The 54,638-nt window shown below is 70.0% G+C and carries 47 protein-coding genes and 2 pseudogenes; 34 read left to right on the top strand and 15 right to left on the bottom strand.

What is annotated here, in order from left to right; translation table 11 throughout:
- Positions 1-297, top strand: a pseudogene (locus JGS39_RS41570) (FUSC family protein); the annotation flags it as partial.
- The gene (locus JGS39_RS03070; RefSeq protein ID WP_219567111.1) at positions 294-800 is read left to right on the top strand and encodes a MarR family winged helix-turn-helix transcriptional regulator; all 507 of its coding nucleotides are present in this window, start codon (positions 294-296) and stop codon (positions 798-800) included. The pseudogene JGS39_RS41570 and the gene JGS39_RS03070, both read left to right, overlap by 4 nt.
- A 51-nt stretch (positions 801-851) precedes the next feature.
- On the opposite strand, the gene JGS39_RS03075 is transcribed toward JGS39_RS03070, so the two are convergent.
- Positions 852-1,610 (bottom strand): IclR family transcriptional regulator, encoded by a 759-nt coding sequence (locus JGS39_RS03075; RefSeq protein WP_219567112.1) that lies wholly within the window; start codon positions 1,608-1,610, stop codon positions 852-854.
- Positions 1,611-2,104: 494 nt separating this feature from the next.
- Between JGS39_RS03075 and JGS39_RS03080 the strand changes: the two genes are divergently transcribed.
- The 6 genes from JGS39_RS03080 (at position 2,105) to JGS39_RS03105 (ending at position 8,175) form a co-directional block, all read left to right on the top strand.
- Positions 2,105-3,721 carry a sensor histidine kinase gene (locus JGS39_RS03080; protein ID WP_219567113.1) on the top strand — a complete coding sequence of 539 codons (1,617 nt, stop codon included), beginning with the start codon at positions 2,105-2,107 and terminating at the stop codon, positions 3,719-3,721.
- Positions 3,718-4,125, top strand: coding sequence for a roadblock/LC7 domain-containing protein (locus JGS39_RS03085; protein ID WP_024494673.1), 408 nt, complete (start codon positions 3,718-3,720; stop codon positions 4,123-4,125). Before JGS39_RS03080 ends, JGS39_RS03085 begins: the two co-directional genes overlap by 4 nt.
- Positions 4,122-4,493 (top strand): DUF742 domain-containing protein, encoded by a 372-nt coding sequence (locus JGS39_RS03090; RefSeq protein ID WP_136324766.1) that lies wholly within the window; start codon positions 4,122-4,124, stop codon positions 4,491-4,493. Before JGS39_RS03085 ends, JGS39_RS03090 begins: the two co-directional genes overlap by 4 nt.
- Entirely contained in the window at positions 4,474-5,088 is a 615-nt protein-coding gene (locus JGS39_RS03095) for a GTP-binding protein (protein ID WP_219567114.1), read from the top strand. The genes JGS39_RS03090 and JGS39_RS03095 overlap by 20 nt, the downstream gene beginning before the upstream one ends.
- A gap of 80 nt (positions 5,089-5,168) precedes the next feature.
- Positions 5,169-6,746 (top strand): cytochrome P450, encoded by a 1,578-nt coding sequence (locus tag JGS39_RS03100; protein ID WP_219567115.1) that lies wholly within the window; start codon positions 5,169-5,171, stop codon positions 6,744-6,746.
- Between the two features lie 88 nt (positions 6,747-6,834).
- Positions 6,835-8,175: a 6-phospho-beta-glucosidase gene (locus tag JGS39_RS03105; protein WP_219567116.1), complete on the top strand. Its 1,341-nt coding sequence runs from the start codon at positions 6,835-6,837 to the stop codon at positions 8,173-8,175.
- A gap of 35 nt (positions 8,176-8,210) precedes the next feature.
- Here the strand turns inward: JGS39_RS03105 and JGS39_RS03110 are convergent, their stop codons facing one another.
- Entirely contained in the window at positions 8,211-11,561 is a 3,351-nt protein-coding gene (locus JGS39_RS03110; protein WP_219567117.1) for a DUF4132 domain-containing protein, read from the bottom strand.
- 173 nt (positions 11,562-11,734) lie between these two features.
- Here JGS39_RS03110 and JGS39_RS41810 point away from each other — a divergent pair.
- Positions 11,735-12,109, top strand: a pseudogene (locus JGS39_RS41810) (carbohydrate-binding protein); the annotation flags it as partial.
- 80 nt (positions 12,110-12,189) lie between these two features.
- On the opposite strand, the gene JGS39_RS03115 reads toward JGS39_RS41810, so the two are convergent.
- Together JGS39_RS03115 and JGS39_RS03120 are read right to left on the bottom strand one after the other, a co-directional pair.
- Entirely contained in the window at positions 12,190-12,630 is a 441-nt protein-coding gene (locus tag JGS39_RS03115; RefSeq protein ID WP_219567118.1) for a hypothetical protein, read from the bottom strand.
- A complete protein-coding gene (locus JGS39_RS03120; RefSeq protein ID WP_219567119.1) occupies positions 12,624-13,082 on the bottom strand; it encodes an ATP-binding protein in 459 nt (152 codons plus the stop codon). Before JGS39_RS03120 ends, JGS39_RS03115 begins: the two co-directional genes overlap by 7 nt.
- Before the next feature lie 203 nt (positions 13,083-13,285).
- Here JGS39_RS03120 and JGS39_RS03125 point away from each other — a divergent pair, with 203 nt between their 5' ends.
- From JGS39_RS03125 to JGS39_RS03135, 3 genes are all read left to right on the top strand, one after another.
- On the top strand, positions 13,286-14,146 hold the full coding sequence (locus JGS39_RS03125) for a Sco1979 family transcriptional regulator (RefSeq protein ID WP_219567120.1): 861 nt from the start codon (positions 13,286-13,288) through the stop codon (positions 14,144-14,146).
- Positions 14,146-14,382, top strand: a complete 237-nt coding sequence (locus tag JGS39_RS03130; RefSeq protein WP_219567121.1) for a DUF397 domain-containing protein — start codon at positions 14,146-14,148, stop codon at positions 14,380-14,382. The genes JGS39_RS03125 and JGS39_RS03130 overlap by 1 nt, the downstream gene beginning before the upstream one ends.
- A gap of 97 nt (positions 14,383-14,479) precedes the next feature.
- Positions 14,480-15,286, top strand: a complete 807-nt coding sequence (locus tag JGS39_RS03135; RefSeq protein WP_219567122.1) for an SAM-dependent methyltransferase — start codon at positions 14,480-14,482, stop codon at positions 15,284-15,286.
- Positions 15,287-15,338: 52 nt separating this feature from the next.
- Here JGS39_RS03135 and JGS39_RS03140 read toward each other — a convergent pair whose 3' ends face one another.
- The gene (locus tag JGS39_RS03140; RefSeq protein ID WP_219567123.1) at positions 15,339-16,433 is read right to left on the bottom strand and encodes a M48 family metallopeptidase; all 1,095 of its coding nucleotides are present in this window, start codon (positions 16,431-16,433) and stop codon (positions 15,339-15,341) included.
- Positions 16,434-16,659: 226 nt separating this feature from the next.
- Here JGS39_RS03140 and JGS39_RS03145 point away from each other — a divergent pair, with 226 nt between their 5' ends.
- Positions 16,660-17,100, top strand: coding sequence for a YchJ family protein (locus tag JGS39_RS03145; RefSeq protein WP_219567124.1), 441 nt, complete (start codon positions 16,660-16,662; stop codon positions 17,098-17,100).
- Positions 17,101-17,434: 334 nt separating this feature from the next.
- On the opposite strand, the gene JGS39_RS03150 is transcribed toward JGS39_RS03145, so the two are convergent.
- Positions 17,435-19,507, bottom strand: a complete 2,073-nt coding sequence (locus JGS39_RS03150; protein WP_219567125.1) for an MDR family MFS transporter — start codon at positions 19,505-19,507, stop codon at positions 17,435-17,437.
- Between the two features lie 55 nt (positions 19,508-19,562).
- Positions 19,563-20,390 (bottom strand): ATP-grasp domain-containing protein, encoded by an 828-nt coding sequence (locus JGS39_RS03155; RefSeq protein ID WP_219567126.1) that lies wholly within the window; start codon positions 20,388-20,390, stop codon positions 19,563-19,565.
- A 78-nt stretch (positions 20,391-20,468) separates the two neighbouring features.
- Between JGS39_RS03155 and JGS39_RS03160 the strand changes: the two genes are divergently transcribed.
- Positions 20,469-21,725, top strand: a complete 1,257-nt coding sequence (locus JGS39_RS03160) for a cytochrome P450 (RefSeq protein WP_219567127.1) — start codon at positions 20,469-20,471, stop codon at positions 21,723-21,725.
- A gap of 72 nt (positions 21,726-21,797) precedes the next feature.
- On the opposite strand, the gene JGS39_RS03165 is transcribed toward JGS39_RS03160, so the two are convergent.
- The 4 genes from JGS39_RS03165 to JGS39_RS03180 all read right to left on the bottom strand — a co-directional run bounded on the left by JGS39_RS03165 (position 21,798) and on the right by JGS39_RS03180 (position 25,271).
- On the bottom strand, positions 21,798-23,012 hold the full coding sequence (locus JGS39_RS03165) for an acyl-CoA dehydrogenase family protein (protein ID WP_219567128.1): 1,215 nt from the start codon (positions 23,010-23,012) through the stop codon (positions 21,798-21,800).
- A 5-nt stretch (positions 23,013-23,017) separates the two neighbouring features.
- Complete coding sequence (locus tag JGS39_RS03170; protein WP_219567129.1) at positions 23,018-23,491, bottom strand: SCP2 sterol-binding domain-containing protein; 474 nt, start codon at positions 23,489-23,491, stop codon at positions 23,018-23,020.
- An 86-nt stretch (positions 23,492-23,577) separates the two neighbouring features.
- Positions 23,578-23,841 (bottom strand): hypothetical protein, encoded by a 264-nt coding sequence (locus JGS39_RS03175; RefSeq protein ID WP_219567130.1) that lies wholly within the window; start codon positions 23,839-23,841, stop codon positions 23,578-23,580.
- A gap of 215 nt (positions 23,842-24,056) precedes the next feature.
- Positions 24,057-25,271 (bottom strand): PucR family transcriptional regulator, encoded by a 1,215-nt coding sequence (locus JGS39_RS03180; RefSeq protein ID WP_219567131.1) that lies wholly within the window; start codon positions 25,269-25,271, stop codon positions 24,057-24,059.
- A gap of 1,020 nt (positions 25,272-26,291) precedes the next feature.
- Between JGS39_RS03180 and JGS39_RS03185 the strand changes: the two genes are divergently transcribed.
- The 17 genes from JGS39_RS03185 to JGS39_RS03265 all read left to right on the top strand — a co-directional run bounded on the left by JGS39_RS03185 (position 26,292) and on the right by JGS39_RS03265 (position 43,706).
- Positions 26,292-26,924, top strand: coding sequence for a hypothetical protein (locus JGS39_RS03185; RefSeq protein ID WP_219567132.1), 633 nt, complete (start codon positions 26,292-26,294; stop codon positions 26,922-26,924).
- A gap of 101 nt (positions 26,925-27,025) precedes the next feature.
- A complete protein-coding gene (locus JGS39_RS03190) occupies positions 27,026-28,573 on the top strand; it encodes a DUF6801 domain-containing protein (RefSeq protein ID WP_219567133.1) in 1,548 nt (515 codons plus the stop codon).
- Positions 28,574-28,651: 78 nt separating this feature from the next.
- Entirely contained in the window at positions 28,652-29,602 is a 951-nt protein-coding gene (locus JGS39_RS03195; protein WP_219567134.1) for a hypothetical protein, read from the top strand.
- A 609-nt stretch (positions 29,603-30,211) separates the two neighbouring features.
- Positions 30,212-31,207 carry an ABC transporter ATP-binding protein gene (locus JGS39_RS03200; protein ID WP_219567135.1) on the top strand — a complete coding sequence of 332 codons (996 nt, stop codon included), beginning with the start codon at positions 30,212-30,214 and terminating at the stop codon, positions 31,205-31,207.
- Positions 31,204-32,052 (top strand): MlaE family ABC transporter permease, encoded by an 849-nt coding sequence (locus JGS39_RS03205; protein WP_219567136.1) that lies wholly within the window; start codon positions 31,204-31,206, stop codon positions 32,050-32,052. The genes JGS39_RS03200 and JGS39_RS03205 overlap by 4 nt, the downstream gene beginning before the upstream one ends.
- 3 nt (positions 32,053-32,055) lie before the next feature.
- The gene (locus tag JGS39_RS03210) at positions 32,056-32,859 is read left to right on the top strand and encodes an MlaE family ABC transporter permease (RefSeq protein WP_148016908.1); all 804 of its coding nucleotides are present in this window, start codon (positions 32,056-32,058) and stop codon (positions 32,857-32,859) included.
- Positions 32,859-34,184: an MCE family protein gene (locus JGS39_RS03215; protein ID WP_219567137.1), complete on the top strand. Its 1,326-nt coding sequence runs from the start codon at positions 32,859-32,861 to the stop codon at positions 34,182-34,184. The genes JGS39_RS03210 and JGS39_RS03215 overlap by 1 nt, the downstream gene beginning before the upstream one ends.
- On the top strand, positions 34,181-35,212 hold the full coding sequence (locus JGS39_RS03220; RefSeq protein WP_219567138.1) for an MCE family protein: 1,032 nt from the start codon (positions 34,181-34,183) through the stop codon (positions 35,210-35,212). Before JGS39_RS03215 ends, JGS39_RS03220 begins: the two co-directional genes overlap by 4 nt.
- Positions 35,209-36,228 (top strand): MCE family protein, encoded by a 1,020-nt coding sequence (locus tag JGS39_RS03225; RefSeq protein ID WP_219567139.1) that lies wholly within the window; start codon positions 35,209-35,211, stop codon positions 36,226-36,228. The genes JGS39_RS03220 and JGS39_RS03225 overlap by 4 nt, the downstream gene beginning before the upstream one ends.
- 1 nt (position 36,229) lies before the next feature.
- The gene (locus JGS39_RS03230; RefSeq protein WP_219567140.1) at positions 36,230-37,345 is read left to right on the top strand and encodes an MCE family protein; all 1,116 of its coding nucleotides are present in this window, start codon (positions 36,230-36,232) and stop codon (positions 37,343-37,345) included.
- Positions 37,342-38,547 carry an MCE family protein gene (locus tag JGS39_RS03235; protein WP_219567141.1) on the top strand — a complete coding sequence of 402 codons (1,206 nt, stop codon included), beginning with the start codon at positions 37,342-37,344 and terminating at the stop codon, positions 38,545-38,547. Before JGS39_RS03230 ends, JGS39_RS03235 begins: the two co-directional genes overlap by 4 nt.
- Entirely contained in the window at positions 38,547-39,809 is a 1,263-nt protein-coding gene (locus JGS39_RS03240) for an MCE family protein (protein ID WP_219567142.1), read from the top strand. Before JGS39_RS03235 ends, JGS39_RS03240 begins: the two co-directional genes overlap by 1 nt.
- Positions 39,806-40,327 (top strand): ARC6/PARC6 family protein, encoded by a 522-nt coding sequence (locus tag JGS39_RS03245; protein WP_219567143.1) that lies wholly within the window; start codon positions 39,806-39,808, stop codon positions 40,325-40,327. Before JGS39_RS03240 ends, JGS39_RS03245 begins: the two co-directional genes overlap by 4 nt.
- On the top strand, positions 40,324-41,043 hold the full coding sequence (locus JGS39_RS03250) for a hypothetical protein (protein WP_219567144.1): 720 nt from the start codon (positions 40,324-40,326) through the stop codon (positions 41,041-41,043). The genes JGS39_RS03245 and JGS39_RS03250 overlap by 4 nt, the downstream gene beginning before the upstream one ends.
- Before the next feature lie 78 nt (positions 41,044-41,121).
- A complete protein-coding gene (locus JGS39_RS03255; protein ID WP_236062918.1) occupies positions 41,122-41,652 on the top strand; it encodes an Rv1363c family protein in 531 nt (176 codons plus the stop codon).
- A gap of 47 nt (positions 41,653-41,699) precedes the next feature.
- On the top strand, positions 41,700-42,407 hold the full coding sequence (locus JGS39_RS03260) for a hypothetical protein (protein WP_219567145.1): 708 nt from the start codon (positions 41,700-41,702) through the stop codon (positions 42,405-42,407).
- Positions 42,408-42,428: 21 nt separating this feature from the next.
- Positions 42,429-43,706 carry a lytic transglycosylase domain-containing protein gene (locus JGS39_RS03265; RefSeq protein WP_219567146.1) on the top strand — a complete coding sequence of 426 codons (1,278 nt, stop codon included), beginning with the start codon at positions 42,429-42,431 and terminating at the stop codon, positions 43,704-43,706.
- A gap of 19 nt (positions 43,707-43,725) precedes the next feature.
- Here the strand turns inward: JGS39_RS03265 and JGS39_RS03270 are convergent, their stop codons facing one another.
- Entirely contained in the window at positions 43,726-44,790 is a 1,065-nt protein-coding gene (locus tag JGS39_RS03270) for an ATP-dependent DNA ligase (protein ID WP_219567147.1), read from the bottom strand.
- 97 nt (positions 44,791-44,887) lie between these two features.
- Between JGS39_RS03270 and ligD the strand changes: the two genes are divergently transcribed.
- A complete protein-coding gene (gene ligD / locus JGS39_RS03275; protein WP_219567151.1) occupies positions 44,888-45,898 on the top strand; it encodes a non-homologous end-joining DNA ligase in 1,011 nt (336 codons plus the stop codon).
- On the top strand, positions 45,895-47,010 hold the full coding sequence (locus tag JGS39_RS03280) for an ABC-2 transporter permease (RefSeq protein ID WP_236062920.1): 1,116 nt from the start codon (positions 45,895-45,897) through the stop codon (positions 47,008-47,010). Before ligD ends, JGS39_RS03280 begins: the two co-directional genes overlap by 4 nt.
- Positions 47,011-47,025: 15 nt before the next feature.
- Here JGS39_RS03280 and JGS39_RS03285 read toward each other — a convergent pair whose 3' ends face one another.
- On the bottom strand, positions 47,026-49,185 hold the full coding sequence (locus JGS39_RS03285) for an OmpL47-type beta-barrel domain-containing protein (RefSeq protein WP_236062934.1): 2,160 nt from the start codon (positions 49,183-49,185) through the stop codon (positions 47,026-47,028).
- Positions 49,186-49,259: 74 nt separating this feature from the next.
- Entirely contained in the window at positions 49,260-51,752 is a 2,493-nt protein-coding gene (locus JGS39_RS03290; protein ID WP_236062921.1) for a ThuA domain-containing protein, read from the bottom strand.
- Between the two features lie 199 nt (positions 51,753-51,951).
- On the opposite strand from JGS39_RS03290, the gene JGS39_RS03295 reads away from it, so the two are divergent.
- A complete protein-coding gene (locus tag JGS39_RS03295; protein WP_219567149.1) occupies positions 51,952-52,965 on the top strand; it encodes a multicopper oxidase domain-containing protein in 1,014 nt (337 codons plus the stop codon).
- A 117-nt stretch (positions 52,966-53,082) separates the two neighbouring features.
- Here the strand turns inward: JGS39_RS03295 and JGS39_RS03300 are convergent, their stop codons facing one another.
- Positions 53,083-54,633: an ArnT family glycosyltransferase gene (locus JGS39_RS03300; protein ID WP_219567154.1), complete on the bottom strand. Its 1,551-nt coding sequence runs from the start codon at positions 54,631-54,633 to the stop codon at positions 53,083-53,085.
- Positions 54,634-54,638: the final 5 nt, after the last annotated feature.

The following is a 54,638-nucleotide window of genomic DNA, read 5'->3' on the forward strand; positions in this document are numbered from 1 at the left end:
GCCACGGGCCGCGTCGAGCAGGCCCTCGCCGAAGCCGAGCGGGCCCGCGCCCACGCCGTACAGACCCTGGCCGCCGCCGCGCCCGCCCCCGCCGCGCTGGACGCGGCCCGCCGCAGGCTCACCGGATCCCTGGTCGAACTGCGCGAGGCGGAGGACACCGCTGCCGGCGAATGGTGGCAGCGCGCCCTGCCGCAGGAGGCGGTGCTCGCGGCAGAGCAGGCCGGACACCGTACGCTCGCGGCGACAGCGATACGGCAGGGGATGATCGCCCCGGCCCAGGAGAACGGAGCGGTGTGACCGACGACATCGTCGCCTCGGTGGTACGGCAGTGGCAGGCCGTGAACCCGGAACTCGACACCGGGCCGATGGAGCTCATCGGCCGCATCAACCGCTGCTCCGCCCTGCTCCAGCAGGCCGAGGACGCACCGCTGCGGGGTGCCGGACTGACCCGCGCCGAGTTCGACCTGCTCGGCGCCGTACGACGCACCGACCGTGAACTCACCCCGGGCGAACTGGCCCGGGAGACGTTCTCCTCCGGCGCCGCGGTCACCAAACGGCTCCGGGTGCTGCAGGAACGCGGCCTGATCGCCCGCCGCAGTGACGCCCGGGACCGCCGGGTCGCGCATGTCGGACTCACCGACGAGGGGCGGGAGCTGGTCGACGGACTTCTGCCGCAGCAGCTCGCGTACGAGCGCGCGGTGCTCTCCGGTCTCGACGCGGAGTCCCGCGACCGGCTCAGCGCACAGCTCAGCGAACTGCTGGTCCAGTTGGAGGGCCGGATCGGCGGCGGCCGCCGCTGACGGGCCGCGGTACCCGGGGCCCGCAGCCGGGCCCCGGGACCCCCGGGGCGGTTACCCGGTCGCGCCGAACCGGGCCGCCGACCGGTGCAGTTCCCCGGCGCGGCGCTCCAGCGCGGCCTCGTCGCCGCGGGCGGCCGGTGCGCACGCCACCAGCGCCAGCCGGTCACGCCAGGTGGCACCGGCCAGCGGTACGGCGACCGCGTGCAGGCCCGGCACCGACTCGCCGCGGCCGATCGCGTAGCCCCGGTCACGGACCCGGCCCAGCTCGGCGAGGAGTTCCGGCCGGGACGTGAGCGTCCCGGGGGTGACCGCGTCGAGCTTTTCCCGGGGATACAGGAAGCAGACCTGTTCGGCGGTCATCCGGGACAGCAGCAGCTTGCCGCCCGCCGTGGCGTGCGCGGGACGGGTGCGGCCCCGCTCCAGCATCACCCGTACCGGATGACCGGACTCCCGGCCGTCGGTGACCAGGACCTGATCGCCGATCAGCGCGGCGCTGAGCACGGTCTCACCGGTGCGCCGCGCGGCATCCTCCAGCACCGCGCCCACCTGCTCCCGGACCGGTGCGCCGAATCCGGCCGGGCGGCCCAGCCGCACCAGTTCGGGACCGGCCGAGTAGCCCCGCCCGGACGACTCCCGTGTGGCGAAGCCGCGACCCTCCAGGGTGCTGAGGACCCGGTGGGCGGTGGAGCGGCCGATGGAGAGCAGCCCGGCCGCCTCCGAGACGGTCAGCACGTCATGGGTGAGGAACAGCCGCATCAGCCGCAGGCCGGTGTCGAGCGATTCGATGGTGTAGTCCCGTGCCGGCTCCATCGGATGTCTGTTCCCTTTCGTGTCCCGGATGGGCATCCACCCTTGCGGTGGTCATCAACCCGCTTCTTTCGATCCGCTTCGATCGCATGTGCCCTTGTCCTGCTCCGTGGGACGCGATAACCCGCCCCCGCAGCGGAGTCGCCCGGTGATTCGCCCCGTCACCGTAAGGCTTGCGAGCAGGGCGTTGCCCGTCGAAGGCGGGACCACGGCGCGTCCGTCCCGCACAGCGGGACGGACGCGAGCGGTTGTCGCACACCCGGCCTTTAGTCACTCCACGCGCACGACTGTTTGCGGTGCGTGCGAAAACTCGTGAGTGTATTACCGCTGGAGCGCTCGCGCAGGGGGTTGGGTGAATGCGCCGAAGCACTGTTTCGATCTGACTAAGCTCACGCGCAGTGAAGCCGAGTTGATATGAATTCGAGCGCTTGTTCTCTACTGCCCTGCAAGTGCTGTACCTCCCGATTACCTCCCGAATCAACCGCCAGAGGTTTTAGATGGTTCGTGTTGAATCACCACCGATCGACCGAGAAACACCCGTCGTGCGCGCCGTGTTGCTGCCCGTCGTCGTGATGGCCGGCGCAACCGCCGCCGCCGTGGCGCTGGTTGCCGAGGCCGCGCGGATGCCACTCGTCTGGTACGGCGCCTTCGCCACCGCCGTGGTCGCCGTGCTCACCGCCGAACTCACCCGCCGCTCACGTACGAACCGGCGGCAGCGCGCCCACTACGAGCAGCGCGTCACCGCGCTGGAGCGGCGCATCGCCGGATATGACGAAGAGTCGGTACGGATCAGCAAGGAACTCCTTCCTGCGGCGATCCGCCGGCTGCGCGTGGGCAATTCGCCCGACGAGGTGCTGCGGGACGTCGTCGACAACGACGAGGTCTACCGCCATCTCTCCGACGCCCAGCGCTCGCTCGTCTACACAGTGCTGGACATCATCGACAACGAGGAGGCGACGCGTGACTCCGCGCAGCGCGCCTTCGTCAACGTCGCCCGCCGTGTCCAGGCGATCGTCCACCGGCAGGCCAGTGAGCTGCGGGAGATGGAGGAGCACCACGGACGCAACCCCGACGTCTTCGACGACCTCCTGCGCATCGACCACGGCACCGCGCTGATCGGCCGGCTCGCCGACTCCATCGCCGTGCTCGGCGGCGCCCGCCCCAGCCGCCAGTGGCCCAAGCCCGTACCGCTGTTCAGCGTGCTGCGCGGCGCCATGTCGCGCATCCTGGAGTACCCGCGCGTCGATCTGCACTCGATCGCCAAGGTCGCCATCATCGGCACCGCGGTCGAACCGCTCATCCACGCCTGCGCCGAACTCCTCGACAACGCCACCCGGTACTCGCCGCCGCAGACCCGCGTGCACGTCACCGCCGTCGAGGTCCAGACCGGCATCGCCATCGAGATCGAGGACGGTGGCGTCAGCCTCAGCGAGGAGGCCCGTGCCCGGGCCGAGAACATGCTCGCCAGGGCCCAGGCCGGCTCCAGCATGAACGACCTCGGCGAGTCGCCCCGGCTCGGCATGGCGGTCGTCGGCCGGCTGTCGCGGATGTACGACCTCCAGGTGTCGCTGCGGCAGTCCGCGTACGGCGGTGTCCGCGCCGTGCTCATCGTGCCGCGCTCCATGATCACCACCGGCCCTGCGCCCGGCATCGCCCACGGCATCGGCGCCACGTCGCGGCCCACCAGCGACATCGACCTCGTGGACATGAAGCACGTCGTCCCGGCCCGCAGCTCCCACCGCAAGCCGAGCCCCGTCGCCGCCCGTCCGGCCACCGGACCGGTCGCTCCCGAGCCCCGGCCCGTCACCCCGGCCGTCGCCATGGAGGACGAGGTCCCCGTGGTGACCGAATGGACCTCCGGCGGACTCCCGCAGCGCCGCAGCCGCGGCCGCGCGCCGCTGGGTTCGCACAACCTCCCCGCCCAGTCCACCGACACGGGCGCCGGACGGAGCAACGGCTACGGCAACGGCAACGGCAACGGTCAGGCCAACGGCAAGGAGCCGCCTCCCGGCATCTGGCTGGAGGCGTTCACCAAGGCAGCCAACGGCGTGCCCCGGGAGCCCGGGACAGACGAAGACTCCGACGACGCGTGGGACAAGGGAGACCTGAAGTGATCCAGCAGCGGGGCAACATGGACTGGATGCTCAAAGAACTCGCCGACGACGTCCCGGACATCCACCAGATCGTCGTGCTCTCCGCGGACGGCCTGCGCATCGCCCGGCACGGCGGCGACCCCGACGTCGCCGACCGGCTCGCGGCGGCCTGCGCCGGGCTGCAGAGCCTGGCCGCCGCCGTCGCCTCCGAAATCCCGTACAGCGACGGCAGGATGAGGCTCGTCGTCATCGAGGTGACCGGCGGGTTCTTCTACCTGATGGCCGCGGGAGCCGGCGCGTACCTCGCGGTACTCGCCGGGGAGACGGTCGACGCGGGCCTCGTCGGATCGCGGATGCGCGACATGGTCGTGCGGATCGGCGCCCATCTGACGAGCCCGCCCCGACACGACGGGCAGGCCGGATGAGTTCTTCCCGACGAGAACGCCGCAAGGCCGATCCGGCACTGAGCGATCCGGAACGGCTGTACGTCATCACCGGCGATCCCGACGGCAGCGAGCGGGCAGCGCTCGACCTGGTCACGATGGTGGTCTCGAAGTCGCAGCCGACGCCGACGGTCCAGCCCGAGCAGGCCGTGATCCTGCGGCTCTGTCAGGCGCCGTTATCCGTCGCCGAGATCTCCGCCTACCTCAGCCTGCCCTTCAGCGTGGTGACCTCGCTCCTCACCGAACTCCTCGCCACGGAACTGATCGAATCGCGCGCGCCGATCGTCCGCGCGACCCTCCCGGACAGGTCCCTCCTCGAAGCGGTGATGCATGGACTTCAGAAACTCTGACACGATCACGGGCCCCCGGAGCGAGGACGTCCTCCCCACCACGGCCACCGCCGCGGTGAAGGTCGTGATCGTCGGCGGGTTCGGGGTCGGCAAGACGACCATGGTCGGCTCGGTCAGTGAGATCCGGCCGCTGACCACCGAAGAGACCATGACCCAGGCCGGCGTCGGCGTGGACGACAACTTCGGGGTGGAGAGCAAGACCGCCACCACCGTCGCCATGGACTTCGGCCGGATCAGCATCAGCGAGGAACTGATCCTCTACCTGTTCGGTACCCCGGGCCAGGAGCGTTTCTGGTTCCTGTGGAACGGACTGTTCGAAGGCGCGCTCGGCGCCGTCGTGCTTATCGACACCCGCCGCCTCGAAGTCAGCTTCGACGTCATCGGGCGGCTGGAGGAGCGCGGTGTGCCTTTCGTCGTCGCCGTCAACACCTTCCCCGACGCGCCGAACCACCCCGTCGAGGCGCTGCGCAGCGCCCTGGACCTGCCGGACGAGGTCCCGATGATCGACTGCGACGCCCGGCTGCGCGCCTCCAGCCGCGATGTGCTGATGACCCTGATGCGCTATCTGCACAGACTGGCCGTCCCGCTCGGCTGACGTCGCCCGCACCCGATCCGCGCGCCCCCATCGCGTACCCCATCCGTCCGGCCCTTGGCAGACTGATCCCTGGAGCGATCGTGACATCCCCATTCCACTACGAACCCGGCGAGGCCACGGGGCCGGTTCCGCCCCCCGAGTGCCCGGCCCACGGCCTCGGTATCGGCCCCGGCGGCCTGCGACGCCTCTACGGCCCCGAGGCCGAACAGGACCCGCACGGCCTGTACGACAAGCTGCGCGCCGAACACGGCTCGGTGGCGCCCGTACTGCTGCACGGCGACGTACCCGCCTGGCTGGTCCTCGGGCACAGCGAGAACCTGCACATGACCCGTACGCCCTCGCAGTTCTCCCGGGACTCGCGCCGCTGGCGGGCGTTGCAGGACGGCAGCGTCGCGCCGGACCACCCCTTGGCGCCCATCTTCACCTGGCAGCCGATCTGTGTCTTCGCCGACGGTGCCACCCATGAGCGTCAGCGCGGCGCCGTCACCGACTCCATGGGCCGGATCGACACCCGCGGTGTGCGACGCCACGTCAACCGCTACAGCAACCGGCTCGTCAACGACTTCTGCCGGGAGGGCCGCACCGACCTGGTCACCGCCTTCGCCGAACGGCTGCCCATGATGGTGATGTGCGCCATCCTCGGCATGCCGGAGGAGTACAACGACCGGATGGTGCAGGCCGCCCGCGACATGACCCGGGGCACCGCGACCGCCGTCGAGAGCAACGCCTACGTGCTGGCCGCCCTGAACCGCCTCGTCGAACGCCGCCGCCGCGAACCGGCGGACGACTTCGCCACCTGGCTCGTCGAGCACCCCGCCGACATGAACGACCAGGAGGTGGCCGAGCACCTTCGGCTCATCCTCATCGCGTCCTACGAGGCGACCACCAACCTGATCGCCAACGTGCTCCGCATGGTGCTGACCGATCCGCGCTTCCGGGCCCGGCTCAGCGGCGGGCACATGACCGTCCCCGAGGCGGTCGAGCAGACCCTGTGGGACGAACCCCCCTTCACCGCGGTCTTCGGCCGCTGGGCGGTGGGCGACACGGAGCTGGGCGGCCAGCGCATCAAGGCAGGCGACGCGCTGATCGTGGGCATCGCCCCGGCCAACACCGACCCGGTGGTACGTCCCGACCTCGACGCCAACATGGAGGGCAACCGCGCCCACCTGGCGTTCAGCGGCGGCCCCCACGAGTGCCCGGGCCAGGACATCGGCCGCGCCATCGCGGACGTCGGCGTCGACGCCCTGCTGATGCGCCTGCCCGACCTCGAACTCGCCGTCAACGAGAGCGAACTGCGCTGGGTCGGCAACCTCATGGGCCGCCACCTGGTGGAACTCCCCGCCGAGTTCGCGCCGCGCGCCCCGCAGGACGACCGGGAACCGCCGTCCATGGGCAAGCCGAACCCGGCACGCCAGGACTGGGAGGTGCAGTCCGCGGTGCGGCACGTGGCGCCGACCCCGGTACGCGCCCCCGTCCCGTCGGAACCGGCGGCCGCGGCACCGAGCGCGCGTCCGGCCGGGGCGACCGTCGCCGTCGACGGATCCGTCGAGGGGCGGACCGGCGAGGGCTCCGCGGCGGGGATGATCCCGCAGCAGCGAAGGCCCGCCGCCCCGGCCAGGCTGTGGCGCGTCGTGACCCGCTGGTGGAACGGGCACTGACCGGCGGCGCAGCCGGGCGCGGACGGACGGCCGGCCACCGGCCGGTCGTCCGCGCCTCGTTCCACCACCCCACGTACCATGCGGAAGCGTGAAGCTGACAATTCTGGGCGGCGGCGGATTCCGGGTTCCACTGGTCTACGGGGCGCTGCTCGCCGACCACGCCGAGGGCCGGGTCTCGGCCGTCACCCTCTACGACACGGACGTCGACCGGCTCACCGCCATGGCCCGGGTCCTCACCGAACAGGCCGGCGGAACCCCGGACGCGCCCACCGTCGCCGCCACCACAGAACTGGACGAGGCGCTGCGCGGCGCCGACTTCGTCTTCTCGGCGATCCGGGTCGGCGGCCTCGCCGGCCGGGCCGCCGACGAACGTGTCGCGCTCGACGAGGGCGTCCTCGGCCAGGAGACGGTGGGCGCCGGCGGCATCGCCTACGGACTGCGCACCGTACCGGTCGCCGTCGATCTCGCCCGCCGCATCGCCCGGCTCGCCCCGCAGGCCTGGGTCATCAACTTCACGAACCCCGCGGGCCTGGTCACCGAGGCCATGTCCCACCACCTCGGCGACCGGGTCATCGGGATCTGCGACTCACCCGTCGGCCTCGGCCGCCGCATCGCCCGCGTGCTCGGCGCCGACCCCGACCGGGCGCGGATCGACTACGTCGGCCTCAACCACCTCGGCTGGGTGCGCGGGCTGTACGTCGAGGGCCGCGACGAACTCCCGCGCCTGCTCGCCGACCCGGAGCTGCTCGGCTCCTTCGAGGAGGGCCGGCTCTTCGGCACCGACTGGCTGCGCTCCCTGGGCGCGATCCCGAACGAATACCTGCACTACTACTACTTCAACCGCGAGGCGGTCCGCGCCTATCAGGACGCCGAGCAGACCCGTGGCTCCTTCCTCCGCGAACAGCAGGAGGGGTTCTACGGCCGGATGAAGGACCCGGCCACACCGGCCCTGGCCACCTGGGACCGCACCCGCGCCGAGCGCGAGGCGACGTACATGTCGGAGAACCGGGATGTCGCGGGTGCGGGGGAGCGGGACGAGAGCGATCTGGACTCCGGTGGCTACGAGCAGGTCGCGCTCGCCCTGATGCGGGCCGTCGCCCGCAACGAGCGGACGTCCCTGATCCTCAACGTCCGCAACCGGACCACCCTCGCGGTGCTCGACGCGGACGCGGTGATCGAGGCCCCCTGCCTCGTCGACGCGAACGGCGCCCACCCCGTCGCCGTCGATCCGCTCCCGTACCACGCCGTCGGCCTGGTCACCGCGGTGAAGGCCGTCGAACGCGCGGTGCTCGACGCGGCAGCGAGCGGCTCACGCGCCGACGCGGTCCGCGCCTTCGCACTGCACCCCCTGGTGGACTCGGTCTCGGTGGCTCGCCGGCTGGTCGACGGCTATACGAAGGCGCATCCGGGGCTCTCGTACCTGCGCTGACACATCCGGCCGGGTGGACGCCCGGGCCCGTACGGTCATGACGCCACCCCCGCGGTGAGGTCTGTCAGATCGGCGAGCAGTTCGGACACGGTGACCATGTCCAGCTCACCGAAACTCAGCGCATGGTCGGCGTCGCTCCCGTAGTCACCGGGCCGCTTGTCGAGCCAGACGGTTTCGAGGGTCTGGTCGGGGAACATGTCGACGGCCCCGACCGCGATGCCCGTGTCCAGGGCGACCACCAGGTAGCGGTCGTCGCCGATCCGCTTGGAGATCCAGCGCTCCACCCCCGCGTCCTGCGGCACCCCTCGCTGCCAGCCGCGGCGCTCCAGACCGAGGATCTGGCCCGTCGGCACCTTGAGGCCCTCGAAGCGGGTCAGGCGGTGACTGTCGGCTTCCTCCTCGGTCGGTGCGCACACGGCACGGGCCAGCTGGGGGAACGGCTGCAGGATCCCGCGGGCTGCGAACATCTCCGACCAGGTGGCCAACTCCTCGCCAAGGTGCAGGGGATGGGGCAGCCGCACGGCCGCTTCCCCGGAAAGGGCGAAGGTCTTGTCGCCGGCATCGGCGAACGTGCGGTCCTCCGTCACCCGGAACGTGGTGGTCGCCGCTTCCTCCTCGCTCAGCCACACCAGACGTCGCACCAGGTGCCACAGCAGTGGATGGCCGACGAACAACTCGCCGAACTCCCGCGCCGTCCAGGACCGGCCCGTCACCATCGCGGCCTCCAGCCGGCGCACCTGGTCGGACGCGACCGTCCGCACGTCCTTCTTCAGAGCCGAGAACCGCTTGCGCTCGGCCGGCGCCAGTTCGGCGTCGTCGCGCGCGCCCGGCTTGGGGAGATCCTTGCGGCGCCGGCCGTCGCTGTCCTGAACGTACGGGCGCAACTGCTCGTCGAAGCGCACCGTGAAGGTCCTGGTCCCGTAGTCGACGACCGTGGAACCGTCCGGGGCCAGACCGAAGTCGGGGACCAGCCGGTCGGAGAGTTGCTCTCCCGTGAGCCCGAGACCTGCGGCCACCTCGGCGATCTTCTCCGTGGACCGGACCTTCAGAGCCTTGAACCTCACCCGCTGGGAGATGCCGTGCAGATGCAGCAGAGCGACATCGCTGCCGATCGCCGCCAGCACGTCGAGGCCCTCGACCGCGCGGTGATGGGCGCCCTCGCCGGGCCAGGACCGGATCACCGGTGTCAGCCGGCGCACCGTCTCATCGTCACCCAGCGGGCCCAGGGCGTGCAGCACCCACGACTCCTCGGCGGGAAGGGCGGCGAGCCGCCACTGCTCGAAGAGCGCCCACGCGAACTCGGCCAGCGAGGCGGCGTCCGCCGTCCGCGTGACAGCGCCGAGGCCCGGGTACGGCTCACCGGGCACGGACATCGCCAGCATGGTCAGCACGTGGCGAGCCGACTCGTTCGGCAGGGCGCCGCCCGAGGTGACGGTGATCTGCGGCAGCAGTGCCGGATCCGCCCATTCCGGCACCGCCGGCAGAACGAGGGGCAGCGCCCGCTCCAGCGGATCAGCCGCGAGCAGCTCGGCCACCGTGTCGGCGGCCTGTGAGCCGTACGCCTCGGCGGCACCCCGCACCACGCCATCGCCGTGCAGCGCGGCGATCTGGACCAGGGCCTGCTCGGCGGCGCGGCGCACCCTGCCGGGCTTGCCGACGGCATCGGGTACCAGCAGCGGGGCAGCCCGCACGCCGTGCCGCTCGAACCACGAACGGGCGCTGGCCGCAGTCGACTTGAGCCGCGCGGACCAGTCGGCCATGTGCCGGGCCACCGACGCGTCGACGAAAGGAAGCAGCAGGGGTGCGAGGGAACTCGGCTGCCGGGGCACGACGCGCAGCAGCAGCGGCAGGGCGGTGAGCCCGAAGCGGGCGGCGATCGGCTTCAGCGTGTCCGCACCGTCCCACAGGTCGGTCGGGTCCCAGGCGGCGAGCAGTGGCGTGACCAGGTGCTCGGGCCCGTGGACATAGACCCACGCCGGCCGGAGGTCGTGTGCGTCCAGGCCGTAGCGCAGCGCGGCGGTCTCCTGCTCCCAGTCGCCCTTGGCGTGCCGTTGGGTGTACCAGCTCGTGGTGGCCGTCCACTGCTCCTTTTCGCCGGGCAGCCACTCCACCGCGGGCTCGCTGACGGCTGTCAGCCCCGGCACGACCGTGGGCTTCGTTCCGCTCCGCTGCCGGGTCCATGGCGGAGCCGTCAGCACGGCCGGCAGGGCGTCGACAGGCGCGTCGTCCAGCCGGTTCGCCGGGTTGAGGAGCGGCTCGACGATCTCCGTCAGGTCGTCGGCGAGGGTCGGCAGGACCTGCTCCACCAAAGCGCGGTGGGCGGCGACGTGCCCGACCAGCAACTGACGCGTGGTGCTCTGTCCCGTACCGCCGGGAGCGCGGAGATCCGCGGTGAGCATGCGCAGCGCACGGACCGGATAGCGGCGCATCGCCTCCAGGAGGGCCGGGCGGACATGCTTGGTGTCCGCGTGGCCGAGCAGGAGGAGGAACGCCTCGTCGGCCGGGACCTCCGCGAGGGCGTAGGCGACCTGCTTCACGCGTTTCGCGGGGGAGTGGGCGCGGCGCAGTTCCTCACCGAGGAGCGGGGCGACGGCGACGCCGATTCCCTCGGCCGCCGTCGCGATCAGGGCGGTGCTGTGGCCGATGACGGGCTTGTGGGCGAAGGCCAGGGCCTGGTCGGCGGAGTTGAGAGAGCAGTGCACCAGGGTGAGGACGGCGTTGTCCTGTTGGGCGGTGACTGCGGGATCCGTACAGAGCCCGGCGACCCAGTCGGTCTCGCTCGGTGCCAGATAGGCCGTGACGATCTTCCGGTAGGTGTCGGCACGGCACCGGGCGAGCGCCTCGACCGTGGCCCGGTAGGTCTCCGTGTCCGCCGCGGCGAGCAGCGACCGCACCCGGTCGGCGGCCGGACGCCATGACTCCGTCCAGTAGGGCTGGGGGGTGCGGGTGCGTGATTCCAGCCAGGGGTCGTAGCGCTTGGATCCGCTCTGCATCCAGTGCGCCTCGGTCAGGAACAGCTCCACCACGGCACGGGCCGCGAACGGGAGTCCGCCCAGCCGTACCCAGCTGTCGGCCCAGGAACCGGCGTGCGGCGAGACGAGGCCGACGATGGCGGCCACGGCCGCCGCGCCCGCCGGTGAATGACTGCCGGCCAGGTGTAGCCGCGTCAGGTCCACGAGCTTCGCGTCACTGCCCGGTGCGTCCAGGAACTCCTGGATCCACGCCTTTTCCTCGGCCGTCCGGGCCTCGACGGCGTCCAGGTTCCGCTGCTGGGCCCGGGTGGGGGTGCGGACCACTCCACCGCGCCGGGGATTGAGCGAGCGCTGCCAGGCGGCCGGCAGCACGAACGTGTCCTCGTCGGGCAGCACCGCGGGATCACGGTCCACACCACCCGCTCCGTCCGCCCCATCCGCTCCGGTAACACGGAACTTCGGCGCACTGCCCTCGACGTACTCCGAGCGACGCACAGGTCCGCCCCCCTTCCCACCCGTTCGACCCGTGTTGCCCCGGGCTCTTCGATCAGTGGTCCCACAGTAGGACCGACCACTGACAACACAGCGTGACCGGTGGCAGGATCGGGCGGAGCGCAGGTCGGCCGCTGCGCGCGAGGTCCACCCCGCGCACGGCACGGGCGAACGGCGCCCCGGCGACCAGAGGATCAGGCGACCGCTTCGGCTTCCGCGAGATCCGGTTCGGAGCGGGTGCGGACCGGACGACCGTCCGCGTCGCGGCTGCGAGCCGGGGCGTGACCGGTGTGCTCCAGGTACGTCTGGGGAGCCCGAAGGGCCGGATCGTGGGGGTGTTGCCGGTCCGGTCCACCGGTGGCGCGGACGCCTGGCGGGAGCAGTCGGCGAAGCTGCCGCACCCCGTCACCGGTTCGCACGACGCTCATGCCGTGGCGGCCGGCGGCGAGAGGACGGCAGCCGTCGGCCGGCTGACCTTCCGTAAGCGAGCACACGGTTGGGGGCGGGGGCGTCGTCCCATGCCCGGGCCCCCAACCGCACGGAAACGCGCTCACGGAGCGGAGACGACGCTCGGCCCGCCCGTGGGCGCCCATGAAGGCGTCACACCCATCACCTGGCAGACCATGAGGAACAGCGGAATGGGCGGGGTGTACGGCGTGCGGCTGTCGGGCTGGTGGATCAGCCGGGGCCGTACGGCGGGAACGTACGCCCCGCGCGCGTAGGCGGCCTGCGCCGGCCAGTCCAGATCGAGGTCGGAGCCGGACGGCACGATCCACCACCAGCGGTCCGCGTCCGCGAAGACGCAGCCCGTACGCGGAAGATGGGACATCAGGCGGAAGCCGTAGCGCGCGGGCACGCCCACCGCGTCACAGCCCAGGCTCGCCGAGAGCGCGGCCGGCAGCGGCAGTTGCACCAGGCCGACGCCGGCGGCGCAGCCGGGTTCACGGGAGCGCCGGGATCCGAGCAGATGGGACATGGCGTTCTTCAGCATGAGTGCTCCGAGCTGTGCGGCAGTTCCGCCCAGACGATGCGGCCCGAGCCGTTCCCGGCGTCGCGGGACCCCCAGGCGCTGCACATCGCGTCGACGAGCAGCAGGCCGCGTCCGTGCTCGTCGTCGGCTCCGGCGCCCAGACGTGGCCCGCCGGGCTGGTGTCCTTGGTCCTGCACGGCTATGCGCAGCCGGGTCTCGAGGCAGCGCAACTCGCACACGACGCGCGCGCTGGCGGTGTGCACCACCGCGTTGGTGACCAGCTCGGACACGATGAGGACCGCCGCGTCGTGGGCGTCGTCGTCGAGCCGCCACTCGTCCAGGCGGGCCCGCGTCAGCCGCCGGGCACCGGCGACCGACTCGGGCTGCGCGGGCAGCGCGAAGCAGTATCTGAGCGCTTCCGTCCCGGGGCTGAGGTCCATGAGCCGGGGGATGAGCGCACTGCCAGGTGCCACGACCGAATCCTCACAGTGGGGGCTGTGTCACGCTTCGCGATCTTCCTGAAAGAGGGCGGGCATGACGAGTGAACTGGTTCACACCAACTCTCCCCCTGTCGCGAACACTTGGCAAGAGGCACTCTGAAAAATTCAGAGTGGCAGTGTTCTTGGTGGCACGCGCATGGCACACTGCTGCCAAACAGCGCATGGGGAGGTCTGAAGTGAGCGAACCGCGGTCCGCCCCGACCGTGGGTCAGGTCGTTCTCGGCAAGCGTCTGCAGGATCTGCGGGAGCGTGTCGGCCTGAGCCGGGACCAGGCAGCCAAGGTGCTCCGCGTCGCTCCGGCGACGATCCGCAGGATGGAGACCGCCGAGGTCGCTCTCAAAATTCCCTACGTGCAGTCGCTCCTGAGGGCCTACGGGATCGCCGAGGAGGAGACCGACGCCTTCGTCGACCTCACCGAGGAGGCCAACAAGCCGGGCTGGTGGCAGCGCTTCCACGACGTGCTGCCCGACTGGTTCAGCATGTACGTCAGCCTGGAGGGCGCCGCCAGCCTCCTGCGCATGTACGAGCCGCACTTCGTCCCCGGACTCCTGCAGACCGAGGACTACGCGCGCTCGGTGATGCGCACCGGAGCCATCGGCCAGACCAGGCCCGAAGACATCGAACGCCATGTGGCGCTGCGGATGGAGCGGCAGTCCCTGCTGACCCGGCCGGACGCACCGAGGCTTTGGGTGGTCATGGACGAGACGGTGCTGCGCCGCCCGGTGGGCAGCCCCGAGGCCATGCGCGCCCAGACCGACCGGCTGCTGGAAGCGACCGAGCTGCCCAACGTGACCCTCCAGATCGCCGAGTTCTCGACCGGCCATCACCCGGGCACCTACGGGCCGTTCGTCCTGTTCCGGTTCGCCGTACCCGAACTGCCCGACATGGTCTACAGCGAATACCTGACCGGGGCCGTCTACTTCGACGCGCGCCCCGAGGTGGCCTCCTACCTCGAGGTCATGGACCGCATGGCGGCCCAGGCCGCGACTGCACAACGCACGAAGGAAATCCTCCGGGACTTCCGCAAGGAGCTGTGATGACACCCATATACAACGGCATGCCGGCCGCCGATCTCGGCTCCGAGGGCTGGTACAAGCCGTGGAGCGGTGGCAACGGCGGCAACTGCGTCGAGGCGATGAAGCTCTCCGACGGAAGAATCGCCATGCGTCAGTCCGCCGACCCCGACGGCCCGGCCCTCATCTACTCCCACCGTGAGATCGCCGCTTTCATACAGGGCGCCAAGGCAGGTCAGGCAGACTTCCTCCTGACCTGACCTGACCTGACCCGACCCCATCGCGCGGGCGGTTCCCGGTCGCCGCGCACCGACCTCGTTTCTCTGTTCGCCGACGCACGGATCCAAGGAGCGCGCTATGACCGGGCACGAGCCCCCCGTCGAGATCGACACCAGCAAGCCGCATCCCGCACGGATGTACGACTGGTTCCTCGGCGGCAAGGACAACTATCCGATCGACGAGCAGATGGCCCGGCAGCTCCTCGCCGTGGACGCGCGCGGCCGTGACATGGCCCGCGTCAACCGGGCGTTCATGCACCGGGCCACCCGCTGGCTGGCGGAGAACGGCATCCGGCAGTTCCTCGACATCGGTGCCGGCATACCGACCGAACCCAACCTCCACCAGATCGCCCAGCAGACCGCGCCGGACGCGCGGATCGTCTACTGCGACAACGACCCGATCGTCCTGGCCCACGCGGCGGCCCTGCTGCGCTCCACCCCGGAAGGCGCCACCGAGTACATCCAGGCCGACGCCCGCAAGCCCGAGGTCATCCTGGAAGCGGCCGGCAAGGTCCTCGACTTCGACCGGCCGATCGCCCTGTCCCTGCTGGCGCTGCTGCACTTCCTGGACGACGAGGACGGCGCCGCGGAACTGGTGGACCGTCTGGTCGACCAACTGGCCCCCGGCAGCTACCTCATCCTCTCGCAGACCACCGGCGACTTCGATCCGGAGGGCGCGGCCGAGGCGGCCGCCATGTACAAGGCCCGAGGCATGACGCTGCGCCCGCGCAGCCGCGCCGAACTCACCGCCTTCTTCCACGGTCTCGAACTCGTCGACCCGGGCGTCTCGCTCTCCGCCGACTGGCACCCGGAGCTCGGCGAGGTCATCGACGTCCCGGGCGACGAACCGATCCCGGGGTACGCGGGCGTGGCCCGCAAGGGCTGAGCGGTGACGGGAAGCGCGGTGAGGACATCAATCGCCTCACCGCCCGGCTTCCCTACAGCTGTACGCCGTCACGCAGTACCTGTTGCGCCACTGTCTGCCGGGGCACGTGCAGCTCCTCCCGGATGCGGGCCAGACCCGACCCGTCGAGCGTGATCGCCGCAGGCCACTGCGGGGCCCGGACCAGTCGTTCGATGCGCAGGGCGCAGGAACCGCTGCCGGCGGAGCCGGGCCCGGCACTCGGTGCGTCCGGTCCGGAGGGCTGGGGCATGTCCTGCGCGCGCAGACGGGCCGCGTGCGCGTCGAGCATGTCCCAGAGATCCTCCTGCGGGGCCACGGAGGTGTGAGCCCTGACGATGGTGTGCTTCTCGATGGCCAGCCGGTGCATCTCGACGCTGACGGCACGTGCGAGGCGCCTGTCACGCAGTGCGGCGAGAGCGGCCTGCGAGGAAGCGGCACGGGCCGACGCGTCGTCCGCCTCGAACAGCGCACGCCGGGCGGCAGGTTCCGTGAGCCACAGCAGCAGGCGGGCCGTCGCGGCCAGGGCCGTCCTGGGAATCCACAGCAGCCACTCACTCTTCCGCGACCGTGCGTCGAAGCGTCGCGTTCCGTCAGCCACAGCGGCGGCGCCCAGGGCGACGGGGTTGATGCGCGGCGGCGTGGCGGAGGGCTCGCCTTCCTGCACGGCCCGCGACCCGGCTGTCAGGGACCTGAGGGCCGAGCCGACGAACGCGCCGTCCCGGACGTTGCGGGGAGCGCCCCCGCCCAGCGCCTGAGCCACGGCGGCAACACGCTGCTGAGGCGGGTAGGAGGCCCAGAGCGGGAGGCCCAGGACGAGGCAGCGTCCGCGGCGAAGGCCGTAGTGGAGGACGCTCACCGAGAAGTCCGCAGTCAACTGGACCGCGTCGACGCGTCGGACTCCGGCGAGGTCCGCCGTGCGGTGCAACAGGGCGAACAGGGCCGGTGCATCGGCTTCCCGCACGGTCGGCGCGTCAGGATCCAGCCGCCCGGGCCGCGGACGCATCGGAAAGGCCATGCCCAGCAGCAACACGCCGATCCACGGCTGGAAGAACGTGCGAAAACCGAGAACGGTCAACCGCAGGCCGGTGAGGAACAGCCCGGCTGTGACGAGATGGACAGCTCCGGCCACGGCGTACGCGGCTGCTGTCGCGAACCTGGCACTCGTAGTGCCGGCTGATCGGCTGTGACGGTCGGATTCCACGATGCCCCCCGGCGGTGAACGGCTGATGCCGCTCGAACACGCATCGATCTGATCAACATCGCGCAGGAAAGACAAGTGTTCTGAGCTCGTTCTGAGGGTGCGACCGGCGACGCCCGCCGCCCGGTCCGGTGCCGCCGCAGGTCACAATGGACCCATGTCCCGACGCACCGCACGCCCCAGGCGGCCCTCTGCCGCTCCCGTCTCCCCGGTCACGGCCGCCTCGCCGTGCCCGTGCGGGCTGCCCGCCACCTACGCGGAGTGCTGCGGGCGGTTCCACGCCGGGGCGGCGGCGCCGACGTGCGAGGCGCTGATGCGCTCGCGGTACGCCGCCTTCGTGGTCCGAGATGTCGCGTACCTGCTGCGCACCTGGCACCCGGACCACCGGCCGGCCGTCCTGGACCTCGATCCCGGACAGCGCTGGCAGGGCCTGGAGATCCTGGAGACGACGGAGGGCAGCGCCTTCCACACCACGGGCACGGTCACCTTCCAGGCGCACTTCACGGCCGGCGGCCACCGCGATTCGCTCCACGAGAAGAGCCGCTTCGTCCGGTACGAGGGCGCCTGGGTCTACGAGACCGCCGTCTTCGCCGACTGAACCCTCACGCGCGGGCCGGGACGAAAGCGGCAGGCGCCCGGTAGTCAGTCGAACACCGACACCCGCTGCCGGTGCAGGGCCGGCCGCTCGTACCCGTCGATCAGGGCCACGGCCAGATCCGCCTACGAGAGACGGGCCGACGGCGACTCGGGCACACGGTCCCCGCCGATCCGGTAGCGGCCCGACCGGATCCCGTCCGCCTCCCGCAGCGCAGGCGGCGTCAGCATCAGCCGGTCGACGGCGCCGCCCCGTGTGCGCAGCCGGTCTAGGCCGGCGGTATGCGCCGGGATCCCGCGCGGGTCGGACCGGCGCTCCCTCCGGGGTCGTACGCGGGTCAGACCGGCGCGCCCGCCGGGGCCGCCGGAGAGAGCTCCTGCGTCAGATCCTCCGCCAGCAGCCGCTTGGCGATCACGTCGACCGCGGCGCGCAGCCGGGCGTCGTCCGCCTGCTCCTGCTGGTCGCCCAGCTGCTCGGTGAGCCAGTGGGACCAGGCGTCGTTGATGGTCCTGGCCTCCCGGCTGCCCGCCTCGGTGTGCGTGAACAGATGGCCGTCCCCGGTGAGATAGCCCTCCTCGATCATCCGGTCGAAGACGGGTACCAGGACCTCCGGCGGGATCCGGTGCCGGGCCGCGATCAGCCGGAGCCCCGCGTGACCGACCATCCGGGTGAACAGCTCGACCTGCATGACCGCCCAGGCCCCCGCCATGTCGAGCCGGGTGTCGGACGAGGCCACGATCCGCCGGGCCGTGTCCGGGTCCACCCGCCGCAGGACCTTGGCCACCGAGAACTCCAGCAGCCGGGCCGAGTCCCCGGCGCTCGGCGACGCGAACCCGTCGCCCATGTCGGTCGAGGAGGCCCGTGCCGTGTCCCGCAGCTTCACCTCCTTCAGGAACAGCGCCACGACGAACCCGAGCACCGCGACCGGAACCGTCCACAGGAACACCGTGTGCAGGGTGTCGGCGTACGCCTGGGCGAGAGGTGCCGACTGGGCGTCGGGGAGGGAGTGCAGCCCTTCCGGGCTCTGCGAGGCCTTCGCCACCACCGCCGGATCTCCGCCCGCCCGCACCGCCGCCGCGACCCCGTCCTTGAGGTTCGGGCCGAGCGAGTTGGCGTAGATGGTTCCGAACACCGCCGTACCGAAGGAGCTGCCGAGCGTACGGAAGAACGTCACGCCCGATGTCGCCGTACCCAGGTCCGCGTAGTCGACGGTGTTCTGCACCGCGATCGTCAGCACCTGCATGCACAGCCCGATGCCGAGCCCCAGCACCAGCATGTACAGCGACTCCAGCCACACCCCGCTGTCCGGCCCCATCCGGGAGAGCAGGAACAGTCCGACCGCCATGACGAGCGAACCCACGATGGGGAAGATCCGGTACCGGCCGGTCTTGCTGACCACGTTGCCGCTGAAGATCGAGGCGGCCAGCAGACCCACGACCATCGGCAGCGTCCGGACCCCCGACAGCGTCGCCGAGTCCCCGTCCACGTACTGCAGATAGGTCGGCAGATAGATCATCGCGCCGAGCATCGCGAAGCCCACGATGAAGCTGAGGATCGAGCAGACCGTGAAGACCGGGTTGTTGAACAGCCGCATCGGCAGCATCGGTTCCTTCGCCCGGAACTCGACGAAGCAGAACGCGGCGAGGGCGGCCAGGCCGAGGGCGAACAGGCCGATGATGACGGGGGAGCCCCAGGCGTACTCGTTGCCGCCCCAGCTCGTCGCCAGGATCAGCGAGCTCGCACCGACCGTGACCATCGTGATGCCCAGGTAGTCGATGACCGGCCGCCCCGCCGCCTTCACGGACGGGATGGTGCGGGCCGCCGCGATGACCACCACGATCGCGATCGGGACGTTGACGTAGAACGCCCAGCGCCAGGTCAGATGGTCGGTGAAGAGCCCGCCCAGCAGTGGCCCGATGACGGTGGAGACGCCGAAGACGGCACCGATCGCACCCTGGTACTTGCCGCGGTCGCGCAGCGGGATCACATCGGCGATCAGCGCCATCGACGTGACCATCAGACCGCCCGCACCGATGCCCTGGAGGCCGCGCCACACGATCAGCAGGGTCATGTTGGTCGCGAGACCGCAGAGGAACGAACCGGTGATGAAGATGATCGCCGAGAGCTGGAAGACGATCTTCCGGCCGAACAGGTCGCCGAACTTGCCGACCAGCACCGTCGCCACGGTCTCCGCCAGGAGGTACGCGGTCACCACCCACGACATATGGGCGGCGCCGCCCAGGTCCGAGACGATCGTGGGCAGCGCCGTGCCCACGATCGTCTGGTCCAGGGCCGCCAGCAGAATGCCCAGCACGATCGTCGCGAAGACGATGTTCCGGCGGCGCGGATCGAGCAGGGGCGGTGCGCCGGCGGCCTGCGCGGCGGGGGCGGTCTCGCTGGCAGTGGTCACCTTCGCACCCTCACACCGCCCCCTGTCACCCGCATGCGGGGGACGGCCGGACGTGTCAGCCCAGCAGGTCCGTCAGTGACGTCTTCATACGCGCGACGAACGCCTCCCGCACCGGTTCACCCACCCGGTCCAGCGAGAGATACGGATTGAGGTCCTCCAGCTCGACGAGCAGCAGCTCGCCCCCGGCGGTCCGGCACGCGTCGACCCGCTGGATGCCGTGGTCGAGGGTGTTCCAGGCGATGAACGCGCGCGCGAACGCCAGGTCCGCCGCACTCGCCCCGTACGGCTCCAGCACCCACCGCTGCTCCGGGTGCGGTGCGTTCAGCGCGTACTGGAAGTCGTGGTCGACGAAGTAGAAGGACACCTCGTAGCGGAAGTCGATCCGAGGCTGGACCAGCTGCGTGCCGTCCGCCCCGGGCGGCAGTTCAGGGGTACGCACGAACTGCAGCCCGACCGAGTCCGCGCCCAGCTTCGGCTTGATGACATAGCCCTCCGCCTCGGGCAGCAGCCCCAGATCCGCCGCCCGGTCCACCGTCGGGATCACCGGATACCCCGCCCGGCTCAGATCGACCAGGTACTGCTTGCCCGCCATGTCGCCACGGCCGGTCAGCGGGTTGTAGACCCGCGTACCCAGCTCCCGGGCCCGCGCGCAGAACGCGTCGTAGGCCTCCTGGTAGTGCAGCACCGGGCCGCTGTTGCGCACGACGACGGCGTCGAAGCCCTCCAGCAGTGCGGCGGCGTCGCGGGGGTGACAGAGAGCGATGTCGAAGTCCTCGCGCAGCCGCGACGTCAGGTGGATGTCCTCGTCGCAGTAGTGGCGTCCGCGGGCCTCGTAGGCGAGATCGGTGACGAAGAGAACGGACGGGCGCGGGCCGGCGGGCATGGTTCCCCCAGGGGGTGTCAGGTCGGACGGTGGCTCAATAACCTTGGCAGCGTTGCCCGTCAACGACCCTGGAGCGTCATGACGTCTGCCCCACAAGAGTCACTCGCCTCGCAAGCACCACCCGTTCCCGACATTCTCTCGCCCGCCTTCGCCGCCGATCCCTACGGGGCCTACCGGATCATGCGTGAGAGCCACCCGCTGATCCTGCACGAGCCCACGAACAGTTACGTCGTCTCCCGGTACGAGGACGTCGAGCGGGTCTTCAAGGACAAGGCCGGGGAGTTCACCACCGACAACTACGACTGGCAGATCGAGCCCGTCCACGGCAGGACCATCCTCCAGCTCAGCGGCCGCGAGCACTCCGTACGCAGGGCCCTGGTCGCCCCGGCCTTCCGGGGCACGGACCTCCAGGAGAAATTCCTCCCGGTCATCGAGCGCAACGCGCGCGAACTGATCGACACCTTCCGGCACACCGGTGAGGCCGACCTCGTCGACGCGTTCGCGACCCGCTTCCCCGTCCTCGTCATCGCCGACATGCTCGGCCTGGACAAGGCCGATCACGACCGCTTCCACGGCTGGTACACCACCGTCATCGCCTTCCTCGGCAACCTCGCGGGCGACCCGGAGGTGGCGGCGGCGGGCGACCGGACCCGGCAGGAGTTCGCCGAGTACATGATCCCGGTCATCCAGGACCGGCGGGAGTCACCCGGCGACGACCTGCTGTCCGCGCTCTGCGCGGCAGAGGTCGACGGTGTCCGGATGAGCGACGAGGACATCAAGGCGTTCTGCAGCCTGCTGCTCGCCGCCGGTGGCGAGACCACGGACAAGGCCATCGCCTCGATCTTCGCCAACCTGCTCACCCACCCCGAGCAGCTCGCCGCCGTACGGGAGGACCGCAGCCTCATCGACCGGGCCTTCGCCGAGACGCTGCGGCTCACCCCGCCGGTGCACATGATCATGCGACAGACGGCCACGGACGTGGAGCTCGGCGGCGGCCGGGTGCCCGCGGGCTCGACCGTCACCTGTCTGATCGGCTCGGCCAACCGGGACGCGGCCCGGTACCGCGACCCGGACCGCTTCGACATCTTCCGCACCGACCTGACCAGCACCACCGCGTTCTCCGCGGCCGCCGACCATCTGGCGTTCGCCCTCGGCCGGCACTTCTGCGTGGGCGCGCTGCTGGCCAGGGCCGAGGTGCGGACCGGGGTGAACATGCTGCTCGACGCGATGCCCGACGTACGGCTCGCGGACGGGTTCACCCCGTCCGAGCAGGGCGTCTTCACACGGGGCCCGGCCTCGCTGCCGGTGCGGTTCACCCCGGTCGCCGGGTCCTGACCTCACGTCGGTGTCCGGTCGCCGGTCGGGTGACCTCGCATCGGTGTCCGGTAGCCGTTCCATGAACCCGTGTCAGCGGATGTGGCGTCCCGAGATCGCGCGCGCGATGACCAGGCGCTGGATCTCGCTGGTCCCCTCGAAGATCGTGTAGATCTTGGCGTCGCGGTACATCCGCTCCACCGGATGCTCGCGGCTGTACCCGGCGCCCCCGAGGATCTGGACCGCCTTCTCCGTCGCGGAGACGGCGAGTTCACCCGCGCGCAGCTTGGACATGGAGCCCTGGCCCGCGTCGAAGGTCCGGTCGTTGCGGGCCATCCAGGCGGCCTGCCAGATCAGCAGCCGTACGGACTCGATCTCCGTACGGATGTCGGCCAGCGCGAACGCGATCGACTGGTTCTCGATGATGGGCCGGCCGAACGCCTCGCGTTGTCCGGCATACTCCAGCGCGTACTCGTACGCCGCGCGTGCGATGCCCAGCGCCTGGGCGCCGACGGTCGGTCGGCTGACCTCGAAGGTCGCCATCGCCGCCTGGCCCTTGGCGTTGCCGCCCTCGCGGGCACGGGCCAGCCGTGCGTCCAGCTTCTCCTTGCCCCCGAGCAGACAGTGTCCGGGCACGCGGACGTCGTCGAGGAAGACGTCCGCCGTGTGCGAGGCGCGCAGGCCCAGCTTCTTGATGGTGCGGCTCGCCTCCAGACCCTTCGTGGCGGGCGGCACGATGAACGCCGCCTGTCCGCGGGCCCCGAGCGAGGGGTCGACCGAGGCGACGACGACATGGATCTCGGCGATCCCGCCGTTGGTGATCCACGCCTTCTGGCCGGAGAGCACCCACTCGTCCTTGGCCTCGTCGTAACGCGCCTTCGTGGCCATGGCGGAGACGTCGGAGCCGGCCTGCGGTTCGGAGACGCAGAACGCCGCCACCTTCGGGTCGTCCTCGTCGCCGTAGCACTGGGGCACCCACTCGGCGAGCTGGTCGGGGGTACCCGAGGCGAAGATGCCGGCGACGGCGAGGGAGGTGCCGAAGAGTGCCATGCCGATTCCGGCGTCGCCCCAGAACAGTTCCTCGTTGGCTATCTGGAGGGAGAGGCCCGAGGGGTCGCCGTACATGTCGGCGAGGGACTCGAATCCGTACAGACCGATCCGGGCCGCTTCCTGGATGACGGGCCAGGGCGTCTCCTCGCGGGCGTCCCATTCGGCGGCCGCGGGGCGCACCACCTGGGCGGCGAAGCCGTGCACCCAGTTGCGCAGGTCCTGCTGCTCCTCGGTCAGGGCGAGGGAGAAGTAGCTCATCGGCCTCAGGCCTTCGGGATGTCGAAGTAGCGGGTGAGGCCCGAGGCGAGGCCGACGTCGCCGGCCACCTTCAGCTTGCGCATCATGAACATCGTCACGGGATTGCCGTTGCCGGAGACCAGCTTGAGGAACTCCGCGTCGGCCATCACCAGCGTCGTGCGCGGCTCGGCGTCGGAGCGGCCCTCGCTGATGGTGCAGGCGCCGTCCGCGATCGCGGTCTCGTAGACCGTGTCGGTGTCACCGGTGATCTTCCAGCGGATCAGCGCCTTCAGCCGGCCGGCCGCCTCCGGGCGGAACTGCTGCTTCATCCGGCCGAAGACCTCGCCGAGCACCCGGGCGCGCAGCTCGCCGTGCATGACCTCGCCGAGCTGCTTGGCGGACAGGCCCTTCACGATCCGTGCGAACTCCTGAGGGGAGACGGCCGCGAAGTCGAGTGCGGTCAGTTCGTCGGTGAGGTTGCCGCTGCTGTTGTCGGCCACGCCAGTTCCTTACTCCAGAGTCAACTTACTTCCGAGTAAGGTAAGCGCGTGACGCCGCCTCCGCAAGACGGAGGTGCTGGGGGGAGTCACCAGGAGCTGCCGGGGCGCACTGCCAGCCGGGGGTGGTGGGCGGCGAGCACCTTGTTGGCGCGGGCCAGCTCGGAGAGGGCCTGCTCCCGGTCGGCCTGGTCCTCGATGTCGAGCCGCGGGCCGCGGAAGCTGCGGACCTCGCGCGCGGCGCACTCGGCGTCGAACTCCGCCTCCAGGATGTGCGCCGGGATGCAGGAGCCGATCAGCGCCGCGATGCGGTCCGGGATCGGTACGGGGACGAGCAGGTGTGAGGCGGTCATGGGGGTTCCCTCTCGAATGGTGGCCAGGAGGTCGGGCGTTGCGCCGCCGGGTGGGCGGACGACTCCTCCATATGTACGGGACGCAGTTCCGGGTTTCTCGTTGAGAACGTCTCCGTGTGGCAACCGTTCGCGACTGACCGGCTATTTCCGCTTACCCATAAGTAAGTTGACCCGCTGTGCCGTACCGGCCCCGGCCCGCACGGCCCGAGGTCTGCTCAGCGGGGGATGTTCTCGCTGCGTGACCGCAGCTGGAGCGCGCGCAGCACCGCCTCCGTGGAGAACCGGCTTTCAGGATCGGTGAGTTGTTCGCCGAATATCGTCTCCAGGTTGCGCATGCGGTAGCGCACGGTCTGCGGGTGCACTTCGAGCAGGGCGCCCATGTGTGCGGCTGTGCCCCGGGTGTCGAGCCAGATGCGCAAGGTCTCGATCAGCCGGTCCCGCCGGGTGGCGGTGATGCCCGAGATCGGGGCGAGCTCCCGCTGGGCGAGTTGGTCGAGCAGTGCGGGGTCGGACAGCAGCCAGAGCGTGACCAGGTGGTTCTCGCAGAGCGCGAGTGGCGCGTCGTCGATGACCCCGCTGTCGATGAGTTCCAGTACCCGCCGGGCCCAGCGGATGGAGTCGGAGGCCTGCGCCGTGGGAACGGTGGGGCCGATCGCGACCCGGGTGCCGATCAGTGCCCGCTCGAGCATCTGTCTGCGTGCCTCGTCGAGCGGTCCCGGTATCAGCAGGTGTGGTTGCGGGCTGCTGAGGTCGACCAGCATGTCGCGGTCCGCGTCGACGCGGTCGAGCCCGGCGGGGGCTCGCGCGGCGACCAGGGTGACCTGTTCGGGCAAGGGCCAGCCGGTCTGTTCGCACAGCTCGGCGATGGCGGTGCGCGGGACCGGCCGCCCGGCGAGGATGAGATGGAGCAGGCGCCTGCGCGTGGCCTCGCTCTGCTCGCCCGACTGGGACTGGACCTCGAGGAAGCCTTCCCGCGACAGCGATTCCAGTTCGTCGACATAGGCGAAGAGCGCGTCGGCGAAGCTGAGCATGAGAGCGGGCGAGAAGCTGTAGCTCCGGCCGACCTTCTTCGCGCGGCGCAGCGCCACCCGGGCGCCGAGGCGGTAGGCCCCCTGAAGCGCCTCCATGCTCCGGCCCTCGTAGGCCTCGAACCGGCCGAAGCGCCGGCACATGTCGTCGCGCAGGCTGGTGGACGTGGAGGGCTCCGCGACCAGGTCGACGAAGGAGGCGAGGCTCTGCTCCACGCCGACCCGTAACGCCTGTCCGTTGGGGCCGTCGAGCAGACGCGCGTACACCGGATACGCCCGGGTCACCTCGACGCCTATTTCCTTGATGAGACTGGGAAGTTCGGGCCGCATGATTGCGGCGAACTCCTGCGGGAGAGGGCCCAGCGGATCGTCGGCGTCGGACGGATGAATGCGGTGCGGCATGACTTTCCCCTTGCTCTCCGGCGCCCGGTGGGGGTGAGGCAGTGGGGGAAAGCGCTCCCACGAACCGACAGGTGCGTACCAAGTTCGCGATGAAGATAGACCAAGTCGGGCATCGTGCACACCACTTGAACAAGATCGAAGTGCAGGGGCCACACATCCTGACCGCGTTGTGGTACTTCCGTGCAGGTGGGGCGCGAATACTCACTTCAAGACAATGTTTTCCGGCCGCTTACTCCTCTCGCGACAATTAAGTAACCCTGGGTAATGGGGAAATTGGGCGGGCTCGGCCCGATTCGTCGCCGAGTGCTCCGGGAGTCGGGAATCCGCATGCCTCCGGAGGGTTTCCGGGGAGGGGGTGCGGCAGGTGTCCTGTACCGTTCGCAACCGCCGTGTGCTCGGGGATTTCCGGCGTCCTGGCATGGGGGCTCGCGCGCCGGGAGAGTTTTCGGAGGCGCACATTCCGATATTCGCGCCCGGCCGGCCACCGGTACGCCGGCCTTACTGTCCGTCACGGACCGGGCTGGGTGGCCCGGAGACGTCGCGGGTCCCGGCGGCCTCCCCCCAAGCTGTCGGCCTCTCGCGGATCTCGTGCTGCCGTGCGGGTGGCACCCGTGTGCGGGGCCCGCGCACATTCGGTACGGGGCCGGCTCCGCCTCGCTTGACCAGTGATGCGCGAGCCCCTGGCCGCACGAAACGGTGGGGGCGTGCGTGTATGTGCCGGCTCGGGTGGCCGGGGTCGGCCCCCGTCCGTGGCCGGGAAACTGCGCAGTAAGTGCTAAGCCGTTCAATTGAATTAGTGACCTGCGGACGAGGAAAAAATCTCTTACGGAGAATCTTGACCAGCAGGATTGTGCTCAAAGTTTCCCGCAAGTAACGTCCCGGCCTGTCACAGAACGTGTGTGGCTGAACAGGGCACGGCCCTCACGCAACACGGTTCATCCCGCACTTCCTGCCTCGGCGCAGGATTCCTGGTGCGTCCCCACAACAGTGCACCCGCATTGTCGAATCGGAGGAACTACTGTGCGCAACTCCCTCAGAAGGCTCGTGGTCGCGACAGGCGCCACCGTCGCCGCTGTCGTTCTCGCCGCCCCCGCAGCAACGGCCGGCGCCACGGCCGTGTGGACTGTCGGTCCCTCGTCGCCCGAGACGTTCTCGGCCACCGCCACCAGTGCGGTGCTCACCCTCAACAGCATCCCGATGACATGTTCGGGGTCCGCTGCCGCCGGCACGCTGACCTCGGCCAGTGGCACCACGAACGTCCAGGTGGGCACGATCGCCCCGCTGACGTTCAGCGGCTGCACCAGCCCGTTCGGCACCGTGACGCCGACCACCAACACCTCGCCGGCGTGGCGCCTGGTGGCCAACACCTACAGCGGTGGGGTCACCAGCGGCTACATCGACGGTGTCCAGGCGACCATCAAGGTGCTCACCTGCACCTTCACGGTGACGGGCCGGGTCGCGGCGACCTACACCAACTCCACCGGCAAGCTGGCGGTCTCCAACAACGCCACCTACAAGCTGTCCGTCGCGACGATCAGCGCCAGCGGCTGCAGCGGCATCGCCAAGGTCGGTGACGTCCCGACGTTCACCTCCTCCTACGGGGCGGTCACCCCGGCCGGCGGCACGACCAAGCCGACCATCGTCTACAGCTGATCCGGCCACCGCACGATCCGGCCGGAACGGGTCCGCGCGGCGGGGAGCTCCCCGCCGCGCGAGCCGCCGTCCGGCTCGCCCGAAGGGAGACAGCGTCAGTGATGCCCATCCTCGCGCCGGGGGTCCGGCGCCGAACCACGGCACGCGGTGCGGTCGTGGCGACCGCGGTGCTTCTGGGCGGGATGCTGCCAGGAGCCCAGGCGACGGCCGGGGATCACGAGATCGATGCCCACCTCGTGTACACCTGCGACTTCGCATCGGGCGAGCAGCAGGTCCAGGTGGGTGTCACCGCGACTGTTCCCGACTCCGCCAGGGCCGGTGAGAGGATCACGCCCACCGACGTCGTGACGGAGGTGACCCTTCCGGATGCCGTGGTCAAGGAACTGGCCGGGGCGGGCGCGGTCACGCTGGGCGCCGAGACCCGGCTCACCACCCGGGTCGGGCAGCAGGGCCACCGTACGGAGACCGAGTGGCTCGGCACGACCGGCACCGCTGTGCCGGTTCCCGCCTCGGGGCCGCTGACCCTGAGATCGGCCGGCGAAGTCCCCTTCGTCAGGCCTCTTGCGGCGGGCGACCTCACATTCGACGCCCTCGGGCTCGCGGGTGTGCTGACGCCCAGAAAGGCCGACGGAACCGCGGTCGAACCGGCAGCCACGGCGGCCGGAGGAACCGCGGTCGAACCGGCCGCCACGGAACTCGCCTGCACCCCCGAGGCCGATCAGCCGACCGGTCTGGGAAAGGTGCGGATCACGGGCGAGGAACCCGGGATCACGCCGGAGCCCACCTGGCCCGGTGACACCGGGAGCGGTAAGGCCGAGGCCAGGCCGAAGGACCTTGCCGCGCCCGAGGTCGGCGCGCGCAAGGAGCCGTCGGCCGCGGCCGAAGCGGCGCCTCCCTGCGTGGGTGACCCGAACGACGGGCTCAACATGGTCGCCTACGTCACCGGTTACGCCGACGTGACGAAACTCAGGAGCGCGACCAAGTTCCCGCTGGCCTGCGCGCAGATCACCCAGGGGGAGACCCGCCCCGACTTCTCCCAGCCCGGCTTCCTCCACATGTACCAGGACTCCGCCGTGGTACTGGACTACCAGGGCAAACCACAGCTCCCACCGGCCTCGGGGACGTTCCTGACCTTCGGTTTCATGCCGACCACGGCGGTCATGGAGATGACCCAGATACCGCCGAAGACCGGCGGCGACGGCCTCCTCGTCCCCAACATCAAGTCCGACATCGCGATCGATCTCTCGAACAACTCCAGCAAGAACATCACGGTCATCACGATGGACTTCATGCTGCGGCTGCGTGATGTCGAGGTCAACGGCGTACCGATGGACGTCGGGGACTCGTGCCGCACGAGCAAGCCCTTCCGCCTCACGCTGGAGGGGCGGATGACCATGACGCCGGAGGGCGTCATCGACGGATACACCCTGGTCAGCGGTGGTGTGCTGACCGGTTCGGTCACCATCCCGCCGTTCAGCGGATGCGGAACCGCCGGTGAGGACCTCGACAGTCTGTTCACGGCGTCCATCTCCGGCGAGTCCGGCTACGTCAAGCAGACCCAGGGAGCTCCGTGCGCGACCGTGAGCGCCGACCCCACGTACTGCACGCCTGAGGGGCAGCCCGTCAACGTACCCGTCGCGGAGCGCTGAACCGGCTCGTCCCGCGCAGGCCCCCTATCGCACCGCGTCCGGCATTCCACACTGATGCGCGAAACGAATCGAGGAACAATGAGACCTGTCCTGAAGAGCTGGCGAACCGGCCTTCTCGCGGCCGCGGCCACCGCGGCACTGGTCGTACCGGTGATCGCCTCGCCCGCCGGTGCGGCAGCGGCGGCCCCTCAGCTCAACGGAAACTGGGCGCCGTTCAACCGGTGTCCGGTGGACGCTCCCGCCATGCTGGCCACGGACGGCGATGCCGAGATCGCCCTGTGCGTGACCTCGACGTCCCCCAGCGGCACGATCAAGCTCGGCAACACCACCGCGACGACCGGGGCGACCAATCTCCAGTTCGGCGTGGTCCAGCACCCGGCCGAGGGCACCTACAGCGTCGTGCCGCCGGCCGCCGGGTCCATCATCAGTGACCGGACCACCATTCCCGGCGGTCTGATCGGGCTGATGTGCCCGAGCGACATCCCGTTCGTGACGTCCATCTGCAACCAGATCACCAACGGCACACTGAACAAGGTCACGGCCACGGTCGAGTCGGCGGGAGCGCCGAAGGACTTCGACCTGGTGGCGGGACTCAGCTCCGGACCGATCGTCTCCCTGCCGATCAGGATCCACCTGGAGAACCCGTTCCTCGGCTCGGGCTGCTACCTCGGCTCGTCCTCCAACCCGATCGTGCTGCACCCGGGCAATCTGAGCCAGCCGGAGCTCGGCGTGACGCTGTTCGATCCCAACGGGGCGACGAACCCGGAGGGTTCGCTGATCCAGTTCGCCCTGACCGGCGCCTCCCAGGGTGACAGCACCTTCTCCGTACCCAAGTCCAGCGGCTGTGGGCTGGGTGGCCTTCTCAACGGTGTGCTCGACCTCAAGACCGGGCTGCCCGCGGGGTCCGGAAAGAACAACCTGGTGCTGAACAACGCCTCGACGTACACCGTCGGCCTGACCGCGCCCGGCGCCGTCGTACCCGACGCCGGAAAGATTCTTTCCGACAACTGGCATTCCGCTGTGAAGTAACCCGCCCCTCCCGGGCCGGCCGAAGCGGATTTGTCACTTCGTGCGTGCCCCATGCCGTCCCGTGTTCGCGCCCGCCCCGGTCAGGTCACTCCTGGCCGGGGCGGGCTGCGTCCTGCCCAGGGGCGGCGAATCGTTTCCGCTCGAAGCGCCCGGCCCTCCGGAAACAACTCACATCCGGATAGGTTTCGAAAGCCCGTTGCTCACTGCGGGACAAGAAATCCGCACCCGGAGATACCGGTCGAGAAAGTTCATGAACCAGTATTGCGAACTCAGGTTACCGGGCCGTAGCGTCCGCACTGAGGGGGGCGACAGCCATCTTGTCCGAAAGGCGTGAGGCTCGGGCTCCTGGCGGGTCCGGACCACCGGACCGAAGGCCGGGGCCAGGTGCGCAGATTCTGACAAGCCCACCGAGTGGGATTGTCAATCAGTGACAAGTGGTCCGACCTGAGCCATCGATTCACCGATCTCCGCTGCTCAACGGCTTGTCCTGGCGGTTTCGGCGGACATAACGTGCGCCTCCTGATGCATGTGTGACGAGCCGCCATTGGATTTCTCAGAGCCGGAGTGCTGACTGATGACTTCGTTCACCGACACGTCGAGGGAGGGCCGATGGGAATCGAAGTAGTCGTGGAAGGCCTGACGAAATCCTTCGGAAAGCAGAACATCTGGCAGGACGTCAGCCTCACTCTCCCGGCCGGCGAGGTGAGCGTCATGCTCGGCCCGTCAGGAACGGGAAAGACCGTCTTTCTCAAATCCATCATCGGTCTGCTCAAACCTGAACAGGGCCGCGTCCTCGTCAATGGCGTCGACATGGTGAACGGTTCCGAGCGGGACATCATGGAAGCCCGCAAACTGTTCGGCCTCATGTTCCAGGACGGTGCGCTCTTCGGCTCGATGTCGCTTTTCGACAACATCGCGTTCCCGCTCCGGGAGCACACCCGTAAGAAGGAATCCGAGATCCGCCGCATCGTGATGGAGCGGATCGACGTGGTCGGCCTCCTGGGCGCCGAGGACAAGCTGCCCGGCGAGATCTCCGGGGGTATGCGCAAGCGGGCCGGCCTGGCCCGGGCGCTCGTCCTGGACCCGCAGATCATCCTCTGCGACGAACCCGACTCCGGACTCGACCCGGTCCGCACCGCGTTCATCTCCCAGCTCCTCGTCGACCTGAACGCCCAGATCGACGCGACGATGCTCATCGTCACGCACAACCTCGACATCGCCTCCACGGTCCCGGACAACATGGGGATGCTGTTCTGCCGCAACCTCGTCACCTTCGGGCCGCGCGAGGTGCTGCTCACCAGTGATCTGCCCGTGGTCAACCAGTTCCTGGCCGGGCGTTGCGAAGGCCCCATCGGGATGTCCGAGGAGAAAGACGCCGCCACCCTCGCCGCCGAGGAGCTCAACGGCTATGGGCAGGGCATCAGTTCGGCCAACGCCCCGCGCACCGTCGTCCCGCAGCTGGAGCCCTCGCCGGGCCTCCCGGTGCGCCAGGGCGCCCTGCGCCGCCGGGAGCGGGTCATGTCGATGATGGGACAGCTGCCGGAGGCCGCCCGTACCGCCATCCTGAACAGCTACAGTCCTGCCGCGGGCGGTGGTCGCCCGTGACGGCACCCATGCCGGTGCGGCCCCCCGAGCCGCCGGTGGACCGGGTGCCGGCCAAGGCCCCCGAGCAGAGACGCCCGAGCCGGTTGTCCGCCCCGTTGCGCGAGACCGGGAGGCTGTTCGCCCTGGCCGGGACCGTGTGCCGCGAGACCTTCCGACGGCCTTTCCAGGTACGGGAGTTCATCGAGCAGTTCTGGTTCGTCGCCAGCGTCACGATCCTGCCCGCCGCCCTCGTCTCCATCCCGTTCGGCGCGGTCATCGCCCTCCAGGTCGGCTCGCTCACCCAGCAGCTCGGCGCCCAGTCGTTCACCGGCGGCGCCAGCGTCCTCGCCGTCATCCAGCAGGCCAGCCCGATCATCGTGGCGCTCCTGGTCTCCGGGGCGGCGGGTTCAGCCATCTGCGCCGACCTCGGATCGCGCAAGATCCGTGAGGAGCTCGACGCGATGGAGGTCATGGGCGTCTCGCCCGTGCAGCGCCTGGTCGTCCCGCGCGTGCTGGCCACCATGCTGGTCGCCGTCCTGCTGAACGGTCTCGTCTCCGTCGTCGGCACGCTCGGCGGCTACTTCTTCAACGTGATCATGCAGGACGGCACCCCGGGCGCCTATCTCTCCAGCTTCTCCGCCCTGGCCCAGCTGCCGGACCTCTACGTCAGCGAGATCAAGGCCCTGATCTTCGGCTTCATCGCCGGAATCGTCGCCGCCTACCGCGGACTGAACCCGCGCGGCGGACCGAAGGGGGTCGGCGACGCGGTCAACCAGTCCGTCGTCATCACGTTCATGCTGCTGTTCTTCGTGAACATGGTCCTCACGGCGATCTACCTCCAGATCGTCCCCGCGAAGGGGAGCTGACCGATGTCGATGCTCAGCTGGCTCGACCGATCGGGTGACCAACTCACCTTCTACGTAAGGGCCCTGGTCTGGATTCCCCGGACCCTGCGCCGCTACCTGAAGGAAGTGCAGCGGCTCCTCGCCGAGGTCGCCTTCGGCAGCGGCGGACTCGGGGTCGTCGGCGGCACCATCGGCGTCATGATCGCGATGACCCTGGCCACCGGCACGGTCGTCGGACTCCAGGGATACGCGGCCCTCAACCAGATCGGCACCGCAGCCTTCACCGGCTTCATCTCCGCGTACTTCAACACCCGGGAGATCGCACCGCTCGTCGCAGGCCTCGCTCTCTCCGCGACCGTCGGCGCCGGCTTCACCGCGCAGCTCGGCGCCATGCGGATCAACGAGGAGATCGACGGGCTGGAGTCGATGGGCGTGCGCTCCATGCCCTACCTCGTGACCACCCGCATCATCGCCGGGGTCGTCGCCATCATCCCGCTGTACGCGATCGGGCTGCTCTCCTCGTACGTCGCCTCCCGCTACGTCACCGTCCTGTTCAACGGGCAGTCCGCGGGCACGTACGACCACTACTTCAACCTCTTCCTCTCCCCGCAGGACGTGCTGCTGTCGGTGCTCAAAGTGCTGATCTTCAGCGTGATGGTGATCCTCGCGCACTGCTACTACGGCTACCACGCCACCGGCGGGCCCGCCGGAGTGGGCGTGGCCGTCGGCCGCTCGGTGCGCAACGCGATCGTGCTGATCAGCGTCACCGACTTCTTCCTCTCGCTCGCCATCTGGGGCGCCACGACGACCGTGAAGGTGGCCGGCTGATGACATCCCCGACCACAAGGAGCACCAGGGCCGTGAGGACCGCCGGCCGCAGAACCGCCGGGGTCGCGTTCTTCCTCGTGCCCGCCGTACTCATCTGGGTCTCGGTCTCCGTGTACGAGAAGGACTTCGTCCACGACGCGACCGTCACCGTACGGACGTCGAGCGTGGGCAACGAGATGCACGACAACGCCGACGTGAAGCTGCGCGGTGTCGTCATCGGCCAGGTCCGCAGCATCGCGGCCGACGGTGAGGGTGCCCGCCTCACCCTGGCGATCAAGCCGGACAAGCTCGACCGCGTCCCGGCCGACGTCACCGCGCAGATGCTGCCCACCACGCTGTTCGGCGAACGGTTCGTGGCCCTCGTGCCGCCCGCCGTACCGTCCGCGCAGACGCTGCGGGCCGGCGCCGTCATCCCGCAGGACCGCTCCAGCAACGCCCTCGAACTCGAAGAGGTCCTCGACAACGTCCTGCCCCTGCTGACCGCGGTGAAGCCGGAGAAACTCTCCGCCACGCTCAACGCGGTCTCCCAGGCACTCCGGGGCCGCGGCGAGAAGCTCGGCGACACCCTGGTCACCCTCGATGCCCATCTGAAGAAGTTCAACCCCCAACTCCCCACGCTCAATGAGGACATCAAGCAACTGGTCAAAGTGAGCGCGCTGTACGCGGACGCCGCACCCGACGTCCTGGACGCGCTCAACGACTTCACCGTCACCAGCGGAACCGTCGCCGAACAGCAGGCCGAACTCGCCGACCTGTACGGCTCCACCACCGCGTCCGCCCGGGACCTCACCGCGTTCCTGGAGAAGAACAAGGACAACCTCATCCGGCTCGCGACCTCGGGCAGGCCGACGCTGGAGACCCTCGCGAAGTACTCGTCGGAGTTCCCCTGCACGCTGCGTACCATCGCCGGGTTCGTGCCGGCCATGGACAAGGCGCTCGGCAAGGGAACCGACCGGCCGGGGCTCCACGTCACGCTCAAGGCCGTGCCCTCCAAGGGGAAGTACGTGGCGGGCAAGGACACCCCGGTCTACAACTCGACCGGCGGACCCCACTGCTACTCCGTCCCCTATGTCGGCCGGACCGTGCCGACCGCCGACGCCCGGACCACCGCGGACAACAGCGGTACGGCGGATCCGGAGACGATCGCCCCCGAAGAAGTCCCGGCGGCCGACACGTCCCTCGGCATGCCCAACTCCCCGCAGGAGAGCAGGCTCGTGAACGAACTGGTCGCTCCCTCACTGAAGGTCCGGCCGCAGGCCCTGCCCGAGTGGAGCAGCGTGCTCATCGGTCCGGCCTTCCGCGGCGTGGAGGTGAAGCTCAAGTGAAGCGCCGCTCCCTCGCGGGACCGCTCGCGAAATCGATCGTCTTCATCCTGGTGACGGTCCTCGCCACCACGGTGCTGGGTCTCTCCATCGCCAACACCGGTGTCGGCGAGACCCGTTCGTACCGGGCCAGGTTCACCGACGCGACCGGACTCATCGTCGGCGACAGCGTCCGGATCGCCGGCGTCAAGGTCGGACAGGTCGAGTCCATCGAGGTGGCCGACCGGCGGCTCGCCGAGGTCCGCTTCAACGTGCGGAAGAGCCGGAAGCTGCCGGCTTCGGTGACCGCGTCGATCAAGTACCTCAACATGGTCGGCCAGCGCTACATCGACCTCGACCAGGGTGCGGGCCCCGTCGGCGAGAGCTTCACCGCAGGCGCCACCATCCCGCTCTCCCGCACCACCCCGGCCCTCGACCTCACCCAGCTCTTCAACGGCTTCCAGCCGCTCTTCGAAGGGCTCTCCCCGCCCGACGTCAACCAGCTGGCCGGCTCCATCGTCCAGGTGCTCCAGGGCGAGGGCGGCACCATCGACAGCATCCTCCAGCACGTCGGATCGCTGACCGGCACAGTCGCCGCCAAGGACAAGGTGATCGGCGAGGTGATCAAGAACCTCAACACGGTCCTGAAGACCGTCAACGACCGCGAAGCCGGCTTCAACGACCTGGTCGACACCCTCCAGGCACTCGTCACCGGATTCTCGGGCGACCGCAAGCCGCTCGGCGAGGCCGTCACCGCGATGGGCGCACTCACCACGGTCACGGCCGACCTGTTCAAGGACGGGCGCAAGCCGCTCAAGGAGGACATCAAGCAGCTCGGCCGGCTCTCCGACCGGCTCGCCGACAACTCCCCGAAGATCGAGAACTTCCTGGAGAAGACCCCGGCCAAGATGGAGGCCATCAGCCGCCTCGCCTCGTACGGCTCATGGCTCAACCTCTACCTCTGCGAAGCCAAGGTCAGCGGAGTGGCGACCAGCGACGGCAGCACCCCGCCGACCGGCATCGAGATCACCCAGCCGAGGTGCCTGTCATGAGAATCAAGCCCGTACGCGACCGCAACCCCGTCGCCGTCAGCATCGTCGGACTGCTCGTGCTCGCCCTCCTGGGATACGGGGCCTACCGCGCCGACTCCCTGCCCTTCATCGGCGGCGGCACCACCTACAGCGCCGACTTCACCGAGTCCGCCGGACTCGACGAGGGCGACGAGGTGCGGATCGCCGGAGTGAAGGTCGGCAAGGTCACCGGCGTCTCCCTCGAAGGCGCCAAGGTCAAGGTCACCTTCAAGGTCAAGGACGCCTGGATCGGCAACGCCAGCACCGTCGGCATCGCCATCAAGACGCTCCTCGGCGACAAGTACCTCGCCGTGGACCCGCTCGGCGAATCGCCCCAGAACCCGGACGAGCGCATCACGGCCGGCCGCACCACCTCCCCGTACGACGTCACGCAGGCCTTCAACGGGCTCGGCGAGACCATCGAGGAGATCGACACCGCGCAGCTCGCCAAGAGCTTCGAGACGATCTCCGCCACGTTCAAGGACTCCCCGCCGAACGTGAAGAGCGCCGCCAAGGGGCTCTCCGCCCTCTCCAGGACCGTGTCCGAGCGTGACGCCCAGCTGGCGACCCTCCTCAAGGGCAGCAAGCAGCTCACCAAGACGCTCGCCAACAAGAAGAGCAGCTTCGAGACCCTCCTCGAGGACGGCAACCTGCTCCTCGGCGAGATCCAGGCCCGCCGCGACTCCATCCACCTCCTGCTCACCGGCACCCGAGACCTGGGCGTCCAGCTCACCGCGCTCGTCGCCGACAACAACAAGCAGCTGAAGCCCACGCTCAAGGCGCTGGGCCGGGTCACCGCGGTACTGAACAAGAACCGCAAGAGCCTCGACAAGGTGCTCGCGCTCTCCGGCTCGTACAACAGGCTCGTCGGCAACACTCTCGGCAACGGCCGCTGGTTCGACAACTACGTCTGCGGTGTCGTCCCGAAGAACTACCTGCCCGCCAACACCCCGCCGGCCACCGGATGCATGCCTCCCAAGCAGGAAGGCGGGAGCTGAGATGAGACTCACCCGCATCATCGGCATCGGGGCCGGCCTCGCGGTCGTGGCCGTCGCGGCCACCACCGGTGTGATGGCCATGGAGGAAGAGGGCACGACGACCGTCACCGCGTACTTCGACCGGGCGACCGGCGTGTACGCCGGATCCGACCTGCGGATTCTCGGGGTGCGGGTCGGAACCGTCGAGTCGGTCGAGCCGCGTGGCAAGGACGTCAAGGTGGTTCTGCGCGTCGACAAGGACATCCAGGTGCCGAAGGACGTGCACGCGGTCGTCGTCGCGCCCAGCCTCGTCGCCGACCGCTACGTGCAGCTCGCCCCCTCCTACACCGGGGGAGCGGTCCTCGCCGACGGTGCCGAACTGCCCGCCGAGAAGAACGCCACACCGGTCGAGGTGGACCAGCTGTACGAGTCCATCACCGAGATCTCCGCCGCGCTCGGCCCGGACGGGGCGAACGCGGAGGGCGCCTTCGCCGGGCTCCTGGACACCGGTGCGAAGAACCTCAAGGGCAACGGCAAGGACATCGGCGACTCCATCGAGCAGTTCGGCAAGGCGACGAAGACGCTCGACAGGAGCAGCGGGAACCTCTTCGACACGCTGGCCTACCTCCAGACGTTCACCACCATGCTGAAGGACAACGACAGCAACGTACGGACGGCCGAGGACCAGCTGAACTCCGTCACCGGCTTCCTGGCCGACGACAAGAAGAACCTCGGGGCCGCGCTCAAGGAACTCGGCACCGCCCTCGGCCAGGTCAAGACGTTCATCAAGGACAACCGGGGCGCGCTCAAGGAGAACGTCGACGCCCTGGTGCCGATCACGCAGACCCTCGTCGACCAGCGCGCCTCGCTGGCCGAATCGCTCGACACGCTGCCGCTGTCGGCGGGCAACGTCCTGAACGCGTACGACCCGGCCAACCGCACACTCAACGGCCGGACCGACCTCAACGAGCTCAGCATGGGCGGTCCCCTTACGGAGTCGTCCATCGGCCTCGATGGACTCTCGCCCGTCGACGCGGAACAGCAGCAGGCGCTGCCCTCGCTGCCCCTGCCGGCCGTGGGCACCGTCTACGGCACGACGCAGGACAGCGGGAACGACAAGAAGGGGGCGAACCAGTGAGCCGGACCCTGCGCAGACCCGGTGCCCTCGCGACCACGGGCGCATCCACCCTGATCGCGTTCGGCCTCTGCTGCACGCTCCTCGTCACCGGATGCGGGGCCCCGAGCTTCTCCGGGATCGAGGACGTGCCGCTGCCCGGCGGCGCGGACCTCGGCGACCATCCGTACGAGATCACGGCCGACTTCGGGGACGTGCTCAGTCTCGCCCCGCAGTCCTCCGTGAAGGTCAACGACGTCGCCGTCGGCCGCGTCACCAAGATCTCCCTCGCCCCGGACACCTGGCAGGCCAGGGTCACCATGAAGGTCAACGGGCAGATCAAACTGCCCGCCAACGCCTACGCGCACCTGGAGCAGTCGAGCCTGCTGGGCGAGAAGTACATCCAGCTCTCGCCCCCCGCGAGCGGCACCGCCGTGGGCACCCTCGCCCCGGGTGACCGGATCCCGCTCACCCGGACCAACCGCAACCCGGAGGTCGAGGAGGTGTTCGGTGCCCTGTCGATGCTCCTCAACGGCGGCGGCATCAACCAGCTGAAGACCATCACCACCGAACTCAACAAGGCGCTGACCGGTCAGGAACCCAAGGTCCGGTCCATGCTCAGGCGCGTCGACACACTCGTCACCAACCTCGACAACCACCGCGGCGACATCACCGCGGCGCTCGACGGCGTCAACCGGCTCTCCACCACGCTCGCCACCCGCAAGCAGGACGTCGGAAAGGTCCTCACCGAACTCAGCCCCGGGATGAAGGTCCTGGAGAAGCAGCGCGGCTCGCTCCTGACGATGCTGCGCTCCCTGGACACGCTCTCCACCGTCGCCGTCACCACCATCAACAGGAGCAAGGCGGACACGATCGCCGACCTGAAGGCCATCGCCCCCACCCTCAGGGCCCTGGCCGACTCCGGCAACGACCTGCCCGACTCCCTTCAGGTGCTGCTCACCTACCCGTTCACGGACGAGGTGCTGCGCGGCGTGAAGGGCGACTACCTCAACGTGTACCTGGACATGACGGCAGAACCCGGCACCCAGATCATTCCGGCGTACGAGCCGGAGGAGACGGGGCCCCCGGCGGGGGCGAAGGCGGTCGCCGGTGCGGGTCTTCCGCTGCCCCTTCCCGTGACCTCCGCGCCCACGACTTCGGCCCCCACGACCTCCGCCCGGACGACTCCGACCCCTGCGACTTCGGCCCCTGAGGGGAGCAACTGATGATCACCCTCGCCATCCGGCTGAAGAACATCGCGTTCCTGATCATCGCGGTGCTGGCGCTCGGCTATCTGGGCGTGCGCTACGCCGACCTCGGCCACTACGTCGGCATGCGCGACTACTACACGGTGAAGATACAACTCCCGCGCACCGGAGGCCTGTTCACCCACTCCAACGTCACCTACCGCGGCGTTTCCGTGGGCCGCGTCGGTCCCATCGAGCTCACCGACGACGGCGTGGAGGCCGAGCTGCGGATCAAGAAGTCCGCGCCCTCCATCCCCGACGACCTGACGGCGGTCGTGGCCAGCCTCTCCGCGGTCGGCGAGCAGTACGTCGACCTGCGGCCGACCCGCACCGAGGGCCCGTTCCTCGCCAACGGCTCGGTCATCGACCAGGCCGAGACCACCGTCCCGGCGCCTGTGACGAACGTCCTCACCAGCGTCAACGACCTGGCCTCCTCGGTCGACCTGGAGTCTCTGCGCACCGTGGTCGACGAGTTCGGCACCGCGTTCTCCGGACGAGGCGACGACCTCCAGGTCCTCCTGGACACCGGCAGCGAGTTCGTCGAGGCGGCCGACGACGCGCTCCCCGTCAACACCAAGCTGATGGCTGACGGCGAGACCGTACTGCGCACCCAGGCCGAACAGGGCGAGGCACTCAAGGGCTTCGCCTCGGGCGCGAAGGAACTGGCCGCCCAGCTGAAGGGCTCGGACACCGACCTGCGCAAGCTCATCGCCGCCGGACCCGACGCGACCGGGCAGATCAGTGGGCTGCTGCGCGACCTCGACCCGAGCTTCGGGGTCGTCGTCGCCAACCTCCTCACCACGTCGGACGTCGCCGTCACCCGGCAGCGCGGGCTGGAGGAACTCCTCGTGAAACTCCCCGCCGTCGCGGCGGCCGGTGCCAGCGCGGTCGACGAGGACGGTGCCCGGTTCGGGATGTCGGTCACCTTCTTCGAGCCATTGCCCTGCACCGCCGGCTACGGCTCCACGAAGTACCGCAACGGGCTCGATCTCGCACCCGCGCCCGCGCTCAACACCAAGGCCCGCTGCACCTCCTCGCCCGGCACCGGGATCAACGTCCGCGGCAGCGCGAACGCCCCGAAGGGCGGCCCCCTGCCCGCACCGGCGAAGCCCGGCACGCTGCTCCTCAGCGACAGCGCCGAGGGCCGGCTGCCCGGGCTGCTCGGCGCTCCGGCCGACATCGCCCCAGCAGCCGGCGGAATGGCCGGACTGCTGGGCCTGGGACAGGAGGGCGGCGCATGACCTCCCGTACCCGCACCCTCAGCGGCTGGGCCGTCCTCCTCGTCGCCGCGCTCGTCTGCGCCCTCGGCGGCTGGTCGTACGCCCAGGCGCGGGGCGACGACGACCTGGCGTACGCCAAGAGCCGGGACGCCGCGCTGGCCGACGGCAGGGTGGACCTGGCCCGGCTCAACAGCCTCGACGGCAAGGACGGCGCGAGCATCGACGCCGGTCTCGCCGCCTGGCTCGACGCTTCCACCGGCCCGCTGCACGACCAGCTCAAGCGCACCCGCGAGAAGGACGCCGCCGAGCTGAAGAAGTCCGGCGCCACGGCGCGCGGGAAGGTCACCGACGCGGCGCTCACGGAAGTCGACGAACGGACGGGCACCGCGTTGATGATCGCCACCGTCGACGTCGAGGTCACCCCGCGTACCGGAAAGGCCGGCACCGAGCGCAAACGCTTCGAGGCCACCCTCGTCCGGACCGGGGACGGCTGGAAGATCAAGGCGCTCACGGCGCTCGGCATAGGAGGCGGCGCATGAAGCCGGGAAGCGGGACCACGACGGACGTCGTGACCGACGAGACGGACGTCGCGACCGACGAGACGGATGTCGAGGGCGCCGAGGCCGGGGAAGCCGGCGTGCCCGGAACTGCCGAGCGCGCGAGAGACGACGACACCGGTGCCGGTGCCGGTGCCGGTGCCGATGCGGGTGCGGGTGCGGGTGCCCCCGGGGGTGAAGAGACCGAAGCCGGGCCCGCCCGGCGGTGGCCCCGCGTGCTGGCCGGGGTGCTCGCCGTCGTCCTGCTCGCGGCCGGGGGCGCCTTCTACGTAGCGGGCCGGCAGCTCCGCGACACCCCCGCCACCTCGAACAAGGCGCTGACGGACAGTGCCGCCACCACGCAGGTCGCCGGCGATGTGACGAACGCGCTCGGCAAGGTCTTCTCCTACGGTCCCGGCGACACCGCCGCCACCAAGGCCTCCGCGCAGCAACTTCTCGCGGGCAAGGCCCTCCAGCAGTACGCGGCGCTCTTCGGCCAGGTCGAGAAGCAGGCCGCCGACCAGAAGCTCACCCTCACCACACATGTCGTGCGCGCCGGGGTGACCCGGCTGACCCACGACAGCGCGCACCTCCTGGTCTTCATGGACCAGGTCTACGAACGCAAGGGCAAGGCCGCGAGCACCGCGGCGGCGCAGCTGTCGGTCACGGCCCGGCTCCGGCAAGGCCGCTGGACGATCGTGGAGATCGACGCCCGGTAGCGCGACCGACCGCACCACCTACGACCGCACCACACGGCACCAGGCACAGCACAGACAGGCCGGCAGGGAGAGGCAGCGATGGCACGGGTACGGATGACGAGGAACCCGCTGGTGGCGGCAGCGATCGTGCTGACCGTCGCGGCGGCCGGCGCCGCGGGCTGGGGCGGAGTGTCCCGGTACCAGGCGGCGCACGACGACTCGGCGGCGTACGCCCAGGTCCGCGACGACGCGCTGGCCGCCGGCGAGCAGGCCGTGCAGAACATGAACACGCTCGATCACGAGCAGCTCGCCAAGGGGCTCGACAGCTGGGAGGACTCCACCACCGGGGACCTGCACCAGCAACTGGTCGACGGACGGGACGGGTTCGTCAAGCAGATCCAGGAGGCGAAGACCGTCAGCACGGCCAAGGTGCTGTCCGGTGCGGTCACCGAGCTCGACGACCGGGCCGGAAAGGCGGGCGTGATGGTGGCGCTGCGGGTGACCGTGACCGCGCCCAAGGGCAAGCCCGCGGTCAAGGAGAGCCGGATGCTGGGCCAGCTCACCCGTACCTCCGACGGGTGGAAGCTCAGCGCCCTCGGCCAGGCACCCGTCGGCAACACCGCCGGCTGACGGCCGACGTCACCGACTCCCCACCCCGCACCGAGAGGACCCCGGACATGTCGACGACCCGTCACCTCGTCAACCGGCAGCGTCGCCTGGCCACCGTCGCCGCCGAACGCACCGCCGCACCCACACCCGTTCGCAAGCCCGTGGAACCAAGTACGGTCGCGGAGGAGTCACCGGACGAGCCGGAACAGCAGGAGGAGGAGAAGGAGCCGCCCTCCGGCCGGCCACCCCGGCCCCGCCCCCGTCTGCGGATCACGCTGCCCGCTGTGCTCTGCGCCCTCACCGTCCTCCTCGGCGCCTTCGCCGCCTGGGCGTTCACCTCGGCGGCCACCCTGAACGACGATCCGGGCCGGCAGAACACCGCACTCACCGACATCGCCCGCACCAGCGAGGTGAAGGGCCAGATCACCGAGGCCGTCGGCGCGGTCTTCTCGTACAACTACGCCTCGCCCGCCAAGGCCGACGCCGCGGTGAAGAAGTACCTGACGGGCAAGGCCGTCCAGCAGCACGAGGACATGCTCGCCGAGGTTCGGGCGCAGGCGCCGAAGCAGAAGCTGGTCCTCACCACGACCGTCACCGAGAGCGGGGTGGAGCTGCTCGACGGCGACCGCGCCCGGCTCATCATCTTCGCCGACCAGAGCAACACCCGTACGGGCAAGTCGGAGGAGACCACGTATGCCGCGGCCATGTTCGCCGTGGACGCTGTTCGCCGGGGCGGCGCCTGGCGGATCTCCGCCATCGACACGTTCACCCGGTGACCCGGGGAGAGGAGAGCACGCATGAGGTTCAACGGCACCATGCGCCGCGGAATCGGCGGCACCGCAGCCGCCGTCGCCGCGATGGCAGCCCTCACCGCGTCCCAGGCACCGGGACTCGTCGCCCATGACGAGGCGCGGCCGCAGAAAACGGAGACGGACGAGGTCAAGTGGTCGCAGATACCCAACGACGACTCCTACCACACCGAACTCCCGCCCCTGAAGAGTCCCGAGCCGCCGAAGCCCGGCGTCAAGCGGAGCAAGGCCGCCGTCCAGTCCTGGGCCGAGGCGGGAATCCCGTCCACGGTGCTCGCCGCCTACCGCAAGGCGGAGAGCGCGCTGAGGAGCAGTGACCCGGGCTGTCGCCTGCCATGGCAGTTACTGGCGGCGATCGGCAAGGTCGAGTCCGGGCACGCGGCGGGCGGGCGGGTGGACACCCACGGCACGACGCTCTCCCCGATCCTGGGACCGGTGCTCAACGGCGCCGGGTTCGCGAACATCCCTGACACGGACGGCGGCGCGTACGACGGGGACAAGACCTACGACCGGGCGGTCGGCCCGATGCAGTTCATCCCCTCGACCTGGGCGCACTGGGCGAGGGACGGCAACGGCGACGGACGCAGCGACCCGGGCAACATCTACGACGCGTCCCTGGCCGCCGGGGCCTATCTGTGCGCCGGCACCCGCGATCTGACGGTGCGCGCCGACCTCGACCGGGCGATCCTGAGCTACAACCACTCGGACACCTACCTGCGCACCGTGCTGTTGTGGCTGTCGTTCTACCGCGACGGTGTCCACGTGGTGCCCGACGGCCAGGGGACGGTGCCCGGGAGCCCCGGCGCCGGCAGCCCGAACGAGCCGAAGCGTCCCGTGGGCGGGCCGGGCACGGGGGGCGACGACAGCGACGGCGGTGGCGGCATCGAGGTCGGCCCGCAGCCCAGCCACTCCACGCGCCCGACCGCGCCGGGAACCGTCGACCCGGGCACGAGCCCCTCGCCTGGCGGCACGGACTCCCCGGACCCCGGCGGTTCCACGGATCCCGGCACCACGCCCGACCCCACCGACACCGGCTCCGCGAGCCCGGACCCGACGACGACTCCCGACCCGACGACGACTCCCGACCCGGGCACCACCCCCGACCCCGGCACCACGCCGCCGGACCCGGGGGAGCCCGGCTGCCCGACGGACCCCGCGTCCCCGGACCCGACGGACACGACAGGCACCACGGAGACACCCGCGCCCGACCCGACGGACACCGAGGAGCCCTGCTCCACGGCATCGGTGCCGCCGGCCGCCGACTGAGCACCGGCGGGCGGTGGCCTCAGCCGCCCGCCGACAACACAGCGGCCAGGTCGTACCGCACCACCTCTTCCAATTGCGCGTACGTGCAACTGGCGGGGGTGCGGTCCGGCCGCCACCGGCGGAACTGGGTCGTGTGCCGGAACCGGTCGCCCTCCATGTGGTCGTACGCCACCTCCAGGACCCGCTCCGGACGCAGCGCCACCCAGGACATGTCCTTCTTGCCCGACCAGCGGCTCGGTGCGCCGGGCATCCGGGAGCCCTCGTGCGCCTCGGCATCCCCCCAGGAACCCCACGGGTGCCCGGCGACATCGGTCACCAGGGGTTCGAGTTCGCCGACCAGTTCGGCGCGGCGCTTCATGGGGAAGGCCGCGCAGACGCCCACGTGCTGCAGGGTTCCCCGGTCGTCGTAGAGCCCCAGCAGCAGCGAGCCGACGATCGGGCCGCTCTTGTGGAAGCGGTAGCCCGCCACCACGCAGTCGGCGGTCCGCTCGTGCTTGATCTTGTACATGGCACGTGTGTCCGGCCGGTACGGCAGATCGAGCGGCTTGGCGACGATCCCGTCCAGGCCCGCTCCCTCGTACCGCTCGAACCACTCCTGCGCCACGGCCGGATCGGTGGTCGACGGAGCGAGGTGGACCGGGGCCGAGGCGTCGGCCAGGGCGGCCTCCAGTACCGTCCGCCGGTCCGACTGCGGGGTGTCCAGGAGCGAGTCGTCGCCCAGCGCGAGGAGATCGAACGCGACCAGGCTCGCCGGGGTCTGCTCGGCCAGCAGCCGGACCCGGGAGTCGGCCGGGTGGATGCGCTCGCTCAGCCGGTCGAAGTCCAGCCGGCCGTCGTACGCCACCACGATCTCGCCGTCGACGACACAGCGTGGGGGCAGATTCTGCCGGACCGCGGTGACCACCTCGGGGAAGTAGCGGGTCAGGGGCTTGCCGGTACGGCTGCCGATCACCACCTCGTCCCCGTCCCGGTGCACGATCGCCCGGAAGCCGTCCCACTTCGCCTCGTAACTCATGCCCGGCGGGATCCGTTTCACGGACTTCGCGAGCATCGGCTTCACAGGCGGCATCACCGGCAGATCCATGCCCCGATTGTGAACCGTGCGGCGACCGGAGTCTTCCGATATGCGGCATATGTGTGCCCCGCCTACCGTGGCCGACATGGCAGCAGCGGGCAAAGCGGTGGAGCTGGAAGCAGCGGGACGGGCCGTACGGCTGTCCAGTCCGGACAAGATCTACTTCCCGGAGAAGGGCTACACGAAGAGGGACGTGGCCGAGTACTTCCTGGCCGTGGGCCCCGGAATCCTGCGTGCCCTGCGCAACCGGCCCACCACGCTCCAGCGGTTCGTGGACGGGGTCGAGGGCGAGTTCTTCTACCAGAAGCGCGCCCCGAAGAACCTCCCCGAATGGATCCCCACCACGGAGATCTCCTTCCCCAGCGGCCGGTCCGCCCGCGAGATGTGCCCCACCGAGGTCGCCGCCGTCATCTGGGCGGCCAACCTCGGGACGCTCACCTTCCATCCCTGGCCCGTCCGCGGCGGCGACACCGACCACCCCGACGAGCTCCGCATCGACCTGGACCCGCAGCCCGGCACCGACTACTCCGACGCCGTCCGGGCCGCACATGAGCTGCGCGCGGTCCTGGACGAGCACGGGCTGCGCGGCTGGCCCAAGACCTCCGGCGGCCGGGGCATGCACGTCTTCGTGCCCATCGAGGCCCGCTGGACGTTCACCGAGGTCCGGCGGGCGGCCATCGCGGTGGGGCGCGAGCTGGAGAGCCGGATGCCCGACCGGGTGACGACCGCCTGGTGGAAGGAGGAGCGCGGCGAGCGGATCTTCGTCGACTACAACCAGACGGCCAGGGACCGCACGATCGCCTCCGCCTACTCCGTACGCCCCCGTCCGCACGCCCCGGTCTCCGCCCCGCTGCGCTGGGACGAGATCGACGACGCCGAGCCGCGCGACTTCGACATCAGGACCATGCCCGTGCGCTACGCGGAACTGGGCGATGTGCACGAGGACATGGACCAGGAGGCCTTCCGCCTCGACTCACTGCTGGAGCTCGCCGACCGCCACGAGAGCGACGGCGGCCCGGGCGACCTGCCCTACCCGCCGGAGTACCCGAAGATGCCGGGCGAACCGAAACGCGTACAGCCCAGCCGCGCCCGCCACGACGAGGACAGCGAAGCATGAGCACCTCCGGTCAGGAGCCCGAGCCGGGCCACGGGACGCGGCCCGAGGAACCGCACGAGGCACGTCACGGGGCGCACAGCAGGCCGCTGACCAGGGGAGAGAAATGGGCGGCGTACAAGGAGTCGCCCTACTTCCCGGCGACGGTCCTGCTGTTCATCCTCGCCGCGGCCGCGGGGCTCTTCGCCGGCTCGTACACGTACGCCATGGCCAATCCGACCCCCCACCGGATTCCGACAGCCGTGGTCAGCCAGCCGGACACGGCCCGCGGCAAGGAGTTCGTCGCCGCGATGGACAAGGCCCTCGACGCCTCCCTCGTCATCCATGTCTACCGGACGCCGGCCGCGGCGCGTGAGGCGCTGGAGGACCAGCAGGTCTTCACGATCGTGCGCTCCGGCAGCCGCGGGGTGGAGCTCGACGTGGCCAGTGCCTCGGGCGCGGCCGTCGCCCAACTGCTCGCCGAATCCGCCGTGAAGGTGGGCGACACGCTGGGCATCCCCGTCGCCGTCGCGGACGTCAAGCCGCTCCAGAAGGGCGACCCCCGCGGACTCGCGCTCTTCTACATCTCGCTCGCCGCCGTGATCGTGGGCTTCGTCGGCTCCATCCAGCTGAGCGTGCACGCCAGGAGCCTGATCCCCCTGGAACGGATCGCGTTCACCATCGCCTACTCGCTGCTGGGAGCCTTCGCCATCGCCGCGGTGGTGGACTGGCTGCTGGGCGCCGTCGATCTGCCCTTCGCCGAGTCCTGGCTGATCCTGGCGTTCACGATGTTCACCTCGGGCATGGTCTTCACCATGTTCAACACCCTGATGGGGCGGTGGGCCATGCTCCCGACCTGGGGCGTGATGGTGCTGCTGGGCAACCCGTCCTCCGGCGGGGCCGTGTCCTGGCCGCTGCTGCCCTCACTGCTCGGGCACATCGGACGCTGGCTGCCGCCGGGCGCCTCCGTCAACGCGCAGCACACCGCCGTCTACTACCAGGGCCACCAGAAGATCTTCCCCTTCCTGGTGCTCGCGGTCTGGTGCCTGGTCTCCATCACGGTCTTCTGGGTGTGGCGCCACCGGCACCCGGGAGGCCGCGACCACATGCCGGAGCATGCGGCCGCGGCCACCTGACGCCGAACGGTACGGCTACAGCTCCTTGATCCGGATGTCCCGGTAGGAGATCACGTCCGAGGTGCTGTGGACCTGGAGCCCGATGTAGCCGGAGGCGTACCGCCGGCCGTCGGTGCCCGGGTCGTCACCCCGCGGCGGCTCGAAGACCTGACCGCCGGTGTTGTCGAACTCGTTGAGCAGGACACCGTTGCGGTAGATCGAGTAGTGCTGGTCCACCACCCGGATCTCGTAGTCGTTCCAGGTGCCCTTGGGGGTGACCCCGGCGCCCGCGAGACCCACCCGGTCGAATCCGTAGACGGATCCGGTCTTGTACATGTCGCCGTCCGGCCGGTCGTTGACCTGGATCTCATGGCCGTACTTGATGGCGACCCACTCCGGATTCGGCTCCTCCGGATTGTCGTGGACGTTCGGGAAGCGTACGAACACCCCGCCGTTGGCGTTGCCCGTGCCGGGCGCGTCGTCCCGCCACTGGAGCTTCAGCGAGAAGTCCCCGTACTGGCGGCCCGGGAACCACAGCATGCCCATGCCGTCCACCGTGGTGGAACTGGTGATCGAGCTGTCCGCCTCGTTGAGCGCGAACTGCCCGCCACCCACCTGCTGCCACTTGGCGAGCGAGGCGGCCGTGCCGTCGAAGAGCTTGCTGTAGCCCTCGTCCTGGCCCGGCTTGCCGATGCCGGACTGCTTGGCCGCCCGGTAGATCTTCTTGTGCTCGCGGGCGTCGATCACCCCGGCGGTGAGCAGCTTGTCGAGGACCTTGTCGACGTGCTTGAGGAACAGCGCGTGCGAGGACCAGTCCTTCTCGTCCTCGATCAGCTCGTTGATCGTGCAGCGGTTTCCGGTGATGCGGTTGGGGACCCCGGTGTCGACGGTGCCCACGATGACGGTGAGACGTTCGTCGAACTCCGGGCAGTTGGGCGCCGGGACGCCGCCGCTCTGCGCGATGGTGAACGACGTCTGCTTCGCCTCGGAGGTGTTCCCCGCCTTGTCCGTGGCCCGGTGGGCGACCGTGTGGTAGCCGATCCGGTCGACGATGACGGTGGCCGTGTACGCGAGGTACGGGCCGCCGTCCAGGGAGTACTCGACCTTGTCCACCCCGCTGTCGGCGTCGGTCGCGGTGACCGTCACCTTGGCGCTGGTGAGGTAGGCGCCGTCCGAGTTCTTGTCGCCCTCGACCTTCGCGGACGTCTCGGGCGCCGTCGTGTCCTGGGTGGGAGGCTCGACGACGGTGAAGTCCACCGCCTTCTCCGCGGCCGCGTTGCCGGCCTTGTCGGTGGCCCGGTAGCGGACCTTCTGCGCCCCCACCGCGTGGACCATCACGGGACCGGCGTACGCCTGCCAGGCGCCGTCCGCCCCGAGCGCGTACTCGATGGTGTTGACGCCCGAACCTGTGTCGGACGCGGTGACGGTGACCGTCGCCATGCCCAGGTACCGGCCCTGGTCGTCCTTCTCCCCGGACACGGTCGCCGAGGTCTCGGGCGCCGTCGTGTCGTCCGTCGGCGGAGCGGCGACCGTGAACTCGGCCGTCTTCTCCGCGGCCGCGTTGCCCGCCTTGTCGGTGGCCCGGTACCGGATGGCGTGCGAGCCGACCTCGTTCACGACGACCGGCACCGTGTACGGCTGCCAGGCGCCGTCCGCCCCGACCGCGTACTCGACGGTGTCGACGCCCGAGCCCTCGTCGGTGGCGGCGAGGGTGACCGTGGCCTGACCGATGTACGCGCCGTCGGCGTTCTTGTCGCCGTCGACCTTCGCCGAGGTCTCGGGCGCGGTGGTGTCCTCGCCGCCGCCCCCGTCGGTCACGGTCAGGATGCCCTGCATCGCCTCGTGCCCCGGCATGGTGCAGTGGTAGAAGTACCGGCCGGGGGAGAGGGTGACCTCCGCCGTCTGCTTGCCGTCCTGGTCGTCGCCCGGGTTCGCCAGCAGGTTCAGCGGGACGTCGTTGTTGAACTCCGGGTCCGACACGCTGAAGGTCAGCGTGTGCGGCATGCCCGTCGTGTTGCCGGTCGCCTCACTGTTCTCGAAGACGATGGTCGCCTTGCCGGCCACCGCCGTCTTCGGCGCGGAGAGGTAGTGGTCGATGGGGTTGCCCGCCGTCCAGGTCAGCACCTGGTCGGCCGCCGCGTCCGCCGGCGCCGCCGCACGGCCGTACGCCGCCGTCGACGTCAGCCCCAGCACCATCAGGAACGACCCCAGCAGCGCGAGCCAGAGCCGCGCGGGCCTCAGCCGCCTTCGGAAGAAGATCGAACGGTGACTCACTGCACTGCCGCCTTCCTGGCCAGATCCTTGGCGGCCGGGGTCGCCGCGCCGCCCTTGTACGTCACACGCCACAGCGCGGACTTGGAGTCGGAGGTGAAGAAGCCGCGCCCGTAGTCCAGGACGTACAGCGAACCGTCCGGGGCGAACTTCCAGTCCATCAGGTTGCGGATGCCGTCCGCGCCCACCGGGATGATCTCCTTCAGGGACTCCGCGTGCGTGGGCAGACCGCCCTTGCCGACCGTCTTCGGGTCGGTGAGCACGGCGTGCCGCGGCTGGGTGTCGTCGTAGAAGTCACCGACGAACCACTTGCCGTCCCAGTACGACGGCCACTTGTCCGCGCTGGTGCTCGCCGCGTCGTACCGGTAGACCGGGCCGTTCATCGTGGCCTGGCCGCCGCCCTTGAGCCAGGGCAGGAGTTCCTTCTGGTCCTCGACCTTGTAGCTCGGGATGCCGTTCTCGTCGCGCGGATAGTCCACGCCACCGCCCTGGGGCGAGTACCAGATGGTGTTGGAGGTGATCGGCGGCAGCTTCACGAGACCGTCGTTGTTCGGCGACTCGTTCTTGGGGTGGTCGCAGTCGTACCAGCCGAGCGGCTTGCCCGGATCCGGCAGATTGCGGTCCCGGTAGGGCTGCTTGTTGCCCATGCAGTACGGCCAGCCGTGGTTGCCCGCCTGGGTGATCGCGGCGAACGTGTCGTACTTGGCCGGACCCCAGGTGGTGCTCGGGGCGCCCGCGTCGGGGCCGACCCAGCCCGCGTACAGCGTGTCGGTCGACTTGTCGATGGAGATCCGGGCCGGGTTGCGCACGCCCATCACATAGATCTCGCCGCGGGTCTTGCCGCCGCCCTCGTCCGGTTCCTTGCCGGTGAAGAGGTTGCCCGCGGGGAGCGTGTACGTGCCGTCGTCCTCGGGGTGGATCCGCAGGATCTTCCCGTTGAGGTTGTTCGTGTTGCCCGCGGTGCGGCGGGCGTCGGCGAACGAGACGCCCTTGTAGTTGGGCTGCGGGTTGTTGCCCGAGTAACCGTCGCTGAAGCCGGAGGAGTTGTTGTCACCGGTCGCGATGTACAGGTTGTCCTTGGAGTCCCACGCCATGCCGCCGCCGGCGTGGCAGCAGCTGTGGACCTGGACCGGCCACTTCAGCAGCACCTTCTCGGAGGAGAGGTCCAGCTTGTTCGTCGCCAGGTCGAGGGTGAAACGGGAGACCTGACGGACCGCCATCTGCTTGTCGCGGTCGAGCTTGTCGTGGGGTGTGTAGTGCAGGTACACCCAGCCGTTCTTCTCGAAGTCCGGGTCGAGCTCGATGCCGAGCAGACCCTCCTCGACCTTGACCAGTTCGTCGCCGCCGCCCTTGTTGCCGAAGATCGTCAGCTCACCGGCGAGGGTGACCTTCTTGGTCTCCGGGTCGTAGACGTGGATCTGGCCGAGGCCCTTGCCGACGTCGGGGTCGGTCCAGTCGGTGACGACCGGCACGCTGCTGTCCGCGCCGCCGCGGCCGATGTACAGCACCCGTCCGTCGGGGGCGGTCACCAGGCCGTGCGGCTCGCCGATCTGGTCGTTCTTGCCCGGCTGGTTGGGCTGAGTCACCTTCTCCGCCGTGTAGTTGGAGGTGATCGTCGCCTTGCAGTCGGCCTGCGAGATCCGGGTCGTCCAGTCCAGGGCGCCCCGCAGATGGTCACGGAAGTCCGCCTCGGCGAAACTGTCGACCGTGCCGCCCATGGCGGTGTAGAAGGACCGGCCGCCGTCGTAGTCACGGCACCAGGAGACCGGGTGGTCCCAGCCGTTGGCGCTCGTGCCCGGCTTGTACGTGATCTCCCGGACCCGCGCCACGGTGTGGACGTCGCCGGACGGATTGTCCTTCCAGTTCAGCCACTTGTCCGGGCGCTTCCACTCCAGCGGCAGGTTCTTCGTCGCCGGGTGCTGCCGGTCGCCGATCTCCACCGTCGCACGTTGTACGGAGGTGGGGCTTCCGGCCGCCGGACGCGCACCGACCAGTCCGGTGAACCAGTCGGAGTACGGCTCGGTCCGCGCCGCGTCATGGATGCCGAGGAAGCCGCCGCCGGCCTCCATGTACGCCTCGAGACCGGCCTCCTGCTCCGGGTCCAGGACATCGCCGCCGCCCGTCAGGAAGACGACGGCGTTGTACTTTCCGAGTTGCTTGCCGTTGGTGAACACGGCCGGGTCGTCGGACGCCACGGTTCTGAACCGGCCCGCCTCCGGCCCGCTGAGCCCGATCTTCTCGATCGCCGCGATCCCGGCGTCGACCGTCGGGGACTCCTCGGTGGCGGAGGCGTGGAAGACGAGCACCTTGACGTTGGCGCCGCCCGGTGGCGACGGCAGGGACAACGTTGTCGCCATGGATTCCGGCGCGCCGGGATCCGTTCTGGCGCTGGCGGCGTTGCCGCCGAGCAGGGATGCGGTCAATGCGCCGGCCGCCACGGCCGCCGCAAGTCCGCGTCGTGATCCGGACCTGTGATGTGGTGTGCGCTGCATGTGGTCACCCACCCCTCTTTGGTCGCTGCAACAGCTTCGGTCACTGCAACAGCGCATGAAGCTAGACCTCTTTTCGCGACTCGCCAATAGCTATGGCAGCAATGACACCAACTTTGTCCTTAGTGTGGATAAACGAAGCCGCCCGGGCTACGGTATGGCCCGATCTCCGCAACATCCATCCCACAGTGGGGAGTTCGACATGGACCGAAGGAGCTTCAACCGGCGGGTTCTGATGGGCGGCGGGGTGGCGGCGGCGACCGGAGTGACATCGTTGTCTCTCGGTGCGATCGAGGCCACCTCGGCGGAGAACCCACCCCGGACGGCACCCGCGGGAGGAGTGGTCCGCCATCTCAAGCTGTACGCAGAGAAACTGGCGGACGGCTCGATGGGCTACGGGTTCGAGAAGGGCAAGGCATCGGTCCCCGGGCCGTTGATCGACATCAACGAAGGCGACACCCTGCACATCGAGTTCGAGAACACGATGGACGTGGCGGCCAGCCTCCACGCGCACGGCGTCGACTACGACATCGCCAGCGACGGCACCCGCATGAATCGGAGCATCGTCGAACCGGGCGAGACCCGTACGTACACCTGGCGCACCCACGCCCCGGGCCGGCGCAAGGACGGCACCTGGCAGCCGGGCAGCGCGGGCTACTGGCACTACCACGACCACGTCGTCGGCACGGACCACGGCACGGGCGGCATCCGCAAGGGGCTGTACGGGCCGGTCGTCGTCCGGCGGAAGGGCGACATCCTGCCCGACAAGACCATCACGATCGTCTTCAACGACATGACGATCAACAACAAGCCCGCCGACAAGAGCCCGGACTTCGAGGCCACGGTGGGGGACCGGCTCGAAGTCGTCATGATCACGCACGGCGAGTACTACCACACGTTCCACATCCACGGTCACCGCTGGGCGGACAACCGCACGGGCCTGCTCACCGGGCCCGACGACCCGAGCCGGGTCATCGACACGAAGATCGTCGGGCCCGCGGACTCCTTCGGCTTCCAGGTCGTCGCGGGGGAACACGTGGGCGCCGGCGCCTGGATGTACCACTGCCATGTGCAGAGCCACTCCGACATGGGCATGGCCGGAATGCTGCTGGTCGCCAAGGCGGACGGGACGGTGCCGGGGCACGACGGACACACCATGCCGTCGTCCCCGGAGGCGAAGACCCCTGAGGAGGCGTCGGCGCACGAGGGCCACTGAGGCCTGTCGCGGGAGTGCTCGTCACAGCCACTGTGCGAAGTACTCGATCGGGAGGGCGGCGGTGAGAAGTGCTGCCCAGCGGCGTGAGAGGGAGCGCGGTGTCACGCCGGCGACTTGTCAGCCGTAGTGGCGGAGTTGGGGCCACATCGCGGCCCAGGAGCGGCGGGGTCCGGTACAGAGGTAGATGTGGCCGCCCCACTCCACGTTGTGAACGCCGTACGGGTTGGAGACGTCGGCGGCCACGGTGACGTGGCGGAAGAACCGGCGGAGTTGGGCGGCGTAGCCGGGGGCGTGGCCGGGGCCGGGAGCTACGGCTATGACGGTAGTGGCCGCCGGGTTGCCCGGGCCCCACCACCAGTCGGTGTTGTGGGCGCTCACGGCGGGAGGCAGGCCGGTGCCGCGGCCGAGTTCGTTGATGGCACCGGCCTCGCCGTAGTCGGCCGCGAGGATCACCGCTCCGGCGCGCTGTTCCGGTGGGAGGGCGGTCCATACCTGGTTTACGGTGCCGACGAGTTGGGGCCAGCCCAGAGATTCCCCGGAGTTCGTGCTGATGCCGTAGGTCCAGGCGATCGAGGCCGGCGGCAGGATCGGCAGGACGATCACGGCGAGCAGGGCGGTCGAGGCCGCGGTCGCGGTCATGAGAGCGCGCAGGCGGTCGGGGCGGGCGTGCAACCACGCGTCGAGTCCTACCGCTCCGGCCGCCAGCAGACATACGTACAGTCCGCCCAGGTAGTAGATCTGGGCGCCGGTGGTCACGGCGAACAGGAGGAACAGGACGACGTACGCGGTGACCAGGCACTGCCACAGGGGGCGGCCGGAGCGCCAGAGGAAGCGCAGGCCCGCAGGCCAGAGGAGTGCCATGGCCAGACCGGCCGTGGCGAGCTGGCCGACGATCCAGGTGGGGATCTTCTGAGGGCCTCCGTTCTTCTCGTTCAGCGCCCTCGTCATCTCGAACATGGCCCACTCGTGGTGGGCCTGCCACCAGAGGTCGGGCAGGACGAGCAGCACGGCGATTCCGGCGCCCGCGAGCAGATAGCGGTCGGCCACCGTGCGGCGGGCCGGGCCGAGCAGGATGGCGGCCAGCAGGACGATGCCGAAGATGCCCGCGAGGTGGTTGAACTCCGCGCCGATGCCGATGAGCGCTCCCGCGACGAGCCACCAGCGGGTGTCCCCGGTGCGGCCGATCCGTACGACCACGAGCGCGATCGCCGCCCAGGCCAGCACCTCGTACGACGTGGTGTTGGCGATGTGGGCGCCGCCCAGGAGCACGGGCATGGTGGCCGTTGCGATCGCGGCGAGGAGCTGGGTCCGCCGGGCGCCTCCGAGTTCTCGCGCCGTCAGCCCGCCCACGACCACCGTGCCCGCGGCGGCGAGTGCGGGCCACAGCCGCAGGCCGGCCTCCGAGACGCCGAACAGCGACAGCGAGACGCGGGCCAGCAGTGGGGCCAGCAGGGGCTGGTCCACGTAGCTCGCCTGAAGGTGCCGGGCGGAGTCGAGGAAGTACAGCTCGTCGATGTGGAATCCGTAGCGCGTGGACAACGCCATCAGTACGGCGAAGACCAGGCCCGCGACGGCGAGGACCCGTCGGTCCACCGGGGCGATCGGCCCGTTGTCACCCCCGGTCCTGCCTGTCTTGTCCGTCCGGGCTGCGCCCACCTCGTCCACCATTGCCG

It is taken from the genome of Streptomyces poriferorum (assembly GCF_019399235.1).
Lineage (GTDB): Bacteria > Actinomycetota > Actinomycetes > Streptomycetales > Streptomycetaceae > Streptomyces > Streptomyces poriferorum.

Coding starts and splice junctions, on each gene's coding strand:
- JGS39_RS03245 (WP_219567143.1), top strand. CDS start 39,806: ATGACCTCCCGTACCCGCACCCTCAGCGGCTGGGCCGTCCTCCTCGTC.
- JGS39_RS03145 (WP_219567124.1), top strand. CDS start 16,660: ATGTCCCGACGCACCGCACGCCCCAGGCGGCCCTCTGCCGCTCCCGTC.
- JGS39_RS03135 (WP_219567122.1), top strand. CDS start 14,480: ATGACCGGGCACGAGCCCCCCGTCGAGATCGACACCAGCAAGCCGCAT.
- JGS39_RS03195 (WP_219567134.1), top strand. CDS start 28,652: ATGAGACCTGTCCTGAAGAGCTGGCGAACCGGCCTTCTCGCGGCCGCG.
- JGS39_RS03290 (WP_236062921.1), bottom strand. CDS start 51,752: ATGCAGCGCACACCACATCACAGGTCCGGATCACGACGCGGACTTGCG.
- JGS39_RS03265 (WP_219567146.1), top strand. CDS start 42,429: ATGAGGTTCAACGGCACCATGCGCCGCGGAATCGGCGGCACCGCAGCC.
- JGS39_RS03215 (WP_219567137.1), top strand. CDS start 32,859: ATGACATCCCCGACCACAAGGAGCACCAGGGCCGTGAGGACCGCCGGC.
- JGS39_RS03225 (WP_219567139.1), top strand. CDS start 35,209: ATGAGAATCAAGCCCGTACGCGACCGCAACCCCGTCGCCGTCAGCATC.
- JGS39_RS03270 (WP_219567147.1), bottom strand. CDS start 44,790: ATGGATCTGCCGGTGATGCCGCCTGTGAAGCCGATGCTCGCGAAGTCC.
- JGS39_RS03075 (WP_219567112.1), bottom strand. CDS start 1,610: ATGGAGCCGGCACGGGACTACACCATCGAATCGCTCGACACCGGCCTG.
- JGS39_RS03115 (WP_219567118.1), bottom strand. CDS start 12,630: ATGCTGAAGAACGCCATGTCCCATCTGCTCGGATCCCGGCGCTCCCGT.
- JGS39_RS03255 (WP_236062918.1), top strand. CDS start 41,122: ATGGCACGGGTACGGATGACGAGGAACCCGCTGGTGGCGGCAGCGATC.
- JGS39_RS03095 (WP_219567114.1), top strand. CDS start 4,474: ATGGACTTCAGAAACTCTGACACGATCACGGGCCCCCGGAGCGAGGAC.
- JGS39_RS03260 (WP_219567145.1), top strand. CDS start 41,700: ATGTCGACGACCCGTCACCTCGTCAACCGGCAGCGTCGCCTGGCCACC.
- JGS39_RS03160 (WP_219567127.1), top strand. CDS start 20,469: ATGACGTCTGCCCCACAAGAGTCACTCGCCTCGCAAGCACCACCCGTT.
- JGS39_RS03165 (WP_219567128.1), bottom strand. CDS start 23,012: ATGAGCTACTTCTCCCTCGCCCTGACCGAGGAGCAGCAGGACCTGCGC.
- JGS39_RS03230 (WP_219567140.1), top strand. CDS start 36,230: ATGAGACTCACCCGCATCATCGGCATCGGGGCCGGCCTCGCGGTCGTG.
- JGS39_RS03210 (WP_148016908.1), top strand. CDS start 32,056: ATGTCGATGCTCAGCTGGCTCGACCGATCGGGTGACCAACTCACCTTC.
- JGS39_RS03250 (WP_219567144.1), top strand. CDS start 40,324: ATGAAGCCGGGAAGCGGGACCACGACGGACGTCGTGACCGACGAGACG.
- JGS39_RS03155 (WP_219567126.1), bottom strand. CDS start 20,390: ATGCCCGCCGGCCCGCGCCCGTCCGTTCTCTTCGTCACCGATCTCGCC.
- JGS39_RS03090 (WP_136324766.1), top strand. CDS start 4,122: ATGAGTTCTTCCCGACGAGAACGCCGCAAGGCCGATCCGGCACTGAGC.
- JGS39_RS03130 (WP_219567121.1), top strand. CDS start 14,146: ATGACACCCATATACAACGGCATGCCGGCCGCCGATCTCGGCTCCGAG.
- JGS39_RS03240 (WP_219567142.1), top strand. CDS start 38,547: ATGATCACCCTCGCCATCCGGCTGAAGAACATCGCGTTCCTGATCATC.
- JGS39_RS03285 (WP_236062934.1), bottom strand. CDS start 49,185: ATGGTGCTGGGGCTGACGTCGACGGCGGCGTACGGCCGTGCGGCGGCG.
- JGS39_RS03295 (WP_219567149.1), top strand. CDS start 51,952: ATGGACCGAAGGAGCTTCAACCGGCGGGTTCTGATGGGCGGCGGGGTG.
- JGS39_RS03300 (WP_219567154.1), bottom strand. CDS start 54,633: ATGGTGGACGAGGTGGGCGCAGCCCGGACGGACAAGACAGGCAGGACC.
- JGS39_RS03190 (WP_219567133.1), top strand. CDS start 27,026: ATGCCCATCCTCGCGCCGGGGGTCCGGCGCCGAACCACGGCACGCGGT.
- JGS39_RS03200 (WP_219567135.1), top strand. CDS start 30,212: ATGGGAATCGAAGTAGTCGTGGAAGGCCTGACGAAATCCTTCGGAAAG.
- JGS39_RS03280 (WP_236062920.1), top strand. CDS start 45,895: ATGAGCACCTCCGGTCAGGAGCCCGAGCCGGGCCACGGGACGCGGCCC.
- JGS39_RS03175 (WP_219567130.1), bottom strand. CDS start 23,841: ATGACCGCCTCACACCTGCTCGTCCCCGTACCGATCCCGGACCGCATC.
- JGS39_RS03080 (WP_219567113.1), top strand. CDS start 2,105: ATGGTTCGTGTTGAATCACCACCGATCGACCGAGAAACACCCGTCGTG.
- JGS39_RS03180 (WP_219567131.1), bottom strand. CDS start 25,271: ATGCCGCACCGCATTCATCCGTCCGACGCCGACGATCCGCTGGGCCCT.